Annotated in this window: 57 protein-coding genes, 4 tRNA genes, 1 other RNA gene and 1 pseudogene (1 of these 63 only partly in view); 25 read left to right on the top strand and 38 right to left on the bottom strand. The window is 64.8% G+C overall.

The genetic code is table 11. The features are described 5' to 3' along the window. Positions 1 to 1,035, top strand: partial view of an alanine dehydrogenase gene (gene ald / locus L1F31_RS09115; protein ID WP_265420313.1) — the 3' portion only. The gene continues 84 nt to the left of window position 1, outside the view; only the last 1,035 of its 1,119 coding nucleotides appear in the window; its start codon lies beyond the left edge, outside the window; the stop codon is at positions 1,033 to 1,035. Positions 1,036 to 1,094: 59 nt separating this feature from the next. Here ald and L1F31_RS09110 read toward each other — a convergent pair whose 3' ends face one another. Continuing rightward, positions 1,095 to 1,829 carry a FadR/GntR family transcriptional regulator gene (locus L1F31_RS09110; protein ID WP_265420312.1) on the bottom strand — a complete coding sequence of 245 codons (735 nt, stop codon included), beginning with the start codon at positions 1,827 to 1,829 and terminating at the stop codon, positions 1,095 to 1,097. 125 nt (positions 1,830 to 1,954) lie between these two features. Here L1F31_RS09110 and map point away from each other — a divergent pair, with 125 nt between their 5' ends. The 3 genes and pseudogenes from map to L1F31_RS18975 all read left to right on the top strand — a co-directional run bounded on the left by map (position 1,955) and on the right by L1F31_RS18975 (position 3,693). Beyond that, the gene (map, locus tag L1F31_RS09105; protein WP_265420311.1) at positions 1,955 to 2,863 is read left to right on the top strand and encodes a type I methionyl aminopeptidase; all 909 of its coding nucleotides are present in this window, start codon (positions 1,955 to 1,957) and stop codon (positions 2,861 to 2,863) included. After that, positions 2,853 to 3,242, top strand: a pseudogene (locus L1F31_RS18980) (ROK family protein); the annotation flags it as partial. The gene map and the pseudogene L1F31_RS18980, both read left to right, overlap by 11 nt. 61 nt (positions 3,243 to 3,303) lie before the next feature. Further along, positions 3,304 to 3,693, top strand: coding sequence for a hypothetical protein (locus L1F31_RS18975; protein WP_346732508.1), 390 nt, complete (start codon positions 3,304 to 3,306; stop codon positions 3,691 to 3,693). Between the two features lie 36 nt (positions 3,694 to 3,729). Here L1F31_RS18975 and rnpB read toward each other — a convergent pair. After that, positions 3,730 to 4,095: RNase P RNA component class A (gene rnpB / locus L1F31_RS09095), an RNA gene on the bottom strand. Positions 4,096 to 4,236: 141 nt separating this feature from the next. Here rnpB and L1F31_RS09090 point away from each other — a divergent pair. After that, complete coding sequence (locus tag L1F31_RS09090; RefSeq protein WP_265420310.1) at positions 4,237 to 5,013, top strand: YaaA family protein; 777 nt, start codon at positions 4,237 to 4,239, stop codon at positions 5,011 to 5,013. A gap of 7 nt (positions 5,014 to 5,020) precedes the next feature. Here the strand turns inward: L1F31_RS09090 and L1F31_RS09085 are convergent, their stop codons facing one another. Then, the gene (locus tag L1F31_RS09085) at positions 5,021 to 5,749 is read right to left on the bottom strand and encodes a CT398-like coiled coil hairpin domain-containing protein (protein WP_265420309.1); all 729 of its coding nucleotides are present in this window, start codon (positions 5,747 to 5,749) and stop codon (positions 5,021 to 5,023) included. A gap of 14 nt (positions 5,750 to 5,763) precedes the next feature. After that, complete coding sequence (locus L1F31_RS09080) at positions 5,764 to 6,618, bottom strand: Nif3-like dinuclear metal center hexameric protein (RefSeq protein WP_265420308.1); 855 nt, start codon at positions 6,616 to 6,618, stop codon at positions 5,764 to 5,766. Positions 6,619 to 6,722: 104 nt separating this feature from the next. Between L1F31_RS09080 and L1F31_RS09075 the strand changes: the two genes are divergently transcribed. Beyond that, on the top strand, positions 6,723 to 8,264 hold the full coding sequence (locus L1F31_RS09075; RefSeq protein WP_265420307.1) for a fatty acyl-CoA synthetase: 1,542 nt from the start codon (positions 6,723 to 6,725) through the stop codon (positions 8,262 to 8,264). Positions 8,265 to 8,299: 35 nt separating this feature from the next. Here L1F31_RS09075 and bioB read toward each other — a convergent pair whose 3' ends face one another. Next, positions 8,300 to 9,394, bottom strand: a complete 1,095-nt coding sequence (gene bioB / locus L1F31_RS09070) for a biotin synthase BioB (RefSeq protein WP_265420306.1) — start codon at positions 9,392 to 9,394, stop codon at positions 8,300 to 8,302. Positions 9,395 to 9,623: 229 nt separating this feature from the next. Between bioB and L1F31_RS09065 the strand changes: the two genes are divergently transcribed. Then, complete coding sequence (locus L1F31_RS09065) at positions 9,624 to 11,012, top strand: uracil-xanthine permease family protein (RefSeq protein WP_265420305.1); 1,389 nt, start codon at positions 9,624 to 9,626, stop codon at positions 11,010 to 11,012. Between the two features lie 81 nt (positions 11,013 to 11,093). Here the strand turns inward: L1F31_RS09065 and L1F31_RS09060 are convergent. Beyond that, positions 11,094 to 11,170: transfer RNA gene (locus tag L1F31_RS09060), tRNA-Pro, on the bottom strand. 118 nt (positions 11,171 to 11,288) lie between these two features. Between L1F31_RS09060 and L1F31_RS09055 the strand changes: the two genes are divergently transcribed. After that, entirely contained in the window at positions 11,289 to 11,750 is a 462-nt protein-coding gene (locus L1F31_RS09055; RefSeq protein ID WP_429860954.1) for a TetR family transcriptional regulator, read from the top strand. A 113-nt stretch (positions 11,751 to 11,863) separates the two neighbouring features. After that, a tRNA-Val gene (locus L1F31_RS09050) sits at positions 11,864 to 11,937 on the top strand. A 37-nt stretch (positions 11,938 to 11,974) separates the two neighbouring features. Here L1F31_RS09050 and L1F31_RS09045 read toward each other — a convergent pair. Beyond that, complete coding sequence (locus tag L1F31_RS09045; RefSeq protein WP_265420303.1) at positions 11,975 to 12,316, bottom strand: cupin domain-containing protein; 342 nt, start codon at positions 12,314 to 12,316, stop codon at positions 11,975 to 11,977. A 95-nt stretch (positions 12,317 to 12,411) separates the two neighbouring features. Beyond that, positions 12,412 to 13,077: a helix-turn-helix transcriptional regulator gene (locus L1F31_RS09040; protein WP_265420302.1), complete on the bottom strand. Its 666-nt coding sequence runs from the start codon at positions 13,075 to 13,077 to the stop codon at positions 12,412 to 12,414. A gap of 48 nt (positions 13,078 to 13,125) precedes the next feature. Between L1F31_RS09040 and L1F31_RS09035 the strand changes: the two genes are divergently transcribed. Beyond that, positions 13,126 to 13,716: a DUF2249 domain-containing protein gene (locus L1F31_RS09035; protein ID WP_265420301.1), complete on the top strand. Its 591-nt coding sequence runs from the start codon at positions 13,126 to 13,128 to the stop codon at positions 13,714 to 13,716. Between the two features lie 53 nt (positions 13,717 to 13,769). On the opposite strand, the gene L1F31_RS09030 is transcribed toward L1F31_RS09035, so the two are convergent. Beyond that, positions 13,770 to 14,198: a DUF1801 domain-containing protein gene (locus L1F31_RS09030; protein WP_265420300.1), complete on the bottom strand. Its 429-nt coding sequence runs from the start codon at positions 14,196 to 14,198 to the stop codon at positions 13,770 to 13,772. Between the two features lie 69 nt (positions 14,199 to 14,267). Continuing rightward, a complete protein-coding gene (locus tag L1F31_RS09025; RefSeq protein WP_265420299.1) occupies positions 14,268 to 14,744 on the bottom strand; it encodes an Lrp/AsnC family transcriptional regulator in 477 nt (158 codons plus the stop codon). A 109-nt stretch (positions 14,745 to 14,853) separates the two neighbouring features. Here L1F31_RS09025 and L1F31_RS09020 point away from each other — a divergent pair, with 109 nt between their 5' ends. Then, positions 14,854 to 16,122, top strand: a complete 1,269-nt coding sequence (locus tag L1F31_RS09020) for a trans-sulfuration enzyme family protein (RefSeq protein WP_265420298.1) — start codon at positions 14,854 to 14,856, stop codon at positions 16,120 to 16,122. 53 nt (positions 16,123 to 16,175) lie between these two features. Beyond that, complete coding sequence (locus L1F31_RS09015) at positions 16,176 to 16,937, top strand: MerR family transcriptional regulator (protein ID WP_265420297.1); 762 nt, start codon at positions 16,176 to 16,178, stop codon at positions 16,935 to 16,937. A gap of 12 nt (positions 16,938 to 16,949) precedes the next feature. Here L1F31_RS09015 and L1F31_RS09010 read toward each other — a convergent pair whose 3' ends face one another. The 3 genes from L1F31_RS09010 to L1F31_RS09000 all read right to left on the bottom strand — a co-directional run bounded on the left by L1F31_RS09010 (position 16,950) and on the right by L1F31_RS09000 (position 18,324). Beyond that, entirely contained in the window at positions 16,950 to 17,354 is a 405-nt protein-coding gene (locus L1F31_RS09010) for an HIT family protein (protein ID WP_265420296.1), read from the bottom strand. Between the two features lie 62 nt (positions 17,355 to 17,416). Then, on the bottom strand, positions 17,417 to 17,884 hold the full coding sequence (locus L1F31_RS09005) for a redoxin domain-containing protein (RefSeq protein ID WP_265420295.1): 468 nt from the start codon (positions 17,882 to 17,884) through the stop codon (positions 17,417 to 17,419). Then, positions 17,881 to 18,324, bottom strand: coding sequence for a DUF3052 domain-containing protein (locus L1F31_RS09000; protein ID WP_265420294.1), 444 nt, complete (start codon positions 18,322 to 18,324; stop codon positions 17,881 to 17,883). Before L1F31_RS09000 ends, L1F31_RS09005 begins: the two co-directional genes overlap by 4 nt. A gap of 262 nt (positions 18,325 to 18,586) precedes the next feature. Here L1F31_RS09000 and aceE point away from each other — a divergent pair, with 262 nt between their 5' ends. The 6 genes from aceE to L1F31_RS08970 all read left to right on the top strand — a co-directional run bounded on the left by aceE (position 18,587) and on the right by L1F31_RS08970 (position 26,360). Then, a complete protein-coding gene (gene aceE / locus L1F31_RS08995) occupies positions 18,587 to 21,349 on the top strand; it encodes a pyruvate dehydrogenase (acetyl-transferring), homodimeric type (protein ID WP_265420293.1) in 2,763 nt (920 codons plus the stop codon). A gap of 149 nt (positions 21,350 to 21,498) precedes the next feature. Then, complete coding sequence (locus L1F31_RS08990; protein ID WP_265420292.1) at positions 21,499 to 22,698, top strand: PucR family transcriptional regulator; 1,200 nt, start codon at positions 21,499 to 21,501, stop codon at positions 22,696 to 22,698. Positions 22,699 to 22,752: 54 nt separating this feature from the next. Beyond that, complete coding sequence (locus tag L1F31_RS08985; protein WP_265420291.1) at positions 22,753 to 23,658, top strand: ACP S-malonyltransferase; 906 nt, start codon at positions 22,753 to 22,755, stop codon at positions 23,656 to 23,658. Positions 23,659 to 23,675: 17 nt separating this feature from the next. Further along, on the top strand, positions 23,676 to 24,677 hold the full coding sequence (locus L1F31_RS08980) for a beta-ketoacyl-ACP synthase III (RefSeq protein ID WP_265420290.1): 1,002 nt from the start codon (positions 23,676 to 23,678) through the stop codon (positions 24,675 to 24,677). Between the two features lie 119 nt (positions 24,678 to 24,796). Further along, positions 24,797 to 25,048 (top strand): acyl carrier protein, encoded by a 252-nt coding sequence (locus L1F31_RS08975; protein ID WP_025776743.1) that lies wholly within the window; start codon positions 24,797 to 24,799, stop codon positions 25,046 to 25,048. Between the two features lie 67 nt (positions 25,049 to 25,115). Next, a complete protein-coding gene (locus tag L1F31_RS08970; RefSeq protein ID WP_265420289.1) occupies positions 25,116 to 26,360 on the top strand; it encodes a beta-ketoacyl-[acyl-carrier-protein] synthase family protein in 1,245 nt (414 codons plus the stop codon). Positions 26,361 to 26,924: 564 nt separating this feature from the next. On the opposite strand, the gene L1F31_RS08965 is transcribed toward L1F31_RS08970, so the two are convergent. Next, the gene (locus L1F31_RS08965; protein ID WP_265420414.1) at positions 26,925 to 27,416 is read right to left on the bottom strand and encodes a DUF3145 domain-containing protein; all 492 of its coding nucleotides are present in this window, start codon (positions 27,414 to 27,416) and stop codon (positions 26,925 to 26,927) included. Between the two features lie 257 nt (positions 27,417 to 27,673). On the opposite strand from L1F31_RS08965, the gene L1F31_RS08960 reads away from it, so the two are divergent. Continuing rightward, on the top strand, positions 27,674 to 28,120 hold the full coding sequence (locus L1F31_RS08960) for a hypothetical protein (protein ID WP_265420288.1): 447 nt from the start codon (positions 27,674 to 27,676) through the stop codon (positions 28,118 to 28,120). Between the two features lie 88 nt (positions 28,121 to 28,208). Beyond that, a complete protein-coding gene (locus tag L1F31_RS08955; protein ID WP_265420287.1) occupies positions 28,209 to 28,727 on the top strand; it encodes a hypothetical protein in 519 nt (172 codons plus the stop codon). 41 nt (positions 28,728 to 28,768) lie between these two features. Here L1F31_RS08955 and L1F31_RS08950 read toward each other — a convergent pair. The 7 genes from L1F31_RS08950 to L1F31_RS08920 form a co-directional block, all read right to left on the bottom strand. Next, positions 28,769 to 28,845: transfer RNA gene (locus tag L1F31_RS08950), tRNA-Ile, on the bottom strand. 92 nt (positions 28,846 to 28,937) lie between these two features. Then, a complete protein-coding gene (locus tag L1F31_RS08945) occupies positions 28,938 to 30,209 on the bottom strand; it encodes an EAL domain-containing protein (protein ID WP_265420286.1) in 1,272 nt (423 codons plus the stop codon). Positions 30,210 to 30,345: 136 nt separating this feature from the next. Beyond that, positions 30,346 to 31,767 (bottom strand): MFS transporter, encoded by a 1,422-nt coding sequence (locus L1F31_RS08940; protein WP_429860962.1) that lies wholly within the window; start codon positions 31,765 to 31,767, stop codon positions 30,346 to 30,348. 158 nt (positions 31,768 to 31,925) lie between these two features. Continuing rightward, a complete protein-coding gene (locus L1F31_RS08935; protein WP_265420284.1) occupies positions 31,926 to 32,186 on the bottom strand; it encodes a hypothetical protein in 261 nt (86 codons plus the stop codon). 157 nt (positions 32,187 to 32,343) lie between these two features. Continuing rightward, positions 32,344 to 32,919, bottom strand: a complete 576-nt coding sequence (locus L1F31_RS08930) for a hypothetical protein (protein WP_265420283.1) — start codon at positions 32,917 to 32,919, stop codon at positions 32,344 to 32,346. A 39-nt stretch (positions 32,920 to 32,958) separates the two neighbouring features. Then, positions 32,959 to 34,002, bottom strand: coding sequence for an LLM class flavin-dependent oxidoreductase (locus L1F31_RS08925; RefSeq protein ID WP_265420282.1), 1,044 nt, complete (start codon positions 34,000 to 34,002; stop codon positions 32,959 to 32,961). 106 nt (positions 34,003 to 34,108) lie between these two features. Continuing rightward, positions 34,109 to 34,181, bottom strand: a tRNA-Asn gene (locus L1F31_RS08920). 235 nt (positions 34,182 to 34,416) lie between these two features. On the opposite strand from L1F31_RS08920, the gene L1F31_RS08915 reads away from it, so the two are divergent. Both L1F31_RS08915 and L1F31_RS08910 read left to right on the top strand, forming a co-directional pair. Continuing rightward, entirely contained in the window at positions 34,417 to 35,328 is a 912-nt protein-coding gene (locus L1F31_RS08915; protein ID WP_265420281.1) for a DMT family transporter, read from the top strand. Then, a complete protein-coding gene (locus tag L1F31_RS08910) occupies positions 35,329 to 36,552 on the top strand; it encodes a glycosyltransferase (protein ID WP_346732504.1) in 1,224 nt (407 codons plus the stop codon). Between the two features lie 46 nt (positions 36,553 to 36,598). On the opposite strand, the gene gluQRS is transcribed toward L1F31_RS08910, so the two are convergent. From gluQRS to L1F31_RS08845, 13 genes are all read right to left on the bottom strand, one after another. After that, positions 36,599 to 37,531, bottom strand: coding sequence for a tRNA glutamyl-Q(34) synthetase GluQRS (gene gluQRS, locus L1F31_RS08905; protein ID WP_265420280.1), 933 nt, complete (start codon positions 37,529 to 37,531; stop codon positions 36,599 to 36,601). Then, positions 37,528 to 37,848 (bottom strand): GNAT family N-acetyltransferase, encoded by a 321-nt coding sequence (locus L1F31_RS08900; protein WP_265420279.1) that lies wholly within the window; start codon positions 37,846 to 37,848, stop codon positions 37,528 to 37,530. The genes gluQRS and L1F31_RS08900 overlap by 4 nt, the downstream gene beginning before the upstream one ends. A gap of 99 nt (positions 37,849 to 37,947) precedes the next feature. Then, entirely contained in the window at positions 37,948 to 38,790 is an 843-nt protein-coding gene (locus L1F31_RS08895; RefSeq protein ID WP_265420278.1) for an amino acid ABC transporter permease, read from the bottom strand. Next, complete coding sequence (locus tag L1F31_RS08890) at positions 38,787 to 39,449, bottom strand: amino acid ABC transporter permease (RefSeq protein ID WP_265420277.1); 663 nt, start codon at positions 39,447 to 39,449, stop codon at positions 38,787 to 38,789. The genes L1F31_RS08895 and L1F31_RS08890 overlap by 4 nt, the downstream gene beginning before the upstream one ends. A gap of 70 nt (positions 39,450 to 39,519) precedes the next feature. Next, positions 39,520 to 40,419 carry a glutamate ABC transporter substrate-binding protein gene (locus tag L1F31_RS08885; protein WP_265420276.1) on the bottom strand — a complete coding sequence of 300 codons (900 nt, stop codon included), beginning with the start codon at positions 40,417 to 40,419 and terminating at the stop codon, positions 39,520 to 39,522. Positions 40,420 to 40,453: 34 nt separating this feature from the next. After that, the gene (locus L1F31_RS08880; protein WP_413774237.1) at positions 40,454 to 41,203 is read right to left on the bottom strand and encodes an amino acid ABC transporter ATP-binding protein; all 750 of its coding nucleotides are present in this window, start codon (positions 41,201 to 41,203) and stop codon (positions 40,454 to 40,456) included. Positions 41,204 to 41,328: 125 nt separating this feature from the next. Then, a complete protein-coding gene (locus L1F31_RS08875) occupies positions 41,329 to 43,017 on the bottom strand; it encodes an AMP-binding protein (protein ID WP_265420275.1) in 1,689 nt (562 codons plus the stop codon). Between the two features lie 29 nt (positions 43,018 to 43,046). After that, complete coding sequence (locus tag L1F31_RS08870) at positions 43,047 to 44,705, bottom strand: ABC transporter permease (RefSeq protein ID WP_265420274.1); 1,659 nt, start codon at positions 44,703 to 44,705, stop codon at positions 43,047 to 43,049. A gap of 19 nt (positions 44,706 to 44,724) precedes the next feature. Further along, a complete protein-coding gene (modA, locus tag L1F31_RS08865) occupies positions 44,725 to 45,489 on the bottom strand; it encodes a molybdate ABC transporter substrate-binding protein (protein WP_265420273.1) in 765 nt (254 codons plus the stop codon). A 113-nt stretch (positions 45,490 to 45,602) separates the two neighbouring features. Beyond that, positions 45,603 to 46,004, bottom strand: a complete 402-nt coding sequence (locus tag L1F31_RS08860; protein WP_265420272.1) for a TOBE domain-containing protein — start codon at positions 46,002 to 46,004, stop codon at positions 45,603 to 45,605. Continuing rightward, positions 46,001 to 46,450 (bottom strand): molybdenum cofactor biosynthesis protein MoaE, encoded by a 450-nt coding sequence (locus L1F31_RS08855; RefSeq protein WP_265420271.1) that lies wholly within the window; start codon positions 46,448 to 46,450, stop codon positions 46,001 to 46,003. Before L1F31_RS08855 ends, L1F31_RS08860 begins: the two co-directional genes overlap by 4 nt. Then, positions 46,432 to 46,902, bottom strand: coding sequence for a cyclic pyranopterin monophosphate synthase MoaC (gene moaC / locus L1F31_RS08850; protein WP_265420412.1), 471 nt, complete (start codon positions 46,900 to 46,902; stop codon positions 46,432 to 46,434). The genes L1F31_RS08855 and moaC overlap by 19 nt, the downstream gene beginning before the upstream one ends. Continuing rightward, positions 46,899 to 48,158: a molybdopterin molybdotransferase MoeA gene (locus L1F31_RS08845; RefSeq protein ID WP_265420270.1), complete on the bottom strand. Its 1,260-nt coding sequence runs from the start codon at positions 48,156 to 48,158 to the stop codon at positions 46,899 to 46,901. The genes moaC and L1F31_RS08845 overlap by 4 nt, the downstream gene beginning before the upstream one ends. A 40-nt stretch (positions 48,159 to 48,198) precedes the next feature. Here L1F31_RS08845 and moaA point away from each other — a divergent pair, with 40 nt between their 5' ends. Both moaA and L1F31_RS08835 read left to right on the top strand, forming a co-directional pair. Continuing rightward, entirely contained in the window at positions 48,199 to 49,287 is a 1,089-nt protein-coding gene (moaA, locus tag L1F31_RS08840) for a GTP 3',8-cyclase MoaA (RefSeq protein WP_265420269.1), read from the top strand. Next, positions 49,288 to 49,533 (top strand): MoaD/ThiS family protein, encoded by a 246-nt coding sequence (locus tag L1F31_RS08835; RefSeq protein ID WP_265420268.1) that lies wholly within the window; start codon positions 49,288 to 49,290, stop codon positions 49,531 to 49,533. It begins immediately after the preceding gene. A gap of 68 nt (positions 49,534 to 49,601) precedes the next feature. Here the strand turns inward: L1F31_RS08835 and L1F31_RS08830 are convergent, their stop codons facing one another. Next, positions 49,602 to 50,798: a ThiF family adenylyltransferase gene (locus tag L1F31_RS08830; protein WP_265420267.1), complete on the bottom strand. Its 1,197-nt coding sequence runs from the start codon at positions 50,796 to 50,798 to the stop codon at positions 49,602 to 49,604. 102 nt (positions 50,799 to 50,900) lie between these two features. Further along, entirely contained in the window at positions 50,901 to 52,082 is a 1,182-nt protein-coding gene (locus L1F31_RS08825; RefSeq protein WP_265420266.1) for a molybdopterin molybdotransferase MoeA, read from the bottom strand. A 98-nt stretch (positions 52,083 to 52,180) separates the two neighbouring features. Here L1F31_RS08825 and L1F31_RS08820 point away from each other — a divergent pair, with 98 nt between their 5' ends. After that, positions 52,181 to 53,029, top strand: a complete 849-nt coding sequence (locus tag L1F31_RS08820; protein WP_346732502.1) for a CPBP family intramembrane glutamic endopeptidase — start codon at positions 52,181 to 52,183, stop codon at positions 53,027 to 53,029. 351 nt (positions 53,030 to 53,380) lie between these two features. Here the strand turns inward: L1F31_RS08820 and L1F31_RS08815 are convergent, their stop codons facing one another. Next, positions 53,381 to 54,850 (bottom strand): peptide MFS transporter, encoded by a 1,470-nt coding sequence (locus L1F31_RS08815; protein WP_265420265.1) that lies wholly within the window; start codon positions 54,848 to 54,850, stop codon positions 53,381 to 53,383. Between the two features lie 147 nt (positions 54,851 to 54,997). Then, on the bottom strand, positions 54,998 to 56,296 hold the full coding sequence (locus tag L1F31_RS08810; RefSeq protein ID WP_265420264.1) for an MFS transporter: 1,299 nt from the start codon (positions 56,294 to 56,296) through the stop codon (positions 54,998 to 55,000). Positions 56,297 to 56,303: the final 7 nt, after the last annotated feature.

The raw sequence follows: 56,303 nt of genomic DNA, 5'->3' as shown, positions 1-56,303 counted from the left end.
CACGGCCACGAGGTCACCGTGCAGGCGGGAGCCGGTGAAGGCTCCTTCATCACCGATGCGGAATACCAGGAGGCCGGAGCGAAGATCGCAGCCGATGCCCCCTCCACATGGGCCGCAGGAGACCTCGTGCTCAAGGTCAAGGAACCGATCGAGCAGGAATACGGATACCTGCGCAAGGACCTCGTCCTCTTCACCTACCTGCATCTGGCCGCCGATGAGGCGCTGACCAAGGCCCTCATGGAAGCCGGCACCACGGCCATCGCCTATGAGACCGTCCAGCCCGATGGCGGCGGCCTGCCGCTGCTGGCCCCGATGAGTGAGATCGCCGGACGGCTGTCGACCCAAGTCGGAGCCCACAGCCTGCTCAAGGCCAACGGCGGTCGCGGAATCCTGCTCTCCGGAGTCCCCGGCGTCGAACGCGCAAACGTCGTCGTCATCGGTGCCGGTGTCGCCGGCACGAATGCCGCCCGGATGGCTCTCGGCCTGGGAGCGACCGTCGAGGTCATCGACATCAACATCCCGCGGCTGCGCCAGATCGATGAGACCTTCGCCGGTGCGATCGGGACGAAGGTATCGAACAAGTACGAGATCACCAAGGCCCTGGCCACGGCCGACCTCGTCATCGGCTCGGTGCTCATCCCCGGCAAGAAGGCGCCGAAGCTCGTCACCGATGAGATGGTCGCGGGGATGAAGCCGGGCTCGGTCCTCGTCGATATCGCCATCGACCAGGGAGGCTGCTTCGAGAACTCACGGCCGACGACGCACGATGATCCGACTTTCACCGTCCACAACTCGGTGTACTACTGCGTGGCGAACATGCCGGGAGCCGTGCCGAACACCGCGACCGCGGCGCTGACGAACGCGACTCTGCCGTTCGCGGTGAAGATCGCCGATCAGGGGTGGCACAAGGCGCTGTCGAGTGATGCGGCGCTGGCGCGTGGTCTCAACATCCACAACGGTCATGTCACGAACGACAACGTCGCCGAGGCGTTCGGCCTCGAAGCCGTCTCCGTGGAGCACGCACTCGCCAACTGACCCCATAATTGCTACCTGACGGGTCCCCAACAACCTGGCGCCAGGTTGCTGGGGCCCCGTCAGGTAGTGCGGGGAGGGCGGACGATGGTGGTCGACCGGAAGTGGTCCTCACACAGCTGACCGGCTTTGTGCGCGTCCCCCTCGGCGATCGCCTCGACGATTGCGGCATGGTCGGCCACGGCATGGTCGAAGAGTTCGGCCGAGAACGGGTCGTGCCGGAACCCGGCGTTGATCTTCGTATCGATGTCGATGGCCATCCGCACGAGTTCCGGGTTGTGTCCGGCCCGGGCGATCGCGAAATGGAACTGCGCATCCGCGGTCCGGGCGGCGGCCGCCTCGGCGCGCTGCGAATAGATCTGCGCCAGCTCGCGCAGCTCGGCAAGTTCCGACTCGGAGCGGCGACGGGCCGCAGTCGCGGCCAACGTATTCTGAAACACCGCGCGGGCATCGAGCAGATTGCGCCGCTCGGCATGGAATTCGTCGATCCGGCCGGCCATCGGGGCCAGCGTCTCGGGGCGGGCGTTCTTCACGAAGGTCCCTCCCCCGCGTCCACGGCGACGTTCGACGACACCGAGGCGTTCGAGGCGCAGCAGCGCGGCACGCACACTCGAGCGTGAGACCTGCAGATCGGCGGCCAAGGTCCGCTCACCCGGCAGCAGTGTGCCTTCCGGCAGAGCACCGACGGCGATGCCGGAGAGGATGTGATCGGCGATCTGCTGGGGTGCGCTCGTCAGGCTCACCACTTCGCCGAGGCCGGAGAACTCATGGCTCCCGGACGTCGTCTCCTCGCTCACTTTTCCTCCCTCTGTCCTCGTCACGCCTGTGTCGATTCTAATCGCGCCCGCAGTCCGTCCGAACCAGCGACAGGCGCGCATGAAGTGGGACAAAGTCCGGCTGCCACCATAGAATCGAAACCATCATGACTGCTCACACGCGCCTCCTCACTCCCGGCACCATCTCCCCCGAGCGGGCAGTGCCGAAGACCATCGCCCGCCCTGAGTACGTCGGACGCGCCGACGCGAACGAAGGACGCGGAAACAACTTCTACAATGCCGAAGAGATCGAGATCGTCCGGGCGGCCGGCCGGATCGCCGCCAACGCTCTGGCCGCTGTCGGGGAGATGATCGTCCCCGGGATCACGACCGATGACATCGACGCCGTCGCCCACGAATACATGTGCGATCACGGTGCGTACCCGTCGACGCTGGGCTATCGCGGTTTCCCGAAGTCCGTGTGCACCTCGGTCAACGAGGTCATCTGCCACGGCATTCCCGATTCGACCGTCATCGAGGACGGGGACATCGTCAACGTCGACATCACCGCGTACTACCAGGGCATGCACGGCGACACGAACTACACGTTCACCGCCGGCGACGTCGACGAGGAGTCGCGCCTGCTCATCGAACGCACCTACGAGGCGATGATGCGCGGCATCAAGGCCGTCAAACCGGGACGCGAGATCAACATCGTCGGACGCGTCATCGAAAAGTATGCGAAGCGCTTCGACTACGGCGTCGTCCGCGACTACAGCGGACACGGCGTCGGTCGCGAGTTCCACTCCGGACTCATCATCCCCCACTACGATGCCGCGCCAGCGCACGCGGAGACCATCGAACCGGGCATGATCTTCACGATCGAGCCGATGCTCAACCTCGGCACGATCGACTGGGATGTGTGGGACGACGCCTGGACGGTGGTGACGAGGGATCGGAAACGCTCGGCCCAGTTCGAACACACCCTCGTCGTCACCGACACCGGAACCGATATCCTCACCCTCCCCGATGCGGACACCGCCATCGCCTCCGGACCGGTGAGCCATGTCGACTGAGATGAGCACCGAGGCGGCCCATCGATTCGCTATCGGCATCGACATCGGCGGGACCGGGATCAAAGCAGCACTCGTCGACACCGTGACCGGGAAGCTGCCGTTCAAACGCATACGCACCCTCACACCGAAGCCGGGCACCCCGAGCGCGGTGGCCGAGGCGATCGCCGGGCTGCTCGACGATCTCACTCAGCGCGCCCTTGACCTCGAACTCGTCATCGATCGTGCCGATCTCGATTCGCTTCCCGTGGGCTGCGGGTTCCCCGGGGTCATCCGCGACGGCCGTGTCGACTACACAGCGAATCTCGACCAGAGCTGGGTCGGTTCGCACATCGATGAGGTCATCGGCGAACGCACGGGCAGGAAGGTGTACTTCCTCAACGATGCGGATGCTGCCGGACTGGCCGAGATGATCTTCGGGGCCGGGCGCAGCCAAGAAGACCGTGCTGCTGACCACACTGGGCACGGGCATCGGCACTGCCCTATTCACGCAGGGACGCCTCGTGCCGTATACGGAGCTCGGACATATCGAGATGAACGGGGCAGACGCGGAGACGCAGGCGGCCGAGTCGGTCAAGACCCGCCTGGGACTGTCCTACCCCGAATGGGCGGCTCGCCTGCAGCAGTACTACTCGCAGTTGGAGCTGCTGGTGGCACCGGACATCATCATCGTCGGCGGCGGCGTGTCGAAGTCACATGAGAAGTTCCTGCCGCTCATCTCCACCCGTGCGAAGCTCAAACCGGCGAAGCTGTTCAACAACGCGGGAATCGTCGGGGCGGCGATGATCGCGGTCAACGACGGACGGGCGAAGGTCAAACGCAGCAAGTCATGAGCTGGAGCCGGTCCTCATCGGCGGCGGGTCATGGTTGAGGACAGGCCACCGATACGCCGGGTTCTGTCGACGAGTCGGTTGCCCTTCTCGCCTGACGGCCATCTATCTGGGACCGATGTTGCCACCGGCCTCAAGCAATCCACCCGACAGCTCGGCGAGCAGCCTCGAACGCTGTCTGTCTGATCTTGCTCCGGATGGGGTTTACCCAGCAGTGTCGGTCACCCGACACTCTGGTGGTCTCTTACACCACCGTTTCACCCTTACCCGACCGGAGTCGGGCGGTCTGCTTTCTGTTGCACTGGCCCGCGGGTTGCCCCGGGTGGGTGTTACCCACCATCCCTGCTCTGTGGAGCCCGGACGTTCCTCAGCCCCGAATGGGGCCGCGACCGTCTGGTGACCTGTCCTCAAGCAGTCAATTCTAGCGTGCGCACATCGCTGCGACGCACCCCGCCCGCCCGCAGCACACTCACGCGCGGACAAACGTGACGAAGGTCATTCGAGGCACCGCACGATGGCTCCGGAGGCTGCTCCTACGATGGAGTGGTGAAGATCCTCCTGCCGCCCTCCGAGGGCAAGACGCCGGCCGCATCCGGACCGATTATCGACCTCGATGGTCTGTCGGCGCCGGATCTCACCGCCAAACGCAAGCGTGTGCTCGCGGCTCTGCAGAAGACCTCGAAGCGTCGGGATGCGCTCGAGCGTCTCGGCGTCGGGAAGTCGTTGGCCGAGGACGTCGAACGCAACACCGTGCTCGACACGATTCCCTGTGCACCCGCGCTGCTCACCTACTCCGGGGTCCTCTATGAGGCGATGGGCGCACGTGACCTCGTCGCTGCGGCTGCGACCGATGAGTCGCTGCAGGAGCGTCTGCGGCAGGTGCAGGTCTATTCGGCCCTCTTCGGCCGGGTGAACGGACTCGACGTCATCCCCGCCTACCGACTGGCGATGAAGACCGAGCTGGGAACGCTGGGACGGCTCACCTCGTTCTGGAAGCCGATCCTCGCGAAGTCCAGCAACCTCGAACCCGCCGAGGTGGCCCTCGACTGCCGTTCGAGCGATTACCGAGCCGCGTGGCCGGGACCGAATGAGCAGGTCGTGCTCATGGGTGCCGTGACCGACAAGGACGGGAAACGTCGGGTCGTCTCCCATTGGGCGAAGTTCTACCGCGGCCAGTTCGCCGGTCGACTTCTCGCCGATGAACGCCCGCTGCCGCAGGCGATGGACGAGCTGGTGGCGCGTGCCGAAGAGCTCTATGAGGTCGAGTTCACCGCGCCCACCGCGTCGAAGCCTGCGGCTCTGACGATCGTTGTCCGCGACTGAGTGATGCTCAGCTGCGTCGCAGCAGCACCGCCTCGCACTCTTCGCATTCGTAGGTCTCATTCACATCGGCGCCGAGCATCGCATGCCATGCGGCTCCGCCGATCTCCTGTCCGCAGGCCTGACAGTTCGGACCCGTGAGCAGTGCGGCCCCCGGCCCTCCCTGGCGCACATTCGCGTCGAAGGCCGTCACCACCTGCTGCGGCAGCGCCGCCCGCGGTTCACGCGCCGCAGCCTCGTTCTGCTCGAGGAGTCCGTTCAGCTCGGCTTTGCGGTCCTTGACCGCCGTCTGTGCCTCACGCCCGGCCGCCGTGACTTCCGCGAGCCTGTCGTCGATGGCGGACAGCCCTGACTCGGCGGCCTCGAGCCGTTCCATCTCCTCGAGTTCGTTCTCCTCGAGCTCGGCGACGCGGGTCTCATGGCCGGCGATCTCATCCTGCAGGTTCACCAGATCTCGGCTGGTCAGCCCGGTCCCGTCGTTGAGTTCGACCGTCTTCTTCTCGATCTTCATCTTCTGCGCCTCGATGAGCGCATTCGTCTCTGCGATCGTCGCTCGGTGCGTCTCGACCACTTCGCTCGCCTGCGTCCGCTCATCGCCGAGCTCTTTGTGCTTGCGCACGAGCTCCTGCAGTTCGGCGGCGCGCTTCGGGTTCTCGTGTTCGTGGCGCAGCGCTCTGCCTTGAGCGGTGAGTTCGATGAGGGTCTCAAGCGCGGTGCGCTGAGCGTCGGTGATGAGCATCGTCGTTCTCCTCGTCAGAAGCGTTCGACCCAGGGGTCGGTGTTGACGGCCGAATGCTGCAGGGAGACAGTGAAGCCGCGTGCGGCGAACTCCGCTTCCAGAGCATCGGCCGCGGCAGCGAGCCACACTGTCTCCGACGCCCAGTGGGAGACGTCGATGAGTTCGAGTCCGCCTTCCCGCCGGTTCGCCGTATCCAGTGCCTCGGTCGCGGGATGGTGGCGCAGATCCGCAGTCACATAGACCTCGGCTCCGTGGGACCTGACGGCGTCGAAGAGGGAGTCGCCCGCACCGCCGCACACGGCGACACGGGTCACCATCGCCGCCGGATCACCGGCGATGCGCACGCCCGTGGTGGTGCGCGGCAGCTTCTGCGAAAGCTGTCGCGCCAGGTCGCGTACTGCGGTCGGTGCGGGCAGATCCCCGACACGCCCGATGCCCGTGGACGCAAGCTCGGGATCCGGTGCGGGGCCGGAGACATGAGGCGTCAGCGGCTGAGAATCGGTGATGCCGAGCAGAGAGATGAGCACATCGGAGACACCGCCTCGGGCGGAGTCGGCATTCGTATGCGCGTTGAACAGGGCGATGTCGTTGCTGATGAGCGTGTGCACGGCTCCGCCCTTGAGGGTTGCGGCGTTGACCGACTTCACAGGTTTGAGCATGAGGGGATGGTGGTTGAACACGAGATCGGCTTCGAGCACCACCGCCTCGGCGATGACTGCGTCCATCGGGTCGAGCGCGAGGAGGATCGAGCGCACCTCCGCATCGGGATCTCCGACGGCCAATCCCACCGTGTCCCACGACTCGGCCAGTGCCGGCGGCCACAGCGAATCGAAGACGTCGACGCAGTCACTCACCTTCGGATGTCTCATGGCTCCACACTATTACATTCCCGAGACTGTGAACTCACTGAACGCAGGGGCTCGAAACTGAGATCCAGTTCACGTTCCGGTGCTTGCGCTCATATATTGGTGCCATGTCAGTCTCAGATACCGCGGCCGTCTCTCCCGCCATCAGCAACAGCTCGACGATCTCCGATCTCATCCGCCGCAGCGCGGGTCGCTTCCCCAAGGACACGGCGATCGAATTCGCGGATAGGACGTGGACCTATTCTCAACTCGACGCTGCCGTCACGGCCGTGGCCCGGGAATTGGTGCGCCTCGGCGCGCGGAAGGGCGACCGCATCGCGGCATACGGGAAGAACTCCGACCTCTACGTCTTCCTCTACCTCGCCTGCGCACGCATGGGAGCCATCCATGTGCCGGTGAACTATCAGCTGAAGAACGATGAGCTCGACTACATCCTCAGCAACGCCGGAGCGGAGATCGTCTTCGCCGACACCGATCTGCTCGAGGCCGTAACGACCGTGCCGACCGGCGAACGAGCTCAGGTCATCGACTTCACCGCGCTCGTCCCCGTCGCCACCGCGGCCGACATCGCCCCGGTCGGTGAGGACGAATTCTCCGTCACCGACACGGATATCGCACAGCTGCTCTACACCTCCGGCACCACCTCGGCGCCCAAGGGAGCCGTGATGACCCACCGGGCGCTGCTGCACGAGTACCTCTCGGCGCTGCTGGCGTTGGACTTCACCTCCGACGACCGCTGCGTCCATGCGCTCCCGCTCTACCATTCGGCCCAGATGCACGTCTTCCTCATCCCCCTGCTGTCCGTCGGGGCCTTCAACATCATCGTTCCGGCACCGGTGCCCGATGAGCTGCTGGCGATCTTCGAAGAGCGCGAGATCAGCACCTTCTTCGCCGCACCTACGGTATGGGTCGCCTTGGCCAACAGCCCCGACCTGGAGACCCGCAACCTCGACAGTCTCCGCCGGGCCTACTACGGCGCCTCGATCATGCCCGGGCCCATCCTCGAGAGGCTGCGGACACGCCTGCCCGAGCTCGGGTTCTACAACTGCTTCGGCCAATCGGAACTCGGACCGCTGTGCACGGTGCTCCGCCCGGAGGAGCACGACAGCCACCCGGGATCCGCCGGACGGCCCGTCATGTTCGTCGAGACCCGGGTCGTCGACCCGAGCGGAGCGGACGTGGGCCCCGGCGCGGAAGGCGAGATCCTCTACCGCTCGCCGCAGCTGTGCGAAGGCTATTGGAACCGTGCAGAGGCCACGGCCGAAGCCTTCGACAACGGCTGGTTTCATTCCGGCGATCTCGTGAAAGTCGATGACGAGGGCTTCATCGAGGTCGTCGACCGGGTCAAGGATGTCATCAACACCGGCGGCGTCCTGGTGGCCAGCCGTCAGGTCGAAGATGCGATCTTCGAGCTCCCCGCCGTCGCCGAAGTGGCCGTGGTCGGGGTGGCCGATGAGAAGTGGATCGAAGCGATCACCGCCTTCGTCGTCCTCAAGGACGACCAATCGGAACTGAGCGCCGAGGCGGTCATCGCCCATGTGAAGGACCGACTGGCAGGCTTCAAGGTTCCCAAGCGCGTGGAGTTCGTGGCCGAGCTGCCGAAGAACTCTGCCGGCAAGATCCTCAAGCGCAGCCTCCGGGACGCCTGAGACGCAGCTTCCGCGCAGCTCACAGTCCGTCGATTTCAGACGTTGGCGACCTGCGTGGTGCCCGCTCCGCGCCTGCGGATGACGGGATCGCTGTGGTCGGCATCCTCGGCGGTCGGCGTGTCCGTGTCCTCGCTCCGGACTGCGGACTCGTCCTGGCCGAGGATCGTGAACCCGTTGTCGCGGATCATCGCGAGGTCGTCGGCTGCTGCCTGGCCCTCGGCGGTGAGGTAGTCGCCGAGGAAGATCGAATTGGCCAGGTGCAGAGCCATCGGCTGCAGCGACTTGAGGTGGATCTCCCGCCCGCCGGCCAGACGGATCTCCCGGTCAGGGCAGACGAATCGTGCCGTGGCGACGATCTTCATGCACTGTGTCGGGGTGAGGTTCCATCGGCCCTCGAGCGGGGTGCCGTCGAAGGGCACGAGGAAGTTGATCGGGATGGATTCGGAGTCGAGGCCCCTCAGCGCGAAGAGCGCTTCGATGATCTGCTCGTCGCTCTCCCCCAGTCCGACGATGAGTCCGCTGCAGGGTGAGAGGCCGGCGGATTTGGCGAGTTCTACGGTGTTCGTCCGATCCTCGTAAGAGTGGGTCTTGACGATGTTGTCGTGGAAGGATTCCGCCGTGTTGATGTTGTGGTTGTAGGCGTCCGCTCCTGCCTCTTTGAGGGCTTCGGCCTGTCCGTCCTTGAGGATGCCCAGGCACGCGCAGACCTCGACCTCGGGATTCTCGCCTTTCAGCCTCTCGACGATCTCACCGACCCTGCCGACGTCTCGGCGGCTGGGTCCGCGGCCGCTGGCCACCAGGCAGACGCGGGAGGCTCCCCCGCCGATTCCCATGCTCGCCTGATCCATCGCCTCCTCGGTGCTCAGCCAGGAGTATTTGAGGATCTCGGCCTTCGAGCCCAGCGACTGGGAGCAGTACGTGCAGCTTTCCGGGCACATTCCCGATTTGAGGTTCACGAGGTAGTTGAGTTTGATCGTCATTCCGAAGTGCCGGCGACGCAGTCGGGATCCGGCGCTGACGAGGTCGAGGAGTTCGGCATCGGGCGTCGCCAGCAGGGCAAGCGCTTCGGCCTCGGTGATCTCTCGCCCGTCGAGGATCGAGTCGGCAAGCTGATCGGGTGTCATGGTCATCGTCGAGTGGTCCTTTGCGTCGATGGAAGGAATCCTGGCATGGAGTCTGTCCTGGTCACATATCCTGAACAGTGTTCAATACACTAGCAGAGAGGTGATCCGCCCCACCCGTTCGCCGCTCCGAGTGCCGTGCCGAAGTGACGGGGCCCGTGCTTCTGCGCATAGAATTCTTCCGGCGGATCAGAACTGTGTTCCGCACTCGGGCGATCGGCACGGAACAGGGAGCGCAATGGCGGACTCGCAGCAGGCGAACACTCGGCAAGGATCGGAACGACAGCGCGGATGGCGCCTGTACGGCGATGGACGCACGATCGGACCCGGTGAGCGCGTGCTGCCGGAAGAGCGACTGAGCTGGCCGCGGACCATCAGCATCGGCGCACAGCATGTGGTGGCGATGTTCGGAGCGACATTCCTCGTCCCGCTGCTCACCGGGTTCCCTCCGTCGACGACGCTCTTCTTCACCGCAATCGGAACTCTGCTCTTTCTGCTCATCACGAAGGGCATGATGCCCTCGTATCTCGGATCCTCATTCGGTCTGCTCGCCCCGATCGGCGCGGTCACCGGGTTCTCGGCGACCGCCGGGGAGGACCTCGACTCTCACGCGATGGCACTGGCGCAGGGCGGCATCATCTCCGTGGGAGTCACGCTCGCTCTCGTCGGAATCGTCGTCCACTTCGTCGGGGTGCGGTGGATCGAAGTGACGATGCCGCCGGTCGTGACCGGAGCCATCGTCGCCCTCATCGGCCTCAACCTCGCCCCCGCCGCCTGGGACTGGGTGCAGGCAGCACCGCTGACAGCCGTCATCACCATCGCCGCGATCCTGCTCACCACGGTCCTGTTCCGCGGCATGATCGGCAGACTCTCCATCCTCATCGGCGTGCTCGTCGGCTATGCCGCGGCAGGACTGCAGGGACAGCTCGACTTCTCCACGGTGACGAAGGCCGACTGGGTGGGACTGCCCGCCTTCCACGCCCCCGCTTTCGACCTCGGATACCTCGGTCTCTTCCTGCCCGTCGTCCTCGTGCTCATCGCCGAGAACATCGGGCACGTGAAATCTGTGGCCGCGATGACCGGCCGGGATCTGGATTCCCTCACCGGCCGAACGCTCTTCGCCGACGGCTTCTCCACCATCCTCGCCGGCTCGGGCGGCGGCTCCGGGACCACGACGTATGCCGAGAACATCGGAGTCATGGCCGCGACGCGGATCTTCTCCACCGCCGCCTATCTGTGCGCGGCGATCATCGCACTCATCCTCAGTATGCTGCCGAAGTTCGGCGAGATCATCGCCACCATTCCTCCGGGAGTCCTCGGCGGTGCGGCGACCGTGCTCTACGGGATGATCGGCATGCTCGGCGTACGGATCTGGGTGGAGAACAAGGTCGATTTCTCCAATCCGATCAACCTCAACACCGCAGCGGTGTCCCTCATCGTTGCCATCGCGAACTTCACCTGGACCCCGGGCGGACTGCAGTTCGAGGGAATCGCACTGGGCACCGCCTCGGCGATCATCGTCTTTCAGGTGATGAAGGCGATCGGCCGGTGGCGCGGCACCGACCCCGATGCCCTGGCACAGAACTTCGCCGAGGCGGCGGATCGGTCACAACCCCGAACCGAATAGGGATCGCAGGCGCTGCGATCGAGAGCCGGAGATGCAGAAAGTGCCGCAACCTCGCATGAGCGATGTTGCGGCACTTCTCCCTGGTCGGGATAGCGGGATTCGAACCCACGACCTCCTCGTCCCGAACGAGGCGCGCTACCAAGCTGCGCTATATCCCGTGACCAGGAACTACTATAGCGAGGGGAACGCGATCTGAAAAATCGGAGTGGGGCTCCGACGCAGAATGAAAGGTATGTCTCATTGGCACTGACGGCCGAAAGCATCACACACACCGCTTTGGACATCCTTTCGCGCTACGGTCTCGGTGACCTCTCGATGCGCAGGCTCGCCCGTGAACTCGAGGTTCAGCCCTCCGCTCTGTACTGGCATGTCAAGGACAAGCAGTCGCTGCTCGTGCTCATCTCGAAGAGCCTCAAAGCGGAGGTCGACGCACGCTGCCCCGTCACCGCCGATCCCCTGGCGGCGGCTCTGTCCATGCGCGAGGTCCTGCTGAAGTATCGGGACGGCGCGGAGATCGTCCTGCTCGGGTATTCGATCGCCGCCGAGGATGTCTGCCCGCAGGCGCTGAGTGCCGAGCGACTGGGAGCGGAAGTCTCCCAGGGCGTGCTGACGCTGACGTTGGGCGCGGTCGCCGTCGAACAGAGCCGAGCGCTGTTCGGCGTCGAACCGGCGGGCGTGGCGGAGAATTTCGCGGCCAATGTCGCGCTGATTCTTCAGCGCTCCCGCCCCAGGTCATAGCCAGCCCCCGGTGACGGGCGCCGCTCGGGCTCAGCCGGCGGCGCCGTCGATTCGTCGCTCCTCCGCGGGTGTGGCATACTGATCAGGCGCTCGGAGTTTCCGATGACGCAGTGGGGCCTATAGCTCAGTTGGCTAGAGCATCTCGTTTACACCGAGAGGGTCGGGGGTTCGAGTCCCTCTGGGCCCACCTTCCAACTCTCTCTTCTGCACATCCTCCGGCTCGATCAGCTGATATCGAGTCTGATCGTGAGGATGAAGGCAGCATCGTCGAGCGCGGTCACTGAATGACGCTGCGGCGGAATCTCGATGTGATCGCCGACGCTCAGCTCCCAGGATTCCTCGGCTGTCGACATCCGAACTTTCCCCTCCACCACCTGCAGCGTCGCCTCCGGCGGGGAGTCGTGGTCGGCGAGTTCGGACCCGGCGGTCAACGTCAGCAGGACCTGTCGCAGGTAGGTGCCGGTGAAGATGCTCTGCGCGGAGCGACCGCTGCGCACGCCGCGGGCCCTGCCCAGAAGTTCGCGGCTGAGCTCGGCGAGGTTCTGTGCCTCGGGCTTCTTCGTCATGGTGTTTCGTGACCTTTCTTGTGGATGAGAGCGACCGTCAGGGCAGCTCGTGAGCAGCAGCGGCGCAGCCAGGATCAGTGGCGGCGCAGCCGGGATCAGCGTCGGCGCAGTCGGGCTCGGCAGCTGGTGGGAGTGGCGAAGGCCTCGAGCGAATCGACTGTCTGGGACGACCCTGCGCCGTCGAGGAAACCGGTCATCATTCCACTGTGGACCGCACACACCAGCCTCCCATGAGCGCTGAGGAACTCGCGCAGAGGGCAGTTGTGCAGATCGATCTGCGTCCTGTCCTCAAGCGTCGGGCCGAACCCGGATTCGCGCAGTGCATCGATGAGCCCGTCGACAGCAGAGCTGCCACGGCGCTGAGCTCGCGCGGCCTCGCCTGTCCCCCACTGATATCCCGCGTCCACGGCCTCTGCCGCTGGGTTCGCTGACGAGGCTATGCGGGCGAGGAGGATTTCGGCGAGCAGATCGGCGCGCCGGGGTCCTGGTTCCGACGCCGGCGGGGCGAAATATCGGACCTCGGGTCTGCCCGGCGTCCCGGCAGACTGTGCCTCACGGAGGACTTCCCCGTCGCGTTCGAGGATCCCGAGATGAAATCGGACGGTGTTCGGGTGCACGTCCAGCCCCTCGGCGAGCTCGACGGCCGTGGCGCTCGTCCTCTCGCGCAGAAGTCGGAGGATGTCCGATCGTCGTCGTCCTCCGGCGGAGGTCGACGCCGGGCGTGTGGGCGAATCGCTGCGTGGCTTCGGTCGAGTGTCCATGATGATAGTTTATCCAAGAACGACTTGGAACAATTCAGAGGAGTGCTTGTGTCCGAAGAGACTGTCATCGATGTTCGTGATATCCCCAAGCCCGAACGCCATCCGCTCATCATCGAGGCGTACCGAAAGCTCGAGGTCGGGACCGGTCTGATCCTCGTCAATGATCATGTCCCTGAGGGCCTGCGCGTCGAGATGGTTCGGGAATTCGCCGATGCCGTGGGCTGGGAGCCCTTGGAAGACAACGGGGAAGAAGTCCGCGTGCGCATCGTCAGGCAGGCGTCGACTCCGACCCCGCGCGTCGTCCTCGATATCGCCGAGGTGGCCGGAGCCGAGTCCGAGTCAGGTTCCGTCTGGCAGCTGCCGACCAAGCAGCGTGACCTCGACGCGAATGTCATTGCGCTCGCCCCGGGCGGGGAGATCCGCGAGCACGTCGGACCGAACCTCGATGTCCTCATCCATGTCCTCGACGGCGCCGGAACGCTCGAGACCGAGACCGGCACGATCGCTCTGTCCCCCGGTCAGATCGTGTGGCTGCCTCGTCTGTCCCTCCGCCGGTTCATCGCCGACGCCGAGGCGGGGCTGAAGTACTTCTCCGTCCACCAGCGCAAACAGGGTCTGACGATCTCCGCCCGCCCCTGAATTTCCGGCGGGCCGCGGTTCCGGCCGGAACGGAGGATGCAGCCAGCGTCTGATCAGTTCCCCGGCATCGGATCGTCGGGGCGTGCCGCGGCGATCGCGATGAGCCGACGCAGCACATCCTCGTCGATGTGCTCCAGGCGCCGGACGTAGACGCACCCGGCGCCCTCGGTGAATCTGCCCAGCTGAGGCAGCAGCTGGGCGCCCTCTGGCAGATCTTTGAGTCCGTACAGCGACAGCTGCGTCTTACGCGGGGAGAACCCGGTTGCCGGCCATTCGCCGTGATTGCGGGGATTGACCGGCGAACGGTAGTGGTATCTGCCGTAGCCGACGATCGACGGCCCCCACATCACCGGCTGCTCACCGGTGACGTCGCGGAAGATCGCGTCGAGGGCGATGCCGTCTTCGCGTCGCTTGTCCGGGGTCACCGCCGCCAGGTACGCGGAGACATCGGCGTCGGTCGGCTGTGTCTTGTTCTCTGCCATGCCACCCAGTATGTCAGTGCATGCGGCCATTCGGAGACGTCACGTGCAGGACTCCCCGCGCCGGCAGGGTCAGAGGGTCTCGGGCATCCAAGCCGCACCGTCTTCCACCCGGTAGATGAGATTCGTACGCGTATGCGCCACCGCCGGATAGCGGGTGAGATAGTCGAGCACGAAGGACTGGACAGCCTCGGTGTCGGCCGCGACGATGTGGAGCAGATAGTCGTCTGCGCCCGCCATGTGGTACATCCGCACCACCCCGGGGAACTTCGGTGCCGCGGCCGTGAATGCGTCGATCTCCGCCCGGTCGTGCTTGGCCAGCCGGATCGAGACGAGAGCCTGCAGGCCGACGCCGAGGGCACTGGGATCGACGTCGAGCCGAAACCCTCGGATAACCCCGAGCGACTTCAAACGCTTGAGTCGCAGCGAAACGGTCGACTCCGAGACGCCGACCGCGGCCGCCAATGCCGCTCCGGAAGCCCGCGCATCGGCGTTGAGAGCATGCAGGATGCGGTGATCTGTGGCATCGAGTGAGACGTTCTGCGACATAAGTCACATTCTGGCAGACGTTCCTGCACAGCCTCCATTCAGACTGCGTTTCGTCACAGACTCTTGAGGGATCCTTGCCTGCCATAGGAGAACCGTATTGAATGCGTCTATGACCTCAATGCACCCCGAGACCCGAATGGTCCATGGCGGAATGGAAGGCCTCGCGGAGGCCGGCGTCCATGTTCCGGCCATCGATATGTCCACCACCAACCCGGTCAACGACATCCGGACAGGAGGGGATTCGTACGAGAACCTCGCCTCCGGCAACCGGCCGGGCGAGGAGGACTCCGTCGTCTACCAGCGGCTCTGGCAACCCGGAGTGGCGCGCTTCGAAACTGCCTTGGCCGATCTTGAGAACGCCGAGGAAGCTGTCGCCTTCGCCACGGGCATGGCCGCGCTCACCGCCGCCCTCCTCGCTGCAGTCAAGGCCGGCACTCCGCACATCGTCGCCGTCCGACCTCTCTACGGCGGCACCGATCACATCCTCGAATCGGGACTGCTCGGGACAACGGTGACCTGGGCCGCAGAAGACGAGATCGCCGGCGCCATCCGCAAGGACACCGGGTTCGTCATCGTCGAGACCCCGGCCAATCCGAGCCTCGAACTCGTCGACCTCGACGCCGTCGTCACCGCCGCAGGTGAGGTTCCCGTACTCGTCGACAACACCTTCTGCACCCCGGTGCTGCAGCGGCCCATCGACCACGGCGCCGCCCTCGTCCTCCACAGCGCCACGAAATACCTCGGCGGCCACGGCGACGCGATGGGCGGAATCATCGCCACCGACAGCGAATGGGCCACCCGCCTGCGGCAGGTCCGGGCGATCACCGGGGCCCTGCTGCACCCGATGGGCGCCTACCTCCTCCACCGCGGCCTGCGCACGCTGTCGGTCCGGATGCGCGCCGCCCAGGACACAGCAGGTGAACTCGCCCGCCGCCTGCAGTCGCGTCCGGAGATCTCCCGTGTCCACTACCCCGGCCTCGCCGGAGGAGACCCCCGCGGACTCCTGGGGCGCCAGATGGACGGCGCCGGCGCGATGATCGCCATCGAATTCGCCGGAGGGTTCGAGGCCGCTCGCACCTTCGTCGAACACTGCGACCTCATCGTCCATGCCGTCTCGCTCGGCGGTGCCGATACCCTGATCCAGCATCCGGCCTCCCTCACCCACCGTCCGGTCGCGGCCGCAGCGAAGCCCGGAGACGGACTGGTGCGGCTTTCGGTCGGTCTCGAACACGTCGATGACCTCGCCGGCGACCTGTTCACCGATTCGTTCCGTCGCCTGAGACGACCACGGCGCCGCCTGCCTCTGATGCCCTTCGGCAGGTCCCGGGGCGGGCACAGTTGGACCGCCTCGGCGGTAGATGTGGCACCTCCGCTCTGACGTGATTGCCCGATGTTGACCTTGACGCTGCGTCAACCTCTAGGCTCTCAGTCATGGACTGGTCCATTCAGGAAACAGCACGGCTGACGGGAACGACGAGCAGGACGCTGCGTCATTACGACGCGATCGGCCTGCTGCCGCCGACGTACATCGCCGCCAACGGCTATCGCTGCTACGACGAAGCGGCTATGGTGCGCCTCCAGCGCATCCTGCTGCTCAAGGAGCTGGGACTGTCGCTGACCACGATCGCCGAGGTGCTCGATCGCGCCGAGGATCCGATCGCGGCGTTGGGACGCCATGCGGTCTCGCTCGGACGCGAGCGGGATCGCATCGAGCGGCAGATCGCCTCCGTCACCGCGACCATCACACGACTGAAAGCAGGTGAACCGCTCATGGCGGAAGAGATGTTCGATGGCTTCGACCATCGGGAATACGAAGAAGAGGTGACCGAGCGCTGGGGCGCCGAGGCGTATCGACGTTCCGACGAATGGTGGTCGGGCAGGAGCGCTGAGGAGAAGCAGGAGTGGAAGTCCCTGGTCACCGAGCTCTCACAGGATTGGATCGCCGCCGCTGAGGCGGGGGCACGACCGGAATCGGACCGCTGCCAGGAACTCGCCCGCCGCCATATCGAATGGCTGACCGCGGTTCCGGGCACCCCGGCCCACGATCCTGACGGAGATCTCGCCGGCTACGTGCGCGGTCTCGGCCAGATGTATGTCGACGACCAACGTTTCGGCGCGAACTACGGAGGGACCGCCGGAGCGGAGCTGGTCAGGGATTCACTCTACCGCTACCTCGAGACCCACCAGGTCTGAGGGGGGTCTTCCTCAGGACAGTTCGGAGAGTGCCTGTCGAATCCTTTCGGCAGGCACCTCCAGCTGCTCCGGCGTCTGCATGGGAGCACGGTCGGAGATGTCGAAGTCGTCCATCGAGGTCGTGGGCAGGACATGGATGTGCAGATGGGGCACTTCGTAGCCCACGATGAGCATGCCGATGCGCTCGCAATCGAAAGCCTTCTTCTGCGCTTCGCCGATCCGCTTCGCCACGGTCATGAGGTGGTTCAGCAGCTCCTGGTCGGCATCGATCCAGTGCGAGATCTCCTCACGCGGAACGACCATGACGTGGCCCTCGGTCATCGGAGCGACGTCGAGGAAGGCGACGCACGTCTCGTCCTGATGGACGAAGGTGCCGGGAATCTCGCCATTGATGATCTTCGTGAACAGCGTGGCCATGTGGAGTCCTCCTTGCAGTGACCGCGGAGCCTCGATCGCCGCCGCGGAAGGTGTCTCAAATATCAGAGGCTGGAGGTGGCCGCGGCGAACTCCGCGCTGAAGTCGCGGGTCTCGGTGCGTGCAACCTGCCTGCCACTGACGATCGTACCTGTCGCGCTGATCACGAAGGTGCCCCGCTCGGCGACGCCGTGGATCGTGTCGAATACGCCGAAGGCACGAGCGGCGGCACCGTGCGGCCAGAAATCCGACAGCAGAGCCACGTCGGTGCCGGAATGCCGACCCCAGGCGGCCAGAGTGTATTTCGAATCGACCGACACCACTGCGACATCGACGGCTAATTCGCTCTCGCGCATCCGCCGCTGCCAACCATCGAGGTCAGCGAGCTCATCGCCGCAGATCGGAGAGAACGCGAACGGGACGAAGGCGAGCACCACTGCTCGAGGACGGGCCGCCTCGGTGAGGGTGAATACCGATCCGAACTGATCGGGAAGGGTGAGATCCGGGGCCCGGTCACCGGGCCTGGGGATCATGTGAAGTTCTTTTTGCCCACGAGCCGGAAACCGGCCCAGTCCTCCGCTGCGCTGACCGTCGAGGTCACGTGCATTCCGGCGGTGGGAGCCGCCTCGGAGATGTCGGCAGGGCTGATGTGACCCGGACGGTTCGCCTTCGGGCTCAGGAGCCACACGACCCCGCCCTCCTTCAACGTGGCCTGGGCGTCGACGAGGCCGTCGATGAGATCATCGTCGTCCGATCGCCACCACATGAGGATCACGTCATAGACATCATCCTCTTCGCCGTCGGCGATCTTGTCTCCGATGATGCTTTCGATCGCCTCGCAGAGTGCCTGGTCGACATCGTCGTCATAGCCGATCTCTTGCACATAGTCGCCCTTGCTGAAGCCGAGGTTGTGTCCCAGCTCGTTTGCGAGGGTCGAAGAGGAGGATGTCCTTTCAGAAGCGGAGTTGCTCATGCCTGTATTGTTCCGTCAACTGTGCCAAAGGCGCAAATAGAGCCCGCGTCAGCGCGCCGCAGGCGAAGCCAAACGACACCGAAGCACCACAATGCGTCAGGGAGATCACAATTGATCGGCTCAGCGAAGTTTGCCTGCCCGTACTAGGCTGACTTGTGTATCGGGTGGACCCTGGGCTCAGACATCCTGCGGACCACACTCCATCTGATGGACATGATCTCTACACCAATGAAGATCGTGGAGCTGAAGAGAGGACCACATCGTGGACAATCGGAATCAGGGCGGGCCCATTCTCAATGGCCTGCCCAGCCAGGTGCCCGACATCGACCCGGAGGAGACCGAGGAATGGCTGGCCTCCCTCGACGGCCTCATCGATGAGAGCGGTCGGACACGGGCTCGCTACATCATGCTGCGCATGCTCGAGCGCTCGCGCCAGAAGCAGATCGGTGTTCCCAGCCTCACGGCCACCGACTACGTCAACACCATCGGACCCGAGAACGAACCGTGGTTCCCCGGTGATGAGGAAGTCGAGCGCCGTTATCGACGCTGGAACCGCTGGAACGCCGCCATGCTCGTGCACCGAGCGCAGCGCCCCGGAGTGGAGGTCGGCGGACACATCTCCACCTATGCCTCTTCGGCCACACTCTACGAAGTCGGCCTCAACCACTTCTTCCGCGGCAAGGACCACCCCGGCGGCGGCGACCACATCTTCTATCAGGGTCACGCCTCCCCCGGCATGTATGCCCGCGCCTACCTCGAAGGGCGGATGAGCGCCGACCAGCTCGACGGGTTCCGTCAGCAGCAGTCGCACTTCATCGACGGCAAGCCGCAGGGTCTGCCGTCCTACCCGCACCCGCACCAGCTGCCGGACTTCTGGGAACACCCCACGGTGTCGATGGGCCTGGGGCCGATGAACGCGATCGCGCAGGCTCAGTTCGACAAGTATCTGCACAACCGCGGGATCAAGGACACCTCCCAGCAGCAGACCTGGGCCTTCCTCGGCGATGGTGAGCTCGATGAGCCCGAGAGCCGCGGCATGCTCCATGTCGCCGCCTTCGAGGAACTCGACAACCTCAACTTCGTCATCAACTGCAACCTGCAGCGCCTCGACGGCCCCGTCCGCGGCAACGGCAAGATCATGCAGGAACTCGAGTCCTACTTCCGCGGTGCCGGCTGGAACGTCATCAAGGTCGTCTGGGGACGCGAATGGGACGCTCTGCTGGCCAAGGACCGTGACGGTGCGCTCGTCAACCTCATGAATGCCACCCCGGACGGCGACTACCAGACCTACAAGGGCGAGTCCGGCGGATTCGTGCGCGACAACTTCTTCGGCCGCGATCCGCGGACGAAGGCGATGGTCGAGAACTACAGCGACGATCAGATCTGGAACCTCAAGCGCGGCGGCCACGACTACCGCAAGGTCTATGCGGCCTACAAGGCGGCGCTGGCCCACACCGGTCAGCCGACGGTCATCCTCGTCAAGACCGTCAAGGGCTACTCGCTCGGACCTCACTTCGAGGCTCGCAACGCGACCCACCAGATGAAGAAGATGACCGTCGAGGATCTCAAACTCGCTCGCGATCACTTCCAGATCCCGATCTCGGACAAGGAGCTCGAAGAGAACCCGAAGCTCCCGCCGTACTACCACCCGGGAGTCGACGCCCCCGAGATCAAGTACATGCAGGAACGGCGTGCCGAGCTCGGCGGCTACTCCCCCGAGCGTCGCGGCACCCACATCGACCTCAAGATGCCTTCCGAGAAGGCCTTCGAGGCCGGACGTCGCGGTTCGGGCAAGCAGCAGATCGCGACCACGATGGGCTTTGTGCGCGTACTCAAGGACCTCATGCGGGAGAAGGACTTCGGTCACCGCATCGTGCCGATCATCCCCGATGAGGCCCGTACGTTCGGGATGGACTCGTTCTTCCCGACGGCGAAGATCTACAACCCGCACGGTCAGAACTACATCTCGGTCGACCGTGATCTGTTCCTCGCCTACAAGGAATCCACAGACGGTCAGCTGCTCCACGTGGGCATCAACGAGGCCGGCGCGACTGCGGCCCTGACCGCTGCGGGCACCTCGTACGCCACGCACGGTGAGCCGATGATTCCGTTCTACATCTTCTACTCGATGTTCGGATTCCAGCGCACCGGTGACTTCTTCTGGGCCGCAGGCGATCAGATGGCCCGCGGATTCGTCCTCGGCGCCACTGCGGGACGCACCACTCTGGTGGCCGAGGGCCTCCAGCACGGTGACGGTCATTCGCATCTGCTCGCTTCGACCTATCCTTCGGTCGTGTCCTACGATCCGGCCTTCAGCTACGAGATCGCCCACATCGTCAAGGACGGCATCCATCGGATGTACGATCCCGCCGATGAGCGCGACCCCAACGTGCTCTACTACATCACCATGTACAACGAGCCGATGGTCCAGCCGGCCGAACCGGAGGACCTCGACGTCGACGGCGTGCTCAAGGGTCTCTACCTGCTCAAGAAGGGCGCCGACACCGGCGGACCGAAGGTCCAGCTGATGGCGTCCGGCGTCGGTGTGCCGTGGATCCTCGAGGCCCAGGAGCTGCTGGAGAAGGACTGGGGCGTGTCCGCCGACGTGTGGTCGGTGACGTCGTGGACCGAGCTGCGCCGTGATGGGCTCGACGCCGAGAACGACCGGCTGAAGAACCCCGATGCCGAACCGCGTGTGCCGTATGTGACCGAGAAGATGGCCGAGACCGAAGGCCCGGTCATCGCCACCTCGGACTACATGCGTGCAGTGCCCGACCAGATCCGCCAGTACGTGCCGACCCACTTCACGTCGCTGGGCACCGACGGCTACGCGATCTCGGACACTCGCCCCGCGGCGCGCCGGTACTACCTCGTCGACGGTCCGTCCGTCGTCACGCAGGCGCTCATCTCGCTGGCCGACACCGGCAAGATCGGACCGGAGAAGGCCGCCGAGGCGGCGAAGAAGTACCAGCTCGACGATGTCCGGGCGGGAAGCTCGGGCTCAACCGAGGGTGCAGGAGCCTGATCAGCTGAGATCACTTCCGCCACTGCTGCGGCGGCACTGAGTGCCGATATGGCCGGAGTCTCCAAGACTCCGGCCATATTTGTCTTCAATTCCAACTGTTTGTATGTCGTTGACAACGAACTTCAGAGCAATCATCTAAAGTCATATCCATGATGTCTGATGCTGAGTCCCTGCGCCGTCGCGCCGAAACCGCTCGTCGCCTGCGTGCGGGAGTCGGCGTCCTGTCGTCGGTGACTCTGCAGAGGCTCGAGACTCAGCTGCCCTGGTATCGGGCGATGTCGTCCTCCGACCGTTCGTGGGTCGGCCTGCTCGCCCAATCGGGCATCTCCTCATTCGTCGACTGGTACCGCAAGCCCGATAAGAACCTGCGTGTGGTCTCCGACCTGTTCAAGACCGCTCCCCGCGATCTCGTGCGCGCCATCAGCCTGCAGCAGACCCTGCAGCTGCTCAAGATCGTCGTCCAGGTCGTCGAGGAGCGTGTTCCGGACATTGCCCGACCCGTCGAACAGCCGGCCCTGCGCGAAGCTGTGCTCGTCTATTCGCGTGAGGTCGCGTTCGCCGCCGCCGATGTCTATGCCCGCGCTGCCGAGGCCCGCGGCAGCTGGGACGCCCGGCTCGAGGCGATGGTCATCGACGCGCTGGTCCGTGGAGACTCCGTCGATGAGCTCGCCAGCCGCACCGCGGCCTTCGGCTGGCAGTCCGAGGGTCCCGTCTGCGTCATCGTCGGTCGCGCCCCACAGCGTTCGGCGAAGAAGGGCCTCGACGGGATCCGCCGCAAAGCCAGCAGATGGGCCGACGACGCCCTCGTCGGCATACACGACAATCGCCTGCTCATCGTCCTCGGCGGTGTCACCGAGGTCGATGACGCCGTCGAGGACCTCTCCGACTGCTTCGGACCGTCCGAGGTCATCGTCGGTCCGACCGTCCCGGCCCTCGCCGAGGCAGCCACCTCCGCGAAGGCTGCGATCCGGGCGCTCAAGGCCGCCACCGCACGCCCTGATTCACCGCGCCCGGTCAAGGCGAACGATCTGCTGCCCGAAAGAGCGCTGTCCGGTGACAAGGCGGCATTGACCGAGCTCGTCGACCGCTACTATGCGCCTCTGACCTCGGGCACGGGGCAGCTGCTGAAGACCGTCAGCGCCTATGTCGAATTCGGTTCGTCGCTCGAAGCGACGGCCAAAGCCCTGTCGGTGCATCCGAACACCGTCCGCTATCGCCTGCGCAAGATCACCGATGCCATCGGGCTCGACCCGACGACGTCTCGCGATGCCTTCGTCATCCACATCGCATTGGTCTATGGGCGACTGTCAGATGACGGCGTATTGTCGAACAGCGACAAATCTCATTGATTTCAGCCTGAAGTCGATTAGATTGACTCTGGAACCCAACGAAAAGAGAACTGAGTGCTAGCAATCACCTGCCCGGGCCAGGGTGCCCAGAAATCCGGCTTCCTGTCATCCTTCCTCGAACTCGATGCCTTCTCAGCACAGATCGACGAACTCCAGGCCGCCTCGGGGATCGATCTGCGTCAGCACGGCACCGAATCCGACGACGAGACGATCAAGGACACGTCGCTGGCTCAGCCGCTGCTCGTCGCCTCGGCGATCGCCTGTGCCGCCGAACTCGGTGTCACACCCGCCGTCGTCGCCGGACACTCGGTCGGTGAGATCGCAGCCGCACAGATCGCTGGAATCTTCACCCCCGCCGATGCCATGCGCTTCGTCTCGGTGCGTGCCAACGGCATGGCCGCCGCCGCAGCCGCGACTCCGACAGGCATGTCCGCCGTCGTCGGCGGACAGCCCGAAGACGTGCTCGCCGCCATCGAGGCCGCCGGCGCAAGCCCTGCCAATGTCAACGGCGGCGGCCAGACCGTCGCCGCCGGCTCCCTCGACTCTCTGCAGGCGCTGGCGGACAACCCGCCGGAGCGCGCACGCGTCATCGCCCTGCCGGTCGCCGGCGCTTTCCACACCGATTTCATGGCTGCGGCGACGGAGGACCTCGCCAGCACCGCCTCGGCGATGGACGTCTCGGACCCGCAGGTGCGCATCCTCAGCAATTCCGATGGAAGCGCAGTCGCGGACGGCCGTGAATACGTCGACCGTCTCGTCAAGCAGGTCACGAACCCGGTGCGGTGGGATCTGTGCCAGGAGACCCTGCTGAACTCCGGCGTCACCGGAATGATCGAACTCGTCCCCGGCGGCACACTCGCCGGGATCGCCCGACGTGCCATGAAGGGCGTAGAGACATTCGCCATCAAATCAGCCGCCGACCTCGACGGCGCGCGTGAGTTCGCGGCAGCCCACGCCTGAGAATCGAAGGAAGACCCATGCCTACACTCAAAACAGCCGAACTCGGCACCTTCTCCCGCATCGCCGGGATCGGCGCCTACCGTGCGGAGAACCTCGTCACCAATGACGATATCGCCGGTCCGATCAACTCCTCGGACGAGTGGATCCGTCAGCGCACGGGCATCATCACCCGGCGCCGGGCCAGCAAGGACGTCGGCGTGCTCGACATGTGCGAGGAAGCCGCTCTCGAGGCCATCGCCTCGTCGGGGCTCAAGCCCGAAGACATCGGCGGAATCATCATCTCCACCGTCACCTTCGAGTACTTCACCCCGTCCGCGGCGGCGGCACTCACCGCTCGACTGGGTACGGGCCCGGTGCCTGCTTGGGACATCAGCGCCGCCTGTGCGGGGTACTGCTACGGAATCTCCCAGGCCGATGCCCTGGTGCGTGCCGGAACCATGGACAACGTTCTGGTCATCGGCGCCGAGAAGCTCTCCGAGGTCATCGATCCCGAGGATCGGTCGATCTCGTTCATCCTCGGTGACGGTGCCGGCGCGGTAGTGGTCTCCTCGGCCGATGAGCCGGGCATCTCGAAGACCGTGTGGGGTTCGAAGGGCGAGAACTGGTCGACCATCCGGATGACCGATTCGCTCTACGACATCCGCGACGACCGCGACCTGCCGTTCCCGACGCTGCGTCAGGACGGACCCACAGTGTTCCGCTGGGCAGTCTGGGACGGCGCCGAGGTGGCCAAGGAGGCCCTGGCCGCCTCCGGGATCGAAGCCGAGGACCTCGCCGCGTTCATCCCCCACCAGGCGAACATGCGCATCATCGACGAACTCGCCAAACAGCTCAAGCTGCCGGAGTCCGTCGTCATCGCCCGTGACATCGCCGACAACGGAAACACCTCGGCGGCGTCGATTCCGCTCGCCACCGAACGTCTCCTGCGCGAACAGCCCGAACTCAGCGGGGGGCTCGCGCTGCAGATGGGCTTCGGAGCAGGCCTCGTCTATGGTGCGCAGGTCGTCCGCCTGCCCTGAGACACACCCATTCACGGAAAACACTCCGTGAATGTCCTAAGATATTCGGCGGGACACTCGTCGAAAAGTTCCTCACACGGTCGACAAACCCTCGGCCGAAATCAGAAAGTAGGAAAGAAATGGCATTCACCGAAGCTGAAGTCCTCGCTGGGCTCGCAGAGATCGTCAACGAAGAGACCGGCCTGGCTGTCGAAGCAGTCGAAGCCGACAAGTCGTTCACCGACGACCTCGACATCGACTCGATCTCGATGATGACCATCGTCGTCAACGCCGAAAAGAAGTTCGGCGTCAAGATCCCCGATGACGACGTCAAGGACCTCGTCACCGTTCAGGACGCTGTCGACTACATCAACAAGGCTCAGGAAGCCTGACCCACAGCAGCCGAACACGGCCCGTCCACCGACGGGCCGTGTCCACACTATCGACGAGGTTTGTACCATGACATCTAAAGTTGTCGTCACCGGAATCGGTGCGGTAACCCCCTTGGGCGCGACTGTCGATGCCACTTGGGAAGCCATTCTCGCCGGCACGTCCGGCGTCCACACGATGGACAACGATTGGTCAGAGAAGTACGGCCTCGCCGTGGACTTCGCCGCACAAGTCGACCCACAGGTCGTGCCCGACAATCTCAAGCGGGTTCAGGCCAAGCGCCTCGACCCCTCGAGCCAGTTCGCCCTCATCTCCGCTCGTGAAGCCATGGCCGACGCCGGCCTCGAGGAGACCGACCCGGAGCGCACCGCCGTCTCCTGGGCCACCGGAATCGGCGGCGTCTGGACTCTGCTCGATGCCTGGGACACCCTCCAGGAGGAAGGCCCCCGCCGGGTCATGCCTCTCACGGTTCCCATGCTCATGCCCAATGGTCCGGCCGCGGCGATCGGCATGGAGTTCAAGGCACGCGCAGGTGTGCAGACCCTCGTCTCGGCCTGTGCCTCATCGACCGAGAGCCTCGGCCACGCCTACGATGTGCTGGCCTCGGGCCGTGCTGACGTCATCATCGCCGGCGGTTCGGAAGCTGCGATCCACCCCATCACCCTCGCCGCGTTCAATTCGATGCAGGCGCTGTCGCGTCGCACAGACTCCCCCGAGACCGCTTCGCGTCCCTATGACGTCGACCGTGACGGCTTCGTCATGGGCGAGGGATCGGGTGCGCTCATCCTCGAGACCGAGGAGCATGCGAAGGCGCGCGGGGCGAAGATCTACGCCGAGGTGGCCAGCTGGGGCATCTCGAATGACGCTTACCACATCACCGGTGGAGAGCCCGAGGGCAAGCACGCGCTGGCTGCGATGCAGCAGGCACTCGATGCCGGCGGGCTGACCGCCTCTGATATCAAGCACGTCAATGCCCACGCCACCTCGACGCCGGTCGGTGACATCCCGGAGTCGCTGGCCATCAGCGAACTCCTCGGCGACAACGTCTCCGATGCCCTGGTGTCGGCCACGAAGTCGATGACCGGGCACCTCCTCGGTGGAACGGGTGCCGTTGAGGCGATCCTCACGGTCAAGGCGCTGCAGACCCGCACCGCTCCCCCGACCATCAACATCGACGAGGTCGATCCGAAGGTCGTTGGCATCAACATCGTGCGCGATACTCCTGCTGAGCTTCCGTCGGGCGATATCGCAGCGATCACGAACTCGTTCGGCTTCGGCGGTCACAACGCCGTCGTCGCGTTCCGCTCCGTCTGAGTCCGCAGCGTCTTCGGCACGGCTCCTCGAGGGTTGAGCCGTCGACGTTCGGCACCGGCACCGGCACCGGCACCGGCACCGAGAAGCATTTCGGCCCGCTTGCGGCTGAGCACCCCAGGTTGAAACTGGACGCTCAGCTTCAAGTGGGCCTTTTCGGTGTACGGGGCTTCATTGCCACAGTTCGGCTCAGGCGCGACCACGACGACGCCGTTGTACCGGAGCTGTCCGACTTGTGCCGGAACTGTCCGACGAATCAGCTCACCTTCCTCTGAACAGCACACGGAAGAACGTGATGAATTCAGAGCCGACAGAGCCACAATGGTTTTGGCAGCGAGGAACGCAAGGGCGGGGCGTGTGCTCGTCACCGTGGGCGGGGCGTGTGCTCGTGAACGTGGGCGGGACGTGTGCTCGCCAACGTGAGATGCCTCCGCGGCACGTTTTCAGCGACCGATTCTGAGCACTGGTGCGCACGCCAAAGGACACACCCGAGGTAGGAAGGGTGTGCCCTTCAAGCGTGAGCGAGCCGCCGGACCGACGCGACACTGCTGACGGTCCGGAAGCGAATCAGCCGACCTTGGTCAGCCAGCGGACCGGGGCGCCCTCGCCGGCGTGGCGGAAGGCGTCGAGTTCCTCGTCCCAGGCTTCGCCGAGTGCGACGGCCATCTCCGAGGAGAACTTCGCGGGGTCCCCGGCAGCGCGTTCCATGACGGATCGGATGCGGTCTTCGGGGACGAGGATGTTGCCTGCGGTATCTGTCACGGCGTGGTAGATTCCGAGGTCCGGGGTGTGGCTCCACCGGCCGCCGTCGACACCCGCTGAGGGCTCTTCGGTGACTTCATAGCGGAGTGAGTCCCAGCCGCGCAGAGCCGAAGCGATGCGTGCTCCGGAGCCTGCAGGCGCGCGCCAGCAGACTTCTGCGCGCACAAGCCCGGGTGCTGCCGGCTGGGGTGTCCAGTCGAAGCGTGCCTGTGCGCCGATAGCCCCGCCCGCGGCCCATTCGATGTGAGGGCACAGCGCACGAGGTGCTGAGTGGACGAAGAGTACGCCCTGTGTCATATCCATTTCTGCCTCCTACCTCGGATACGTCTTCCCCTACGATCCGAAAGGAGGTGCTGACCACATGATAGTCGATATCTCACCTGCAGCCAAGCACCAAAGATGCTGGTGGCATCGGGTGTCCGTCGGAGCCGCGTGAGGAACGTCCGAGACTGAAGGCCCACCGGACGACATGTAGAGTCGATGGGGCATGGGAGCAGGAACGGAGACACAAGACAGTCATGAACAATGCGGGGTCGGCAGAAAACAGTTTTGATATGACCCGACCCGCGATGAACCTCGCTGTTGCCGTTCTGGTTCTGCTCGCCGGAGCAATTTACTACTCGTTCTCATTGGCAGGTCACCTCGAAGCGAACACATTCTTCACCCTGCACAACGTGAATGACGTGTCTGACGCAATGCTGGCACCGGTGATCACGTTCATGGTCGTGCTCTTATCCCCGCGGAAGAAACTCGGTCGATTCCTCGGCCACACGTACCTCGTGCTGCTCATCACGGGAATCGCTGCGTCCGTCGTCAACGACATGATCTTCAACCGGTTCGGCTACATGGAGTACGAAATTCTTCCCCGAGTACTTATGAGCGTTCCCGCGCTGATTCTGCTGTTCACGCCTCTCGTCGCGCTGTTCATCAGCGGTGAAATGATCGTGCGTGAAGTGAAGAGCAGAACCCGACGTCGAAGGGCTTCGCAGCAGAAGGCCTGACTGATCAGCGGCCGTTCGGCTGGAGTGCCCCCGGCCAGACTTGAACCAGCGCCCAACGTCGCCGATCTGTTTTGGCTACGCTGTGGGGATGACCGATGAGTTCACTGATCCGGACGCACAGTACGACACCATCCGCATGTTCCCCGACTATGCGGATACCGTGCTGTGGTTCGATGGGCCGGTCGACTACTGCGACACAGGTCTGACTGCCGCGCTCGTCTCGGACCTCGAGCGTTGGGAGAAGTCCTTTTACGAGTCCCGAACCGATGATTTCGAGTTCGTGTCGCGGGCGGCAGGGGTCGCACATGAGGAGGAAGGTCTCAGACTTGCAGAGCGTGTGTCCGCCGAGGTGGGCCCGCGGTTCGTCATCACGTGCGATTCGATCGAGGACCGGTACGGCCAGGTCACCCTGAGGGCGACGTCTCCTTCCGAGAACCCGACCGCCGAGGCTGCGTTCAGGCGCCTTCGACAAGAGCGCATGGCCGAAGATATGAGAATGGCCGAAATCCTTGCCGAATCTGACGGGACGATCACGGCGTATGCACCGTTGTCGGGAGCAACCTTCGAACTCAGCCCGCGGTCCGATCATCCGCAGAACGAGGCCTGACAGTCCTCAGCCGCACGCCGCTCAGGGCCGTGCGCGTCATCTGGTGCCCCCGGTCGGACTTGAACCGACGACCAAGGAATTATGAGTTCCCTGCTCTGACCAGCTGAGCTACGGGGGCCAGCCGAGACAAGATTAGCACCACCGGTGGGCCTCGTCCCATTTCTGAGACACCGCCATCGCCCGGAGTCGGCCGCCCGTCCGAGGCGGCGATCAGGCTCGCTGCGCTGCCGCAGCGCCGTTGAGCGGAGCAACCCGAGTGAGGACGCTGCGGGCGGCGTCGACGCAGGTGTACCGGTCGGTGGTGATGTAGACGTCGTATTCGGTCTGCCCGTCGCTGCCGGGGTCGTTCCGTTTCGACGCAGCGACCATGCCCGACCAGTCGGGTCCGACCACGACGACGCCGTGCTCATTGCGCATCGGGTCCGACGCGTCGACGAGTCCTGTGCGCACACCCGGGATGGGCGGTCCGTCGAACCCGCCGGAGAACATCGCGGTCAGGCCGACGGTGTCGCGGATCTTCTCATAGCGGTCACGCGTCGGTTCGGAGAACGTCTCGTCCTCGCCGAAGACCCCCAGAGTGATCGTCGCTGTGCCCGACGCCAGAGCACGTTCTTCGAGCGCGGCGATCTGGGCGATGAGCATTTCACGGTTCATCACCAGCGGTTCACGTCGCAGACCCTGAGAGATCGAGTAGGGAGTTCCCAGTGCGGGAAGGTTGCGCGAATAGTGCGAGACCAGCGCGTCCTCGTTCGGCTCCGAGAACGGATGCGGCTCCTGTGTCGCCTCACCGAAGTAGGGACCGGACATGAAACGGGCACCGAGTGCACGCACCCGGTCGAGGTCGTCTTCGGACTCGACTCCATCGGCGAGGATGACCGCACCGGTGCGTTCGATATGAGCATGGAGGAGGCGGTTGAGCTCAGCCAGATGGGAGTCGGAGTCGATGCGCAGCACGTCCGGATGCAGGCCGACGACCGAGGGGTTGACGAGGGGTACGAAAGACGCACTGCGCAGATCGGCACCGACCGACGACATGCCCACTCCCCAGCCGAGAGACCGGGCTGAGCGCACCGAGCGCAGCACCGAGGCGGGAGAGTTCGCGACGCGATTGGCGTCGAGCTGGAGGATCACGGAGCGGTCCGGCTCGCCGGTGCGGTCCTCGAGAGTGGCGAAGGACTCGGCCTCGGCGTGGAGGAACAGTCGATTCGACTTCGGCAGACCTGTGCCCTCGGCAGTCCGCAGTGCGGTATCGCGCAGTGAGGCATCGATGTCACCGATCATCGACGAAGCACGCATCGCCGATCTCAAGCTGTCCGACTCGGCACGACCCAGCTCCGGATCACCGACGGGCGCTTGGAGAATCTGATGACCGACCCGATGGAAGGTGAGGGCATCGACGACCGGTGCGAAATACGTTTCGATCCCACCCGAGCGAACGAGATCCTCGAGCGCCAGGTCGTCTTCGGGTACAGCCTCGACCACTATTCATCCTTCCGTGGGCTGATGTGCGTTCACAGTCTTCCACATTCGGACACAGCGGATTGTCTAAAATCTGTAACATTATTGCGCTGACAGCTGAGGTCCGTGACGACCTGGCGGAATGCTCAACGGCGGTGATTCACCTGCGGCGGCGGCCGCCTCGGCGAACCTCGACGAGTCCGACGATGCCGGCGAGGACGACGATCACGGCGATCGCTGCGAAGGCCCCGACCATCCCCATATGCCAGTTGCTCACCGCGGTGATCGAGAACGCGAGAGCGGTCATGATCGCCAGGCCCATCGAGGTGCCGATCCGCTGCCCCGTCTGGAGCACACCGCCGGAGGACCCGGCATACTTCAGCGGAACTTCCTGCAGCGTCAGGGTCTGGTTGGGACTGATGACCATGCCCTGGGCCGTGCCGATGAATGCCAATGTGAGCAGCATCCACCATTCGCTGCCGATCCCCTGCGAGAGCAGCACGACGACGCCGATGGTGGCAACGAGACCGACCAAACAGGTGACGATCCCCCACACAACGAGGCGGCGGCCGATCTGAAAGACAAAACGACCGGACACATCGGCGGAGATGGCCGACAGGAGCGCTGCGGGCAGTCCGATCATTCCCGCGGCCAGAGCCGAGTGGCCCAATCCCTGCTGCATGTACATCGCTACTAAGACCCAGACGCTGGTCACGCCGAGGAAGTAGAGGGTGATGATGATCGAGCCGTTGCTGAAGCTGCGGATGCGGAAGAGATCGAGGTCGACCATCGGCGGGCGTCCCAGACGAGCATAGCGGCGTTCCCATCTGGTCCATGCCCAGATCGCGGCCAGTCCCAACGGGAGGGCGAACCAGATGAACCAGCCGACCGAAGATTCCACGAAGGGCAGGAGGACGAGGAGCACTCCGAGACCGAGCAGAACGACTCCGATGGGGTCGAGGTCTCTGTTGTTCTTCTCGTTAGTGGCGCCTTCGATGACGGCCGGTCGCCAGGCGCCGGTCGGCAGCCAGGCTCGGGCGAGGATCAGAGAGGCGATCGCGAAGGGAACGTTGACGAGGAAGGTCGCACGCCAGCCGAGGTCGCTTCCGAAGAGAGCGATGAACGCCCCGCCGAGCACTGGTCCGATCGCGACGGACAGCCCGACTGTGGTGCCCATCAATCCGAAGGCTCGACCCCGCGGTGGGCCTTGGAAGTACTGCTGGAGGAGACCGACGACCTGCGGGTTGAGCAATCCGGACCCCAAGCCCATGAACACACGGGCGATATTGAGCGTCAGCGGGTCCGGCGCGATGCCGGAGACCAGTGAGGAGAGTCCGAAGAGACCCACCCCGATCATGAACAGCTGGCCGCGCCCGAAGACGTCACCGGCCCGTCCTGCGGCGACGAGGACGACTCCGAAAGACAGAGCGTACCCGGTAAGCACCCACTGCAGTGCCGAGGTGGAGGCGTGGATGTCCGAGGAGATCGAGGGGAGGACGACGTTGATGCTCGAGACCGACAGCAGTGACATGAAGAGGGGAACAAGGCCGATGATGAGGATGCGCTTCTGCGTCTGCGTCATCTTCGTGCTCTCGCTCACGCAATCCCCTCATCTATGCATCGTTTCTCCTTGGTCTCATCATACGTATGCCGATGGCGGCCCGATGCGGTTCTGCAGCATTTGCCTCCAGGTATCTGCCCGGGAGCGGGTGCGACGTGTTCGGGACGTGTTCCCCGAGGTCAGTTGTAGGAGATCTCGGAATAGTACTGGGGCATGTACCCGATGTACTGCTCGCCCTTGCAGTACGTCTGCACGCTGACCGTGTAGCCGGAGGCGCGGTAGTGGGCGGCACGGGCATCGGTAGCCCGTTCGCAAGTCGTCCGGTTGTTGAACCACTCTCCGTGTGTGTCAGCCTGGGCCGGTGCGGCCACGACAAGCATTCCCGCGGACAGTCCCAGCGCCGCGGCTCCGGTGGTGAGTGCCTTCTTGAGAGTCGACATGATCTGCCTTCCTACTCTTTCTGTGTCTCTGCATCAGTTCGACATCGGACATCAACGAACGTTTCACAACGACGAGTCCGGTTCAAGGGATCTTGCCCGTTCCGGATTTTTGCTCAGCGGATTCACATATGGCACAGGCGGCCGTGGCTGCGGGAGACTATGCGGCAATCTCATTCCTGCGATTCCACGCGAACCAGGCGACCGCGCAGAACGCCGCGAGCATGACGAGATCAGCGATGAATGCAACAGGGACCGAGCGGGTGACCCGTGCGACTGGGAACGCGGCTGCCGCGAGCACCAACAGCACTGCGCTCCAACGCGGTGTGAGACCGGTCCACCAATGCATCGCGCCCAGACTCAGAAGAGCGGCAGGAAAGACCGGACCCGCCAAAATCAAGACAATGGTCACCGAGAGTGGATAACTCTCAAAAGCAGCCAGCGAGGAGGACTCGGTGGCTCCGAGGACACTCTCGAACACCCCTTGCAGCCCGAACGCGACGGTGCCGAACATGCCTATCAGCACCAGCAGCATCCAGAGCCCTGACAAGAGCGGAAGCCGGGGGCGGAGGGTGCGGTACTCCCCGATGAGTCCGTACACCCACGGCACGGATGCCATGGCGATGAGGAGACCACCGGTCACACCATAGTGACCGTCAACCCAAAAGAGCGGTGACAGCGCAAACAGCAAGGGCCCGATGATCAGGCCAAGGCTCTCCAAACGGCGCACCACCATGCCCAAAGAGTAGCACCGCCATTAGCACTGCCACAGGGCTCAGATCGCGTATCCCTTGACGGGCCCGTGGGTATTGGGATTCCAGCCCAGGCTCGGTGCGACGTGTTCGGCGAACGATTCGAGGATGTGCAGGTTGTAGTCGACGCCGAGCTGGCTGGGGATGGTGAGCATGAGGGTGTCGGCGGCCGCTATCGCCGCATCCGCGCGGAGCTCTTCGACGAGGCGATCGGGTTCGCCCGCATAGGTCTTGCCGAAGGTCGAGCGGGTGTCGTCGATGATGCCGATCTGGTCGCCCTGACCACGACCTCTCCGCCCGAAATAGAGGTCATCGAGGTCCGTTGTGATCGGGAAGATGCTGCGGCTCACTGATACCCGCGGTGTCCAGTCGTGACCGGCTTCGCGCCAAGCGGCACGGTAGCGTTCGATCTGCTCGGCTTGCAGGTCTCCGAAGGAGGCTCCGGTCGCCTCGGTGAGCAGGGTCGAACTCATGAGGTTGACACCTTGCTGAGCCGCCCATTCTGCTGTGGCACCGGATCCGGCTCCCCACCAGATGCGTCGTTCGAGCCCTGGCGAATGGGGTTCGACTCGCAGACGCGCCCCGGGACCGAACTGCGCGGGATCTGCCGGGGCCAGGCGTTCGCCTCTGACGGCACGGAGGAACCGGTCGAACTTCTCCCGGGCCATGGTTGCGGCCTTGGGTTCGCTCAGGTCCTCGTAGCCGAAGGACTCCCAACCGCGCAGCGCGGGTTCGGGTGAACCGCGGCTGATGCCCAGCGCCAACCGGTGGTCGGATAGAAGATCGAGGGCGGCGGCCTCCTCGGCGAGGTAGAGCGGATTCTCATACCGCATGTCGATCACTCCGGTGCCGACTTCGATGCGTTCTGTGCGGGCCGCGATCGCTGACAGCAGCGGCATCGGTGAAGCCGATTGAGCGGCGAAATGATGGACGCGGAAGTAGGCGCCGTTGACGCCGAGTTCGTCCGCACCGTTCGCGATCTCGACCGCGTCGTGGAGCATCTGCCCGGCGTCAAGTGCGCCTTCGGTCTCATAGTGACCGAAACTCAAGAATCCGAAAGACTTCATGGTTGAAGAACCTGTCCCCTGGTGCGGGTATTCCCGTGGCGATGTCCGGGTGCACCCGTTCCGGGGATGACGAAGGCCCCGTCCGAAACGGACGGGGCCTTTGCTGCTCCCCCGGCTGGGCTCGAACCAGCGACCCTTCGATTAACAGTCGAATGCTCTGCCAACTGAGCTACGGAGGAATGTCGCAGTCGCCTGCGAACGTGTTGTCCAGCTTAGCAAACACCGGAGCGGGCAAACAAAACGTCTCTGAGTGCTTTAGCTCACACCTGCTGGGGGAAACCCCACCGCTTCCGGCCGGGTTGCCGTACAGTCAGGACAATTCCAGGCAACGGGCATTCTCGCCGGGCACGTGCGCGGTAAACTCAAAGCGGTCCCCGCACCTGCCCCATCCGCTCCGAACCCGGAAGATTCACCGTGACCATAGTGGCAATCGCCTTCGCCGTGTTGGCGGCCGTGGCCCTCGCCTATGGCGCCCTGTACCAACACGACGCCGTCGCCGGTCAGGAAGATTCCCACAACGGTCTCAGCTGGGCCCATTTCACAGAGCTGCTCAGCAACCGACGCTGGCTGCTCGGACTGCTCATCCTCGGGTTCGGCACGGCCGGCAATTTCATCGCCCTCGCTCTCGCCCCGGTGATGGTCGTCCAACCGATCGGTGCGTTCTCTCTCATCGTCTCCGTCCTCCTCGGCGTCCGGCATCGGGGGCTCAAGGTCAACCGACGGCTCGTCCAGTCCGTCGTCTGGTGCACGATCGGGGTGACGGTCTTCGTCGCGCTCTCAGCCACCACCGCACGCTCGGAGGTCCACCTCGGTGCGGATGCGCTGCCCCTGTTCTGGATCACAGCCGTCCTCGTCGGCCTCGGACTCATCATCATGCTCGCCTTCAGACACGCGCCTCAGCTCGTGCTCATCATCGCCGCAGGCCTGCTCTTCGCCTGCGTCGCAACGAACGCCCACCTCGTCAGCGTCCAGTTCCTCCAGGCCGGAATCGATGAGGTCACCTGGATCAATGTGGCGGGACTCCTCGCCGCCGTCGCCCTCGGCTCGTGGTTCGTCCAGAACGCCTACGCAGCCGGGCCACCTGAGATGGTCATCGCCGGACTGACCGTCATCGATCCGATCGGCGCCGTGATCCTGGGCACCGTGGTCCTCGGCGAAGCCGCCGACGCTCCACCGTGGCTGGTCGTGCTCATCACCCTCACAGGATTGGTCGCCTGCGCGGGCGTCGTTGTATTGTCGCGGTATCATCCCGATGTCAAAGATCGAGAAGCTCAGCGCAGGAACGCCCGCCGTTCCGACACCATGACCGACACCGAGGAGAGCTGAATCCTGTCTGCGCACCGACCCACTCCAGCCCGCCGCATCCTCATCCCGGCAGAGACCTACGCCCCCGAGGTCAATGGAGCCGCGAAGTTCGCTGAGCGGCTGGCCGCCGGACTCGCAGCTCGCGGCAACGACGTCCACGTCGCCTGCCCCTCGGCCACGGGCAAACCCTCGGTCAGCGTCGAAGACGGCGTCACAGTCCACCGACTCACGGCTCACCGGTGGCCGTTGCACCCGACATGGATGATCTGCATGCCGTGGGAGACGAAACCCGAGCTCTCCCGGCTCCTCGACAGTCTGCAACCCGACGTCGTCCACACCCAGGCGCATTTCGTCATCGGCCGCTACGCGTTCTCCGAATCCATCCGCCGCGGCATCCCGGTCGTCGCGACGAACCACTTCATGCCCGACAACGTGCGTCCGTATCTCAAGGCTCCGAAGGCCGTCCTCGATGGCGGCACGGCGGTCGCCTGGTGGGATCTGCGTCGGAAGTTCCAGTCCGCGGACTTCATCACGGTGCCGACGCAGCTGGCCGCAGATCTGCTCACGGAGAACGGTTTCACCTCCCCCATCCGGGCTGTGTCCTGCGGAATCGATCTCGAGCGCTTCGCCCACCTGCGCGATCTGGAACCGCAGACTGACCGAACCGTCCCCCCACGGGTGCTCTTCGTCGGTCGGCTCTCCTCGGAGAAGCATGCCGCCGATATCGTCGATGCAGTGGCCAAAACCGATCCCGCCCTAGGCCTCGAAGCCGATATCGTCGGCGGGGGTGACCAGGAAGGCCCGTTGAAGCAGCTGGCAGACGAACTCGGGATCGCCGACCGCATCCACGTGCTCGGAAAGATCAGCGACAAGGATCTCATGGACGCGTACCAGCGCTGCACCTTCTTCTGCATGCCGTCGACGGCCGAGCTGCAGTCCATCGCAACCCTCGAGGCGCTCGCCTCTCGCAAGCCCGTGGTCTTGGCTGATGCCGTGGCTCTGCCGCATCTCGTCCGGGACGGCGTCAACGGATATCTGTTCCCGCCGCGCGACATCGACGCCTTGGCTGACCGGTTCACTCGCATCTGCGAAATGGATGATTCCGAACTCGACGCATTTTCCAGGGCCTCACTCGATGTCGTGGCCAAACACGACATCGAGTACACCCTGGACACGTTCGAGGCGATCTACGACGGTGTCATCTCCGAATCGGCCGACTCCCCCGAGGATTCCTCAGCCGCCTGAGAACGCCTCAGCAACCTGAGGCGTCCCCACATCGGCACCGTTCCGTTCACGACTCGCTCGGCGGGACGAACACCGTCGGCGTCGTCGACATATGTGCGAATTCGACGCCCGAGACCATATCGTCGACGGTCGTCCACCTCAAGCCCCCGAATCCCAGGGACTGCTGCATCCACGCGAAGACATCCGCAACCGACCAGCCCACACTGCGCAGCTGCTGATACGTCACTGCTCCGTCACGTTTGGCCAGCCTCTGTCCCCCTGCATTGAGCACGAGCGGAACATGCACCCAGGCCGGTTCTGCGAGGCCGAGAAGCCGTGCAAGATAGGCCTGCCGCGGTGCCGAGGCCGCCAGATCGTCGCCACGCAGCACCTCGTCGACCCCGCTGGCCCCGTCGTCGACGACGACGGTGAGATTGTAAGCGAAGACCCCATCGCCGCGGCGCAGCACGAGATCGTCGACGAGGGCATCGACTCGGCCCAGGAGCACATCGTCGACGTGGTGTTCGCGGTTGTCGGCTCGCAGACGCAGAGCAGGCTGCCGCCCGTCCCTCGCCAGCCTCTCCCTCTGCTCCTCCCGTTCGCCGTCCCCGAGGTGGCGGCAGGTTCCCGGATAGGCGCCCGGTGGGGCGTGGGGTGCGCTCGGAGCCTGAGCGATGTCCTTGCGCGAGCAGTAGCATTCGAAGACCCGACCGGCAGCATCGAGCTCTGCGATCGCCGCGGCATAGACAGCGTGCCGCTGTGATTGGATCAGCGGCTCTTCGTCCGCAGTGACGCCGAGTTCGGCGAAGACGTCGAGCTGCGATTGCGCCGAACCGGCCCGGACCCGGTCGAGGTCCTCGATGCGCCAGAGAAAACGACGTCCGGTCTGCCTGGCACGAACATAGGCGAGCAGGCCGGAGCGCAGGTTGCCGATGTGGAGGTCGCCGCTGGGGCTCGGGGCGAAACGACCTGCTCCGGGCACTGAGTCGATCCCGCTCACTGAGGTGCCACGAGGTCACCGTACTGCGGGAACCGCTCGAGGTAGTCCTGAACATAGGTGCAGGTCGGAACGATCCGACCCCCGTCGCTCCTGATCGTGTCGAGGACTCGGGTGACCAGGGTGCGGGCGAAGCCGCGGCGGGAGAACCCCTCGGAGATGATCGTGTGCTGGAGTTCCAGGGTGCCTTCGTCGATCGTCTGATAGGCGAGGAAGCCGATGAACTCTCCCGGGGTGTCATCGGTGAACAGCTCGAACCGTTCACGGTCGCTGTTTCTCACGATCTTCACCGGGGTGGAGCTGATTTCGGGTTGCGGCATTCTGCGACTCCTTCGTGGCCGACTCTCACAGTGAACGATACAGGGTGCCGGTGAGGCTGCGGTCGCCGCGCCCCACCGACACTTCCCGGTGCCAGTCAGTCAGTCGACGATCTTCGTGGTCAGCCCCTCGCCTTCGACGTCTGCCGTGGTCTTGCGCTGCAGGCGGGACTCGAGCCAGCGAGCGAATCCGGCGACGATCATGTTGATGATGATGAACAGAACGGCTCCGACGATGAACGTCGGCAGCAGGTTGTTGTACTCACGGCCGATGAGATTCACCTGGTAGAGCAGATCCTGGTAGGTGACGATGAAGCCCAGCGCCGAATCTTTGAGCAGCACGACGATCTGAGCGATGATCGTCGGCATCATGGCACGCAGCGCCTGCGGCATGAGGACGAGACTCATCACCTGTCCGGGGCGGAGGCCGATGGCCATGGCGGCTTCTCGCTGACCGGTCGGAACGGCGAGAATTCCCGCGCGGATGATCTCGGCCAGCACCATCCCGTTGTAGAGGGTGAGGCCGAAGACGACGGACCAGAAGGACCCGATCTCGTTTCCGAACAGGAGGAACATCGCGAAGATGAGCAGCAGCACCGGCACACCGCGGAAGAACTCGAGCACGATGGTGCCCGGAACGGAGATGATCTTCTTGCTCGACAGGCGCAGGAGTGCGAAGACGACACCGACGACCAAGGCCAGCACCGAGGCGACGACGGCGACCTTGAGGGTGGCGAGCATGCCTTGGAGCAGCACCGTCTGGATCTGTGCGAAGGTGAACGGATACCACTTGTCGGCTTCGAGCTGACCGGCATCAGCGAACTTCCAGATCACGAACGCCACGAGTGCCAACAGCACGATCAGTGACGCGATCGAGAGGATGATGTTGTTCCGGCGGGCCTTCGGCCCCGGTTCGTCGAACAGGACCTGAGTGGGTGCGCTCATCGCAGAATCACCAGCTTCTTCTCCAAGTAGTCGAAGACACGTCCGAGCAGCAGAGCCAGGATCAGATAGGCCAGCGCGGTGCCGAACAGGATCGGGATGACAAGATCACCGCGGACTTCGATGGCATTGCGCATCGCCGAGATGAGCTCTCGGTTGTTGAACGCCGAGGCGATCGAGGTGTTCTTGAGCATCGCGATGATCACACTGCCCAGAGGCGGGATGACCGTGCGGAAAGCCTGCGGCAGAACCACTTCGCTCAAGGTCTGACCGAAGCTCAGGCCCACCGCTCGAGCGGCTTCGGCCTGACCGACGGGAATCGTCGAGATTCCCGACTTCAGCGTCTCCGCAACGAAGCAAGCCGTGTAGGCGATGAGAGCGATCGTCGCGTAGACGAAGGAGTTGAACGAGCTCGTCGCACCGAATCGGATGTCGAGGAACGGCAGTCCGAACGCGCAGAAGAACATCACCAGGGTCAGCGGAGTGTTCCGGACGACGTTGATGTACGTCGATGCCGCAATCCGCAGCACCGGGGTCGGCGAGACCCGCATGGCAGCGAGCACCGTGCCGAGGATCATGGATCCGATCAAGGCGATGGTGAAGAGTTTGATCGTCCCCCACGCACCGGAGAGGAACATCTGGAGAAGCTCCAGGAAATCCATGGCAGATTCCTTAATCGATGCGAGGGCACCGCTGACGGTGCCCTCGCATCATGTCAATCTGTGGACTGGGTCAGTAGCGGTCGACTTTGGGCATGTCGACACCGTCGGTGGAGCCGAGGGTGTATTCGAAGGCCTTCTTCCAGTCGCCGTCGTCCATGCCCTTCTCCAGAGCATCGTTGACCGCGTCCCGCAGAGCCTTGTCGCCCTTGGGCAGGCCGACACCATAGGGCTCCTCGGTGAAGGGCTTGCCGACGACCTTGAACTCGCCCTCATACTGCTTGGCGTAGCCACGCAGGATCGCATCGTCGGTGGTCACCGCGTCGACGGATCCCGACTGCAGGTCGGTCACGCACTTCGAATAGGCATCGTAGGTGACGAGCTCGGCCTTCTTGTACTTCTCCTTGATGTTCTGCGCCGGCGTCGAACCGTCGACGGAACAGACCTTCTTGCCCGCCAGGTCATCGGGTCCGGCGATATCGGAGTCCTCGGCCACGAGGAGGTCCTGGCCGGCCACGTAGTAGGGCCCGGCGAAGTCGACGACCTTCTTGCGTTCGTCGTTGATCGTATAGGTCGCGACGACCATATCGACGTTGCCCTGCTGCAGGAACGGCTCACGGTTGGCCGAAACGGTCTCCGTGTACTTGATCTGGTCCGGCTTGAAGCCGAGCTGTGCGGCGACCATCTTCGCGATCTCGATATCGAAGCCCTCGGGCGTCTTCGATCCGGCTGAGACGTTGCCGAGCCCCGGCTGATCATACTTCACGCCGATGGTGATCTCGCCGGCGTCCTTCGCAGCCTTCCACGTCTTCGAGTCGGCGATGTCCGCGCTGTCGTTGACCTTGTATTCGGGTGCTTCGGCCTGGGCGCCATCGCCCTCGGCCGGAGCATCCGGGGTTCCGCCCTGGCCGCAGCCGCTGAGCGCCAACATGCCGATGGCCACCGAGGCGACCGCGAGTCTGAGCTTCTTCATTGTCTCTCCTTGTGAGTGAGGTGGTGCGGTGGTTTCAGTTCGTCAGGATCTTCGACAGGAAGTCCTTGGCCCGCCCGCTCTGCGGATTGGTGAAGAACTCCTCGGGCTCGGCGACTTCGACGATCTCCCCGTCGGCCATGAACACGACGCGGTGTGCCGCTTTGCGGGCGAAGCCCATCTCGTGGGTGACCACGACCATCGTCATGCCCTCCTCGGCGAGCCCGACCATGACGTCGAGGACTTCGTTGATCATCTCCGGGTCGAGCGCCGAGGTGGGCTCGTCGAAGAGCATCACCTTCGGTTTCATCGCCAGCGATCGAGCGATCGCGACGCGCTGCTGCTGTCCGCCGGACAGCTGTGCGGGATATTTGTCTGCCTGGTGCGCGACTCCGACGCGTTCGAGCAGGGCCATGGCCTGCTTGTCCGCTTCGGATTTCGACAGCTTCCTCACCTTGATCGGTCCGAGGGTGACGTTTTCGAGGATCGTCTTGTGGGCGAACAGGTTGAACGCCTGGAAGACCATGCCGACGTCGGAGCGCAGCTGGGCCAGTGCCGCACCTTCAGCTGGCAGCTCCTTGCCGTCGATGGTGATGCTGCCCGAGGTGATCGTCTCGAGACGGTTGATCGTCCGGCACAGGGTCGATTTGCCCGAGCCCGACGGGCCGATGACGACGACGACCTCGCGTTCGGCGATGTCGAGGTTGACATTCTTCAATGCGTGGAAATCGCCGTAGTGCTTTTCGACGTTCGTCAGCGACACCAATGGCTGTGATTCAGCTCTCATGAACAATGATCCTAGTGAATTCGAGCACACAAGAGAAACTCATGCCCGGTCGGGTTCGAACTGCAACCGACTTGTGATCTCAGGCTCGATCCGAATGCAGTTCGGTTCCGGATCGCGGCCGGGCCTCAGACGGCGGCGTGTGCGATCTTCTCGCCCTCTTCGCGCAGTTCGATCTTGCGGATCTTTCCCGACACCGTCATGGGGAAGGACTCCCGGACCTCGACGTAGCGGGGGATCTTGAAGTGGGCGAGCTTGCCGGAGCAGAACTCACGCACCTCCTCGGCGCTCAGGGATTCGAAGCCGTCCTTGAGGATCACCCAGGCCATGAGCTCCTCCCCGTACTTCTCGTCGGAGACTCCGACGACCTGGACGTCGCGGATGGCCGGGTGGTGGTAGAGGAACTCTTCGATCTCCCGCGGATAGACGTTCTCGCCGCCGCGGATGACCATGTCCTTGATGCGACCGGAGATGTCGACGTAGCCGTCCTCGTCCATGATCGCGAGGTCGCCGGTGTGGATCCACCGCGCTGCGTCGATCGTCTCCGCCGTCTTGTCGGGCTGCTCCCAGTATCCGAGCATGACTGCGTAGCCGCGGGTGCAGAATTCGCCCTTCTGCCCGCGCGGGAGAGTCTGTCCGGTGACCGGGTCGGCGATCTTGATCTCGAGATGGGGCATCACGCGACCCACCGTCTGGGTGCGCTTCTCCAGGGAGTCGTCGACGCGGGTCATCATCGACACGGGTGCCGTTTCGGTCATGCCGTAGCAGATGGCGACCTCCGACATGTTCATATCGTCGATGACCCTGCGCATCGTGTTCACCGGGCACGGGGACCCGGCCATGACGCCGGTGCGCAGGCTCGAGAAATCGAATTCGGAGAACTGCGGGTGTTCGAGTTCGGCGATGAACATCGTCGGCACACCATAGAGGGAGGTGGCCTTCTCCTCGGTGACGGCGGTCATCGTCTCCAGCGGGTCGAATCCGGGTGAGGGCAGCACGATCGCCGCTCCGTGGCTGAGCGCGGCGAGGTTGCCGATGACCATGCCGAAGCAGTGGTAGTAGGGCACGGGCACGACGACGGTGTCAGCAGTGGTGTATGAGAGCGTCTCGCCGATGAAGAATCCGTTGTTGAGGATGTTGTGGTGGCTGAGCGTCACGCCTTTGGGGAATCCGGTGGTGCCTGAGGTGTATTGGATGTTGATCGGCTCATCGGCCGACAGGTCGTCCATCACCTGCTGCAGGCGAACGCCGTATTTCGCGCCCGAGTCGGCAAGCAGCTGCCTGCCGTGTCCGATGAGGCGGGCGAAGGACTGACGTTCGCCGATGTTCGCGCCGCCGATGAGGTCCTCGGGGACGGTGTCGAGGAATACCAGGTCGAGTGCCGGGACCTTCGCAGCCACCTCGGTGCCGATGGCGTGGAAATCCGAATGCGGGGGTGCCACGACCTGCGAGATGAGCAGCGTCATCCCGGACTGCTTGGCCACGTATTCGAGTTCGTGGCTGCGGTAGGCGGGGTTGACGTTGACGAGGATGGCGCCCATCTTCGCGGTCGCGTACTGGACGAGGGCCCATTCGGCAACGTTCTGCGCCCAGATCCCGACTCGGTCGCCCTTCTTCACGCCGCGTTCGAGCAGTCCCACAGCCAGTGCATCGGTGTCGGCGTCGAACTCCGCGTACGTCCACCGCCGGTTCGATTTCCGGTCGACGAGTGCCAAGGCATCGGGGTTCGCGGTCGCGATGCGTTTGAAGTGCTCTCCGATGGTGATCCCGAGCAGGGGTTCGGTGGAGATACCGGAGGAATAGGACAGTTCGGCCACGGCGCTGTGCTCCTTGAAATGTCAGTGGTTCAATGTGACTGATTGCACACTATGCCGTCGCGGTCCATCATGCAAAAGCTCCGCAGAAAGTCCTCCCCTGCTCCGGCTTGCCCTGGATCGACGTGCCCTACCTTGGCCGACAGTTCCACCGCTCCGTCTTCGACGAGCAGGAGCTCATCGGCCAGCGCGCTGACGTCGTCGATGTCATGAGTGATGAGCAGTGCGCTGCGATCGGCCAGGAGTTCGGCAAGCACCTGGCGGGTCTCGACGCGCACATCGACGTCGAGTGCGGCAAGGGGCTCGTCGAGCAGAAGCAGCCGCGGATCGACGAGGAGGGCGCGGGCCAGAGCGATGCGTGCGGCCTGGCCGCCCGAGACCGCGTCGGGTCGCCGTTGCGCACAGTGACCGACGCCGAGGCGGTCGAGCATGTCCTGCGCCCGTTCCCGGGCCGGACCGCGGGCCATGCCGTGAGCGCGCAGACCGTAGCTCGCGTTGTCGATGACGCTCAGGTGCGGAAACAGCAGCGGGTTCTGCGCCAGATGGATGATGCCGCGGTCGTGGATGGCCGGCCAGTGCCCGGCGTCGAGGTCGAAGATCGCATCGTCACCGATGCGCAGGTGTCCGGAGTCGGGGCGCAGCGCTCCGGTGAGGATGTGGAACAGGCTCGATTTGCCGGCACCGTTGCGCCCGATGATCGCTGTCGTCGCCCCGGCGGGGACGGTGAAGTCGAGAGCGATTCCCCGCTCGGCAAGTTCCACCGCGGTGCTCAGACGCCCTCCGGACGGTGGACCGGATGTGATCGGAGCACCCTGTGCCCGGTCATGGCGCGGTGGCGGGGTGGCCGCCTCGGCGAGGGTGGACTTCACCGTCCGGGGTGTCGGGCGGAGGCGAGGGGCGTGCGGGGATCGGTAGGCCAGGACGATGATGACCACGGCGATGACGATGAGCAGCAGGGACAGGCCGATGGCGGCCTGCGGATCCGATTCGCGGACGAGGTAGATCTGCAGGGGCATCGTGCGGGTGACGCCGGAGAGGGATCCGGCGAAGGTCAGGGTGGCACCGAATTCGCCGAGGGAGCGAGCGAAGCAGAGGACGGCGCCGGTGGTGATGCCGTTGCGCAGGAGCGGCAGCGTGACCGTGAAGAACACGCGGTCGGGTTTCGCCCCGAGTTCGGCGGCGGTGAGCTCGAAGCGACGCCCCAGAGCCGTGGTTGCGGTCTCGACCGACATGACCATGAACGGCAGCGAGACGAAGATCTGGGCCATGATCACCGCCGAGGTGGTGTAGGCCAGGCTCAGTCCGAGATCTTCCGCAGCGCCGCCGAGCACGGCCGAGCGCCCCCAGGTGTAGAGCAGTGCCAAACCGCTGACCACCGGTGGAAGCACGAGCGGCAGCAGGATGAGGGTGCGCACGATCCGCTGTCCCCGGAAGTCCTTGGTCGCGAGCAGGTAGCCCAGCGGGAACCCGAGGGCGACGCTGACCAGGGCCGAGATCACCGAGGTCAGCAGGGACAGCTGCATCGCGAGCCGGGATTCCTCGGCGCGGATGACGTCGAGGAGGCCCTGCGGGTCGATGCGGGAGACCATCCCGATGATGGGCAGGAGGAGGAAGACGATCCCGACGGCGGCGGGAATCCACAGCCAGCCGGGAATCGTCGAGACCCCTCCCCCTCTGCGTCCTGCGGCCACTCTGCGTCCTGCGGCCATATCAGGCGGCGGCGAACCCGGCGTCGCGCAGCAGCTTCTGGGCGGTATCGGACCCGAGGAACTCGACGAACGCGTCGGCCTGCTCCTGATTCTCGCTGGCCTTGACGGTCGCGGCGGGGTACTTGTTGACGACCTTGTCGGCGCCGTCGAGGTCGACCTGCTCGACCTTGCCGTCAGCGCGCGCGATATCGGTGACGTAGACGATGCCGGCGTCGGCCTGCCCGGCGCTGACCTTGCCGAGGACGTCGGTCACGGAGTTCTCTTCGCTGACTGGATCGAGCGTCACATCATTGGCACCGGCCCACTTCTCGGTGGCCGCACCGCAGGGAACTTGGGGCGCGCACACGACGAGATCGCTGTCGGCGAAGTCCTTCGAACTCTCGATCGCCGTCGGATTGCCCTCGGCTACGGCCAGCGTCAGCGTGTTCGAGGCGAACATCGTCGGCTCTGCGGCGAGCAGATCGTCGCCGTTCAAGGTGTCCATGGTCTTCTCGTCGGCGGTGGCGATGACGTCGGCGGGCGCGCCTTCGGAGATCTGCGCGACGAGGTCGGACGATCCCGCGAAGGAGAATTTCACCTCGGGTGCATCCGGCTCGCCCTTCGCGAATTCGTCGGCGATGTCTTCGAACACCTCCGTCAGCGAGGCGGCGGCGAACACCGTGATCTCTTTGGGCGCGTCCGATTCGGACTGCGAATCGGCGCCGGAGGAACACGCGGACAGGGTCAGGGCAGCGACGATGCTGAGCCCGATAAGGGTTTTCTTCATCCCCCTATTGAAGCCGCATTTGCGGGTTCATGTCGACTCGGACGACGCTTTTGAGATTCTGCGGCGCACTCACGCGCGTGAACTCGGCTGCCGCTCCCCTGCCTCGGCGCGGTTCAGTCGCCGGGGACAGTGTCGATCGAGACCATCGTCGCCTTCACCGAGGCGGTGGCGAGGCTGCCCGGCTGCAGGTCGAGTTCGCGGCACGCTTCGGCCGACATCAGCGAGACCACGCGGAAGGGCCCGCACTGCATGCTCACCTGGGCCATGACTCCGTCGACGTCGACGTCAGTGACGAGACCGGCGAATCGGTTCCGCGAGGAGCTCATGACGCCGCTGGGGTCGGCGAGTGAGGCCGCGGACGACTGCGCGAGTTCGGCGAGTTCCCTGCCCTCGACGACGGCACGATTCGAGGAGTCCTTGAGCGAGGTGAGCCGCCCGTCGGCGACCCACCGGCGCACCGTGTCGTCGCTGACGCCGAGGAAGCGTGCGGCCTCGCTGATGCGCAGCTGAGTCATTCGAGGGCTCCCACCCATTCGTCGCTGCCGTCGGCGAAGTGCTGGTGCTTCCAGATCGCCACTCGCGCTTTGACCTCGTCGATGAGTTCGGAACAGGCGAGGAACGAGTCCTTCCGGTGGGCCGAGGCCACGACGGCGGCCAGGGCCACGTCTCCGATGGTGAGGTCGCCGACCCGGTGGACGACGGAGAGGCGGACCTCGGGGTGGCGGGCGGCGATGTCGGCGGCCACCTCGGCGATCTGTTCGGCCGCGAGGGGGTGGGCCTCATAGTGCAGGGAATTCACGCCGCGACCCTCGTCGTGGTCGCGGATGACGCCGGAGAAACTCACGACTGCGCCGCAGGTGTCGGTGAGGACTTCGGGTTCGAGGGCCGCTGTGGAGATCTCGGTGTCGACGACTCCGGTGGTGATGACCGTGCCGGTGGCGCTCATGCTCCTCGTGTCCAATCTCCGCTCCTTCCGCCTGACTTCTCGATGACCTTGATATCGCCGATCACGGCCTGATTGTCCACGGCCTTGATCATGTCGAAGATCGTCAGCGCCGCGGTGGTCACGGCCGTCAGAGCCTCCATCTCGACTCCGGTCTTCGACACCGTCTTCACTGCGGCGGTGATGGTCACACGATCGTCGCCGAGTGCGATTTCGACGTCGATTCCGGTCAGCGGCAGCGGATGGCACAGGGGGATGAGGTCGCTGGTGCGCTTCGCCCCCATCACTGCGGCGATGCGCGCCACGGGCAGGGCGTCTCCCTTGGGCAGTCCCGCCTCGGCGATCATGTCGATGACGTCGCTGCGGGTCGTGATGGTTCCGGTGGCCACCGCCCGGCGTTTGGTCACGTCTTTGTCGCCGACGTCGACCATCTGGGCGGTTCCGGATTCGTCGACGTGCGAGAGCTTCATGCGATCTTCCACGTCATCAGCCTATCCCCCGCGGGTGAGAACGGGTTGTCCGGTCCGGGTTCGTCGGGTGAGACGAACACGAGGTGGGTCGCTTCGGCGTAGCTGTGGAGCAGGTGGGAACGGGAATCGCCGACGAATTCGAGTCCTGCCTCGGTGAGCCGGGCACGGCGGACCTGGAGCTTCCCGGCCGGCGGGGTCTCATCGAACCCGTGGGCCAGGCGGTGGTGGGCGACCTCGCGGGGCGCTGCGTCGCCTGCCAGGCCGAGCAGCGCGGGACGGATGAACAGTTCGAAGCTGATGAGGGTGCTCACCGGGTTGCCGGGCAGCGCGATCCAGGCGTGGTCTGCCAGACGCCCGCATCCCTGTGGTCCGCCGGGCTGCATGGCGATGGGTTCGAAGACCATCGCGGATTCGGCATCGAGTTCGGCTGCGAGCTTGACGACTTCGTGAGCGCCTTTGGAGATCCCGCCGGTGGAGATGACGAGCTGTGCGTCGCTGCCGCGCACTCGGTCGAGCAGCGCCTGCGGTTCATCGGGGACGAAGGCAGCATCGACTTCGACGCCGAGGCGGCGCAGCCCGGCTGAGAGCGTCACTGAGTTCGCGTCGTTGATTCCGGCGGCCGCCTCGGCGGCGATTTCGTCCCCGGTGCTTACGATGAGCACTCGTGGCAGCGAGAGGACCGGCAGCGTGCGGATTCCGCAGGCGGCGGCCACGCCGAGGTGGGCGGGAGTGAGCATGGTGCCCGCGGTGAGCACGGTCTGCCCGGTGCGCACATCGCTGCCGCGCCTGCGGACGAAGCGTCCGGGTTCCGGCGGCGGGCCATCGGTCGGCTGGGCGATCGTGATGGCTTCGGCGCCGAAGGACCCGGGTGAAGTGTCTTCGATCTTGATCACGGTGTCGGTGCCTTCGGGAAGGGGTGCACCGGTCATGATCTCGACGGCGGTGCCGGCAGCGACGCGGTCGCCTCGAGCACCTGCAGCGACCCGCCCGCGGACGGGAATCGGCCCAAGCCGGCCCGACTCGGCACCGGAGACGTCAGCGGCGGAGGCCAGAATCGCGGCGTTCAGGGTCTCAGCGGATGCGGCGTATCCGTCCATGCTCGAATTGTCGAAGCCGGGGACATCGATCGGTGAGCTCACATCCGCGACGAGCCTGCGCGGGGCGTCGAGCAGTGCGTGCAGCGGCAGCTCCTGCGTCCCGGTGAGTGGAGCGATGGTCTCGAATACCCGCTCACGATGCATCTTCGCTGTAGTCATGGGACGATGATATCGACACGCTCTCAAGGAGGATGACGAAATGGAGAAGATCGGTCTGCCGATGCCGGTGCTGAGAACTCCGACTGTCGACCCAGGTGCGGAATTCACCGGCCACAACGAGGATGCGCTGCTCGACACCTTCGATCGTCGCGCCACCGACATGCGCATCTCACTCACCGATTTCTGCAATCTGCGCTGCACGTACTGTATGCCGGCCGAAGGCGTCGAATTCATGTCTCGTGATTCCGCAATGTCGCGGGACGAGATCGTTCGGTTCGTGCGCATCGGGGTCGAGAAGTTCGGGGTGGACCAGGTCCGGTTCACCGGCGGTGAACCCCTGACCCGCAAGGACATCAACGAGATCATCGCCGGGGTCGCCGCCCTCGAACCGCGCCCGAACATCGCGCTGACGACGAACGCGATCGGCCTCGACAAACGAGCGGCCGGGCTCAAGGCCGCCGGGCTGGATCGCATCAACGTCTCGCTCGACACGATCGATCCGGAGACCTTCGAGACGATGACCCGGCGCCCATTCCTCAAACGCGTGCTGGCAGGCATCGACGGGGCGAAGGCCGCCGGCCTCGAGCCGGTGAAGATCAACGCTGTGCTCCTGCCGGGGGTCAACGATGCCCAGGCACCCGATCTGCTGCAGTGGTGCCTCGAGCAGGGGCTGAGCCTGAGGTTCATCGAACAGATGCCCTTGGACGCCGGTCACTCGTGGGAACGGACGTCGATGATCACCGCCGCCGACATCTTCGCCCTCCTCGAACCCAGGTTCGTGCTCACCCCGGATTCGGCGCCGCGAAACGGCGCCCCGGCCGAGAAGTTCCTCGTCGCAACCCGAGACGATCCGGACACGGTGCTGGGCACCGTCGGCATCATCGCCTCGGTGACCCGGCCCTTCTGCGCCGACTGCACGCGCACCCGTCTGACCGCGGAGGGACGTGTGCGCACGTGCCTATTCTCCCGCACCGAGGTCGATCTGCTGTCCGCGATGCGCGGTGGTGCCGACGATGAGTCGATCGCGAATCTGTGGAAGGGCGCGCATTGGAAGAAACTCGCCGGACACGGAATGGACACGGATTCGTTCGAGCAGCCCCAACGTCCCATGAGCGCCATCGGAGGATAAGTGCCCACCATCACCGTGCGGTTCTTCGCCGCAGCCCGCGAGGCCTTCGGCGCCCGCGAATCCCAGATCCGTGCCGGATCCGTCGACGAACTCGTCACGACCCTCGCCGAGGCGGCCGATCCGCAGGCTGCGACCGTGCTGTCGCGTTCGAGCTTCCTCGTCAATTCCGTGGCAGCGACCGATCGGTCCGTGAGCTTGAGCGAGGGAGACACCGTCGACGTGCTCCCTCCCTTCGCCGGGGGCTGAGGACCACTCCGCTCAGCGCTGCGGCTGTCGCCGGGGGCCGTGCCTCATAGACGGCCGATCGGCACCGTTCAGCGCTGCCGGCCGGCAGGCTGGGCACTTCCTGCAGCGGGTTGGGCTCCTGCAGCGGGTTGGGCCAGATAGGCGAGATAGCCGCCGCTGACCGATGTCACAGTCAGTCCCTGTGAGCGCAGCTGAGCGACGGCCTTGGCCGAACGCATCCCTGACCGGCAGTACAGAGCCACGTCTCGTGCTCGAGCCGTCGAGGCCTCATTGCCGCCGTCGGCTGCGCCTGCGCCCGGCAGCAGGTCCGGGTCGGCGAGCAGTGCGTCCATCGGAATGTGGATCGCACCGGGCACCATTCCCGCCGTGACTTCGTCATCGTCGCGGATATCGACGAGCACCGTACCCGGGGTCAGCTCGTGCCAGCCGCGGGAGGCCGGTTCCGACGTGTCCGCGGTCGGTTCCAGATCGAGGCTGTGCTGCGCATAGTCGCTGCGATGCGCGTGCAGATCGGTGACCGGTCGCCGACCGGGGATCGCTGAGACCGGCACTGTCTCCCAGCTGGCATCGAGGCTGCTGTGGACGGCCACCGCATTGTAAAGCGCCGTGCCGATCCCCGTGAGGACCTTGATCGCCTCCATCGCCATGGCCGATCCGAGGCTGCCGCACAGGGGTCCGAGGACTCCGGCCACGGAGCAGTCCGGCACGCTGCCCGGGGCCGGAACCTCAGGGTAGAGGTCGCGCAGGGTGGCGCCGCGACGGGCGTCGAAGACGGCGACCTGACCGTCGAAGCCGAGGATCGTTCCCCACACGAGCGGGATGCCCAGGATCTCGCAGGCGTCGTTGGCCAGGTATCGGGTGGCGAAGTTGTCGCTGCCGTCGATGACGAGATCGACGCCGGTCAACAGGTCCAGAGCGTTGTCCGGGGTGAGCAGGACAGGGTGGGTGCGGACGTCGATCGATGAGTTGATTCCGCTCATCCGCTCTCTGGCGGATTCGATCTTGCGGGTGCCGACGGCCGCCTCGGTGTGGATGATCTGGCGGTGCAGATTGCTCAGTTCGACGATATCGGGGTCGATGACGGAGATCGTGCCGATGCCGACGGCGGCGAGATAGCTGAGCACGGGCGCACCGAGGCCACCGGCGCCGATGACGAGGACATGCGCATCGAGCAGTCTCGTCTGGGCGGCTTCACCGAACCCGGACAGACGGATCTGGCGGGCATAGCGTGCCCGGGCGGCAGGGTCGAGGCGAGGTTCGGACATGCTCACCATCCTAGGACCCCTGGCCCTGCCCGTCATGCGGCCAGACGATTACCGCGAGGCCGGCCGTGTATCCGTTGGTCACGGGATTCTCCGCAGTCCCGATCAGCATTCGAGGTAGTCGATGACGGAACCCGGGCTCAGCCGTCCCGTGCCGCGAGGAATCCGGATGATCGCCTCGGCCGCTGCGAAGTTCGGCAGGCGGGCCCGATCTGCGGCCCGGATCTCACCGGTGTCCGTGAACGCACCAGGTCGAAGCGTGACCGCCTTCGGGTGGTGAGCGAGTTCGGGGCCGGCGAAGAGTCCCTTCTTCCACCGAGTGCGCAGCACCTGGCCGTTCATCAGTGACCGGGCGAAGAGATGGAACCCGATGAAGGCTCCCTGCGGGGTGCCCGGCAGGTGCAGCAGCGGCAGATCACCGAAACGACCATGGCCCTGCGGCGCCCCGGGTCGCAGCCCCAAGCGCAGAAACCTCGAGTGCTCCCCGTCCAAGGTCTGACGCACGACTTCGAAGGCGCCGGCGCTGATCCCTCCCGTGGTGATGACGAGATCCGCTACACGGCGCATCTCGCCGAGGATGCCACGCAGCTCCCCCGAATCGTCGCTGCACGTCGCTTCGATGACGTCGGACCCTTCAGCGGCGATCATGGAGGCGAGCATCGGCAGGTTCGAATTGAGGATGAGCGGTCCGGCCGCCTCGGTGCCGGTGGTGCGCAGTTCGTCCCCGGTGACGATCACCCCGATGCGCGGGGCACGGTCGACGGCGATCTCATCGATGCCGAGCATGGCCAGGGTGCCGACACCGGCCGCGCTCAGCCGGGAGCCGGCGGCGATGACGACATCGCCGGCCGTGATGTCCTCGCCCACCGCGCGGATGTTCCATCCCTTCGCGACCTCCTCGGGGAGGGAGGAGACGCGGATCGAGCGCGGAGGACCTCCGGTGGCCTGGGCATTGGTAAATTCGACGGGAACGACCGCCTCGGTGCCGGTGGGAATCGGGGCTCCGGTCATCACTCGCACGGCTGTGCCCGGACGCAGCGCAGGGGCGTCGTGGCCGGCGGGAACGTCACCGATGACAGGGACAGCACCACCGCCGCGCGCATCCTGCAGTGCGGCGCCGTCGAGGGCGAACCCGTCCATCGCCGAGGTGGGAAAGGCCGGGAGCGAACGCTGGGCGACGAGGTCGACGCGAAGAGTGCGTCCGATCGCCTCGCGCGCTGCGACGGTCTCTGGGTGCGCGGTTGGGGTGAGTTCGGCGATGAGCTCGGAGTAGTCCTCAGGGGTCAATGGTGTCCTTCCTTCACTGCGATCCTACGCGGCGCATTCGCTGACTTTCGGCAAGGTGGTCGCCTGCGGGACGGGCATGTTCGTCTACAGTGTGGACTGTGGACACCGAGCGCGCAGATCCCATCGATACCGCACGCCGTGGACTTCTCAGCGGGGAGGCTGCGGCGACCGCGGTGATGGCTCTCGCCGCGGTTGTGCTGTTCGGACTAGGAACGACATTTCCGCAGGTCAGGGCCTTCGGGTATCTGCCGTTGGCGGCCGGGGTCATCGTCGCGTGGTCGACGAATCGCCGCTTCGCACGCGATCACAGTGTCATCACCGGCTGCCTGGCCCTGATCTCCGCGATCTCCGTCGAAGCTGATATCTCGTGGGAGAACATCGCGCGGATGGGCGTCGTGCTCTCGGCCGTTGTCATCGGGCCGTGGCTGATCACCCGCTATGTGTTCGACGATCGCACGATCCAGTTCCCGCTGCGCCGAGGGCAGCCCTGGTCCCGGCTCGAATGGGGGTGGCTGCTGTTCGTCGTCGTGGTCGCCTGGGCGGTGCTGCCGCAGTACTTCATGCGCACCGGCGTGTACCTCAACTGGCCGCCGCTGGAGACCTGGTCGGAGATCATTCGCCTCTTCTTCGGTGTCAACGCCGTCGGCATCTGGGACGAGCTGTTCTTCATCTGCACCGTCTTTGCGCTGTTGCGCAAGCACTTCTCGTTCTGGACGGCGAACGTGTTCACCACGATCATCTTCGTCTCGTTCCTCTGGGAGCTCGGGTACCGGTCGATCGGGCCGCTGCTGACGATTCCCTTCGCGCTCGTCCAGGCGTTCATCTTCACCCGCACGAAGTCGCTGCCCTATACCGTCACTGTGCATCTGCTCTTCGACGCGCTCGTCTTCCTCACGATCGTCCACGCCCATCATCCCGAGGCGCTGCCGATCTTCATCGGCGTCTGAGCCCTCCCGCGGCCGGCTCAATCAGAGTCTGAGTCCAACCGGCTCGGGTCGCTGCAGGGTACTGATGCGGCCCTCGTGCGCCACCGCTCCCCCTCATGTATGCGTCCGACGGCGCTCCTGCATCTGCCACCGCTAGCGGCACAACCTCTCGCACCCGCTGCGTCCTCCCGTTAGTGCCACGTCCTCCCGGCAGCGCTAGGTCCTCCCTTCAGCTCGGGCATCACTCACCGCAAGCGCCACACCATCCCGCAGGACCACGTGGTTATGCCGCGGCCGGTGCGTGATGGTCCCCGGGAGCGCGAACGGCCCCTCGAACGACTGGGTTCGAGGGGCCGATCGGAAACAGAAGTGTCAGCGGATGCCGCGCAGCAGTTTGAGCATCGGCTTCGTCAGCGTCAGGGCGAGCAGACCCAGCACGACGGAGGCTCCGCCGATCGACGTCCAGTACGGCGCCTGGTTGGCGGTGTCGAAGTACCCGCCGAGGACACCGGACAGCGCCGTTCCCACACCCGAGGCGAGGAAGAAGACTGCGATCATCTGCGACTGGAACACCTTCGGTGCGACCTTCGTCGAGAACGACAGTCCCACCGGCGAGATGAGCAGCTCACCGAAGACGAACACAGCCAGGGTCAGAGCCACCCACAGCAGCGGCGTCTCATTGGTACCGGCCTCAGCGAAGGGCAAGAACATGAGGAAGCCGATGCCGATGAGCACAAGCGACAGACCGGCCTTGACCGGGGTCGAGATCTGCTTCGGACCGAGCTTCATCCACAAGGTCGCGAACAGCGGAGCGAACACGATGACGAAGAACGCCGGGATCAGCTGGATCCAGTTGATCGGCATCTCCCAACCGAAGATCGACCGGTTGAGCTGCGTATCCGAGTAGACGGTGAGCACGCCGAAGATCTGCTGGTACATCGACCAGAACACGACGACCGTGATGAAGAACGGAATGAACGCGAGAACGCGGGAGCGTTCATCGGAATCCGTCTGCGGTGATGTGTACATGACGATGAAGTAGCACGCAGCGGCGCCCGCAGAGATGCCCGCGATCCACCAGTCGAGGTTGTCCGGGTTGACGATCTTCGTCATCCACAGCAGTCCCGCGAGGAGCACGACGACGATGATGGCGACGATGAAGAGGTAGAGCTTGTTCTTCGGCAGCGGGTTGACCGCGACACGAGACTCCGGCGGCAGGCTCTTGCGGCCGCTGAGGTAGATGATGAGACCCAGCGCCATGCCGACGGCGGCGGCACCGAAGCCGTAGTGGAATCCGATGTTCTTCTGCAGCAGGCCGGTGAGCAGCGGTCCGATGAGGGCACCGATGTTCACACCCATGTAGAAGATGGTGAAGCCGGCATCCCGGCGCGGGTCCTTCTCTTCATACAGTTCGCCGACGAGCGCCGAGGCGTTCGCCTTCAGCCCTCCGGAGCCGAGTGCCACGAGGATGAGACCGATCGCCACTCCCCCGAAGCCGGGGATGAGCGCCAGGGCGATATGACCGATCATGATGATGATCGCGGAGTAGAAGAGGACCTTCTCGGCTCCGGCCAGACGGTCGGCAATCCAGGCGCCGAGGATCGTCGCGAGGAATACCGCACCGCCGTATGCGCCGACGATGCCCACAGCAGTGCCCTTTTCGAGCCCCATTCCACCGTCGGTGACGCTGAAGTAGAGGTAGAGGGCGAGGATGCCGTTCATCCCGTAGTAGGAGAAGCGCTCCCACAGTTCCAGGCTGAACAGCTGCATGAGCGGCAGAGGGTGTCCGAAGAAGCGGGTGTCGCTTCGGATGGCCTCGGTCGTCGAGGTGCTTGAAGACATTGTGTGCTTTCCGTAGTGGTGTGAGAGGCCACGATCCGTGGCGCAGTTCACGATGGACCAGCGGATATCCTACTCCTCGGTCATGCCGTGGTCACACCTGGCAATGCCTGGGACACGCCGTCCCAAAAAGCGGAAAATCGGAGTGATTCAGATCTCTTCTTCACCGTCGACGACGGCCCTGCGCGAGGACCCGGATCCCCTGCGGTGGGGCTTCTTGTCGACGATGAGATTGAGGACTCCGGCAAGGAGGACGATCGCCGAGGCGGCGACGGGCACAGCCATCGCCGTGGCGGTGCCCTGGTCCTCGGCGAGGATGCCGTTGATCGCCGAGGCGACCGACTGGCCGACGATGATCGCCGAGCCGGCCATCGACATCACTGTCGCCGACCTTCCCTGCGGCGCACGTTCGGCTGCGAGGCTGAACAGCGTGACGAGGCTCGGCCCGATCGCCGATCCCATGAGCAGCAGGGCGATGACGATGATCGGCATCGATTCCGTCGATGCCAGAACCACAGCACCGGTGACCAGGATGGGAGCGAAGCACAGCAGCCTGGCCCACAGGGCGAATGACGAGGGGAACACCGCCACGCAGATCGCAAGAACCGCCGACCCGATGCCCATGACACCGTAGATGAGTCCCGCCTCCTCCGGTCGCCCGATGTCATTGGTCAGCGCAGTCAGGGCTGTGAGGGTCGAACCGAACACCATGCCGACACCGAAGACACCGAGAACGACGACGAAGACTCCGGCCGTGAACACATCCTTCGCCGGTGCCTGCTTCGCTGCCTCTGCCGTCAGAGCGGCCGACCGACGCCTGCCCGTCGGGTGCAGGGCGAAGGCTGAGACGAAGACGAGTGTCATCACGATCGCGCCGATGATGGGAGCGACCGGGTTGAACAGTGTGGCCAGAAGGCCGACGAGGAACGGTCCGAAGACGAAGATGATCTCGTCGGCAGCCGACTCGTACGCCATGGTGCCGTTGAGCACTTTGGGTCGGCGGGGCACCGGCAGCACAGTCATGATGATGTCGACGACCCGAGAGCGGGACATGGGCGCAACCTGCGGTGAGGTCGCACCGATGGCGAACGCTGCGATGAAGACGACGAAATCGGGCAGCGGGCTGAACACGACCCAGGCCATGAACGTCAGCGCGACGCAGTTGAGGAAGCCGACGATGAGCAGGACGTAGCGCTGTCCCCACTTGTCGGCCGCGGCCCCGATGAAGGATCCGAACACTGCTGTGCCGAGACCGACCATGGCCGAGTTGATGCCGCCGAGGCTCAGCGACCCGCGGCCGGCGACGACGAGGGTGAGCACGCCGACGACGATCATCGCGAACGGCATCCGTGCGACGAACGCGATCGGGAAATAGGTGCGCCCGACTGCCGAGAACAGGGTCGGCTCAGTCGGATTCTGTGAAGGTGTCGGTGTTTCGCTGTCAGTCATACCAATC

It is taken from the genome of Brevibacterium spongiae (assembly GCF_026168515.1).
Lineage (GTDB): Bacteria > Actinomycetota > Actinomycetes > Actinomycetales > Brevibacteriaceae > Brevibacterium > Brevibacterium spongiae.
Note: the sequence above shows the minus strand (reverse complement) of the source record. Positions and strands in the feature narration are given on the sequence as shown.

Coding starts and splice junctions, on each gene's coding strand:
- moaC (WP_265420412.1), bottom strand. CDS start 46,902: ATGAAGCTCTCGCACGTCGACGAATCCGGAACCGCCCAGATGGTCGAC.
- L1F31_RS08955 (WP_265420287.1), top strand. CDS start 28,209: ATGACCGATGAGTTCACTGATCCGGACGCACAGTACGACACCATCCGC.
- L1F31_RS08965 (WP_265420414.1), bottom strand. CDS start 27,416: ATGACACAGGGCGTACTCTTCGTCCACTCAGCACCTCGTGCGCTGTGC.
- L1F31_RS09015 (WP_265420297.1), top strand. CDS start 16,176: ATGGACTGGTCCATTCAGGAAACAGCACGGCTGACGGGAACGACGAGC.
- L1F31_RS09075 (WP_265420307.1), top strand. CDS start 6,723: ATGTCAGTCTCAGATACCGCGGCCGTCTCTCCCGCCATCAGCAACAGC.
- L1F31_RS08960 (WP_265420288.1), top strand. CDS start 27,674: ATGACCCGACCCGCGATGAACCTCGCTGTTGCCGTTCTGGTTCTGCTC.
- L1F31_RS08890 (WP_265420277.1), bottom strand. CDS start 39,449: ATGGATTTCCTGGAGCTTCTCCAGATGTTCCTCTCCGGTGCGTGGGGG.
- L1F31_RS08895 (WP_265420278.1), bottom strand. CDS start 38,790: ATGAGCGCACCCACTCAGGTCCTGTTCGACGAACCGGGGCCGAAGGCC.
- L1F31_RS09085 (WP_265420309.1), bottom strand. CDS start 5,749: ATGCTCATCACCGACGCTCAGCGCACCGCGCTTGAGACCCTCATCGAA.
- L1F31_RS08935 (WP_265420284.1), bottom strand. CDS start 32,186: ATGTCGACTCTCAAGAAGGCACTCACCACCGGAGCCGCGGCGCTGGGA.
- L1F31_RS08900 (WP_265420279.1), bottom strand. CDS start 37,848: ATGCCGCAACCCGAAATCAGCTCCACCCCGGTGAAGATCGTGAGAAAC.
- L1F31_RS08880 (WP_413774237.1), bottom strand. CDS start 41,203: ATGAGAGCTGAATCACAGCCATTGGTGTCGCTGACGAACGTCGAAAAG.
- L1F31_RS08830 (WP_265420267.1), bottom strand. CDS start 50,798: ATGTCCGAACCTCGCCTCGACCCTGCCGCCCGGGCACGCTATGCCCGC.
- L1F31_RS09065 (WP_265420305.1), top strand. CDS start 9,624: ATGGCGGACTCGCAGCAGGCGAACACTCGGCAAGGATCGGAACGACAG.
- L1F31_RS08925 (WP_265420282.1), bottom strand. CDS start 34,002: ATGAAGTCTTTCGGATTCTTGAGTTTCGGTCACTATGAGACCGAAGGC.
- L1F31_RS09080 (WP_265420308.1), bottom strand. CDS start 6,618: ATGAGACATCCGAAGGTGAGTGACTGCGTCGACGTCTTCGATTCGCTG.
- L1F31_RS09000 (WP_265420294.1), bottom strand. CDS start 18,324: ATGAGCAACTCCGCTTCTGAAAGGACATCCTCCTCTTCGACCCTCGCA.
- moaA (WP_265420269.1), top strand. CDS start 48,199: ATGGAGAAGATCGGTCTGCCGATGCCGGTGCTGAGAACTCCGACTGTC.
- L1F31_RS09040 (WP_265420302.1), bottom strand. CDS start 13,077: ATGGACACTCGACCGAAGCCACGCAGCGATTCGCCCACACGCCCGGCG.
- L1F31_RS08930 (WP_265420283.1), bottom strand. CDS start 32,919: ATGGTGGTGCGCCGTTTGGAGAGCCTTGGCCTGATCATCGGGCCCTTG.
- L1F31_RS08815 (WP_265420265.1), bottom strand. CDS start 54,850: ATGTCTTCAAGCACCTCGACGACCGAGGCCATCCGAAGCGACACCCGC.
- bioB (WP_265420306.1), bottom strand. CDS start 9,394: ATGACCATGACACCCGATCAGCTTGCCGACTCGATCCTCGACGGGCGA.
- L1F31_RS09005 (WP_265420295.1), bottom strand. CDS start 17,884: ATGATCCCCAGGCCCGGTGACCGGGCCCCGGATCTCACCCTTCCCGAT.
- L1F31_RS08860 (WP_265420272.1), bottom strand. CDS start 46,004: ATGACTCAGCTGCGCATCAGCGAGGCCGCACGCTTCCTCGGCGTCAGC.
- L1F31_RS09010 (WP_265420296.1), bottom strand. CDS start 17,354: ATGGCCACGCTGTTCACGAAGATCATCAATGGCGAGATTCCCGGCACC.
- L1F31_RS08810 (WP_265420264.1), bottom strand. CDS start 56,296: ATGACTGACAGCGAAACACCGACACCTTCACAGAATCCGACTGAGCCG.
- L1F31_RS08970 (WP_265420289.1), top strand. CDS start 25,116: ATGACATCTAAAGTTGTCGTCACCGGAATCGGTGCGGTAACCCCCTTG.
- L1F31_RS09020 (WP_265420298.1), top strand. CDS start 14,854: ATGACCTCAATGCACCCCGAGACCCGAATGGTCCATGGCGGAATGGAA.
- modA (WP_265420273.1), bottom strand. CDS start 45,489: ATGAAGAAAACCCTTATCGGGCTCAGCATCGTCGCTGCCCTGACCCTG.
- L1F31_RS08980 (WP_265420290.1), top strand. CDS start 23,676: ATGCCTACACTCAAAACAGCCGAACTCGGCACCTTCTCCCGCATCGCC.
- L1F31_RS09045 (WP_265420303.1), bottom strand. CDS start 12,316: ATGACGAAGAAGCCCGAGGCACAGAACCTCGCCGAGCTCAGCCGCGAA.
- L1F31_RS08975 (WP_025776743.1), top strand. CDS start 24,797: ATGGCATTCACCGAAGCTGAAGTCCTCGCTGGGCTCGCAGAGATCGTC.
- L1F31_RS09030 (WP_265420300.1), bottom strand. CDS start 14,198: ATGGCAGAGAACAAGACACAGCCGACCGACGCCGATGTCTCCGCGTAC.
- L1F31_RS08990 (WP_265420292.1), top strand. CDS start 21,499: ATGATGTCTGATGCTGAGTCCCTGCGCCGTCGCGCCGAAACCGCTCGT.
- L1F31_RS08940 (WP_429860962.1), bottom strand. CDS start 31,767: ATGACGCAGACGCAGAAGCGCATCCTCATCATCGGCCTTGTTCCCCTC.
- L1F31_RS09025 (WP_265420299.1), bottom strand. CDS start 14,744: ATGTCGCAGAACGTCTCACTCGATGCCACAGATCACCGCATCCTGCAT.
- L1F31_RS08885 (WP_265420276.1), bottom strand. CDS start 40,419: ATGAAGAAGCTCAGACTCGCGGTCGCCTCGGTGGCCATCGGCATGTTG.
- L1F31_RS08845 (WP_265420270.1), bottom strand. CDS start 48,158: ATGACTACAGCGAAGATGCATCGTGAGCGGGTATTCGAGACCATCGCT.
- map (WP_265420311.1), top strand. CDS start 1,955: ATGACTGCTCACACGCGCCTCCTCACTCCCGGCACCATCTCCCCCGAG.